Genomic DNA, 57,671 nt, shown 5'->3' with positions numbered 1-57,671 from the left:
TACCTGGCTCAATACCCTGATCGACGACAAGGTGACACGAGAGTGGGTGGGCTCGAAAACCGGTCTGGACAGCGACTGGATCATACTGAACTCGTTCACCGCCGGTAGAGAGGTGCCGTTCCCCATCGGCGCCGATTTGATCAAGGGCAACGAGGACGGCACGGTCCAGGCCAGGTACTTCGTCGAACGTGCGGAGGAGCGCACTCGGTATTCGCAGCCACTGGACTTCAATGTGGGCGCTCCCCAAGCGCTCGACCCGCCAACCATCACCCAGGCCGTAGACTCCAAAGGGGCAGCGATTGACAACGGCGGGACGACCGTCGATACCACGGTCACGTTGTCAGGGGCCGGGGCCAAAGGTCAGAAAGTCCAGATCAAGGATGGCACCGCCGTCAAAGGTGAGGCGACGGTTAACCTGACGACCGGCCTGTGGGAACTGACCGTGACGGGCTTGAGCGTGGCCGCTCACAGCTTCACCGCTATCGCCCTGTATGGCAGTGGGCAGGTGTCCGCAGCGTGGACATTAAACGTGGTGGAAGCAATAACGATCGTCGCGTCCCCCATGGTACTTGCGGGGCCGCACCTCGTCCCGGGCCCTGCGCCCTATACCCCAAGATGGGACAGAACCGCTTACATCCCACCCGGCGCAACAGGTACGCGCGTTGCAACTGGGGGCGTTCCACCTTATACATACACTTCTGCAGACAATGACATCTGCACCGTTAATTCCAATACGGGTGCAGTAGTTTCCGTACGTAATGGAACAACCAACATTGTGGTGACGGACACTACGGGGGCTCGTGTTCAATATCCCGTACAGTGCAGTGGGGTTTATGAGTTATTGCATGGTCAAACCGGAATGGATTATGACGCAGCCGTGACATTCATAAGCACCATTCCGGGCGCACGACCTTTCACCCTTGGTGATGCGGGTGACGATCGGATTAGGTTGGTAATGTATGTTTCATACCAAAAAAAATCCCAGGCAATAGCAGCGTCCTGGGGCTGTCTACAGGGTGCAGACGGCAACGTTCATTACTTCTTATCCACCCAACAAACGGCTACATGGCCACCTGCACCTGAAGTCCATGGCGTCAGTTGGCGCGAGACAGTCAATAAAAAATCAAACTACTATCCTTTAGGCATCCGATCCAGGGGCTAGTCGCGCTGACTGATAAATCGTTGAGAGGACGAGTAGTCTCAAAGACTTCGAAGGAGCTGCCGCAAGGGGCTGCGTTCGGCTGGCTCCCTTCACGGGTTTTGTCGTTTGGTGATCAGGGGACGCATTTATTTAATGGCAATCGCGAGTCGGCTCTCCCCTACATTGGATCTTTACCGGGCACATAACCTGTGACCAACGCAAATCCACTGTAGGCCTTCGCCTCCTCGCGATGAGGCCATTACTGCTTTCGCCTATTCCTTCGGCACAACATTATCCAGCGCCTGATTCACCGCCAGCTCCCCCAGCATCACCACCTGCGCGATACCCAACACCGTATTACGACTCGGCCCTTCCAGCGTGCCGGCGAAATCGCCGAGCATGACCGTGGCCGAGGCCAGGGATTCACAAGCGTTGGCCAACAGGGATTCGGTGTCGGTTTGCGGGTTGACCAGGAACATGCTGCTGGGGGTGTACGGTGTGGCCATGATGTGCGCGGGCGCGAGGTAGTGGTCGAGGGCGCGTTCGGCGGCTTCGTGGAGTTTTCTGGAGTTGAGGGATTCGTACGGCGATACCGATTCTGTGATCGGCGGATTGGGTGGGGTTTCGGACATCAACTGGAACTCCGATCAAGGCATTTTGAATGAATGATGACCTGTAGGAGCTGCCGCAGGCTGCGCTCTTTTGATCCTGTTTTTAAAAGCAACATCAAAAGATCGCAGCCTGCGGCAGCTCCTACAGGGATGCCCGACTATTGAGGCACGCGGCGGCCGTCCAGTACTCGGTTGACCATCAGTTCACTGAGCATGATCACCTGATGCAGCATCAGCATGGCCCGGCGCTGTGGGTGGTCGACGGTGTCGCTGATGTCGCGGGCCATGTCGCTGGCGGCGGCTAATGATTCGCAGGCTTCGACGAGCAAGGTTTCCTCGTCCACGGTGGGGTCGATGAGGAAGATTCTGCTGGATTTGCGTGACGAGGCTGAAGGGATCGAGATCTTCAGTGCGCCGGGGTTGAGGTAGAAATTGATGGCGCGGTCGGTGGCCGCTTTTATCTTCTGCGAGTCGAGGGCTGGGTCGTACGGGATCGGGTCGACGTCTGGGGGGTTGGGTGTGGCTTTGAACATAAATATCTAATTCCTGATTGAGGGCCGCGACCGTTCTCTACTAAAAGAAGGGTGGCGGCTGTGCACAGGTTAGTAGACCGGAGGAATTAGCAAGACCGGCGCGCTCGAGAGCGCCCTGCGCACAACCACCATCGAAGTGCAGGCAATAGATACGCCTGGCTCAATGGGACTCATGCACTTACTAAAACCATACGGGCTACTAAACCCGACCACCGATGGGCAGTGGCAGGAAAACGATATAGCGCAGGGTATGGTCGTGTAAGCCGGCGGATTCTGGCGTACGCGTAGGTAACGGCGCAAGGCGTTGTAGCCGCTATGGCGTAACGATTCGTGTACTTTAAACGTGGCTGCGGGTTTACGTTTATGTCCGAGGACTGCTCGGTTTTTTTGATGTCGTCGGGTCGAGCGCTTTCGCGAGCAGGCTCGCTCCCACAGGTTTTCTGGCGGCTCTGGGGATTCGTGTTACGGCCTGAGGCATCTGGAAGGAACTGCCCGCGCACAGACCAGTCGCATGAACAGGAAGCCGTTTTTTCAGAGGAGTGAACGTGTCCAGCGATCCCGAGCGTCACGTCGTCGACGCACCCGTCATCCATCGCCTGCGCGTGCTGACGGTCAATACCCACAAGGGCTTCACCGCCCTCAATCGGCGCTTCATCTTGCCGGAACTGCGCGAAGCGGTGCGCAGCACCTCGGCCGATCTGGTGTTTCTGCAGGAGGTAGTGGGCGAACACGAGCGCCATTCCAATCGTTACAACGAATGGCCGCAAACCTCGCAATACGAATTTCTTGCCGACAGCATGTGGAGTGACTTCGCCTACGGACGCAACGCGGTTTACCCCGATGGTCACCACGGCAATGCCCTGCTGTCAAAATACCCGATCCGCGAATACCGCAATCTCGACGTGTCGATCACCGGCCCCGAACGCCGTGGCCTGCTGCATTGTGTACTGGACGTGCCGGGCCACGCCGAAGTCCACGCCATCTGTGTGCACCTGAGTCTGCTGGAAAGTCACCGCCAATTGCAGTTGCAGCTGCTTTGCCAGTTGCTCGAATCCTTGCCCGAGGACGCGCCGGTGATCATTGCCGGTGACTTCAACGACTGGCAATTGCAAGGCAATGCCGCCCTCGCCCGCCGCGATTACCTGCACGAAGCGTTCGAACGCCACCATGGGCGTCCGGCCAAGACCTATCCAGCGCGTTTTCCACTGCTGCGCCTGGACCGCATCTACCTGCGCAACGCCAGCAGCCACGACCCGCAGATCCTCGGCAACAAACCATGGACGCACCTGTCGGACCACTTGCCGCTGGCGGTTGAAGTACATCTTTGATAGTTGCAACAAAACCGTCCGTCAGAACTGTTTGATCAGCGCAAAAAAACGACTAAACCTTAAAAAGCTGAAGGATCGGCACTTTCAAAACCTTAGGGTTCAGATCTCACGCAGTTCATAAACATCAGAGGCTTTTTAGATCAGGCACCCCTTCAAGGATGAATTTCCCTTTGGCTAACGCTGGGAATTGCCATCATGCGATCTATTACTGCTCTGAGGGCTTTGCCGTACACCTATATTTTGCCCGCGTCCCTTGCGCTGCTCGTCAGTACACCTGCCTGGTCGGCCTGTGTCTTGACGCCCGGCGCAGGTAACGACGTTTATACCTGCGACAGTGGTAGCAGCGGTCCCCTCACCGACCTCTCCGGTAACAACAGTCTTACCCTCCCCGTCAACGGCACCGGCCAGATCAATGGCAGCGTGACCTTTGGCGCTGGCACCGACCCTGTCGAAATCCATTCTGGTGTCATCACGGGCGCAATCAATCAAGGCGCGGGCATCGACGACTTCGTCATGACCGGTGGCTCACTCGGCTTTCTGGCCCAGGGCGACGGTCGCGACAGGTTTCTGATGACCGGCGGTACCATCGTTGCGGCGTTCGAAGACGGCGATGTCGCGCGCATGACCGGCGGCACCATCGGCCGCGTCGACATGAAACTCGACAACAATATTTTCGACCTGTCCGGCGGGCGGATCCTCGGCAACCTGGTCACCGGGTTCGGCTCCGATACCATCATCGTTTCCGGAGGCCGCATCGGCGGCAACATCAGTGTCAGCGGCGGTAACGACAGCATCACCGTGACCGGTGGCGAAATCGTCGGCGAGATCCGCGCCAGTGTTGGCGACGATACACTGCTGTGGAGCGGCGGCGGAATCATCCGGTCGACGATCCTGATGGGCGACGGCAACGACAGCGCAACGCTGCAAAATCTCGATGACACCGTGCTGACGCTGACACCCGACGTCGATGGCGGCGCGGGCAATGACGCCCTGACCCTCGACCACACCCGAACCGAGCTGTCCGGTCGTTTTACCAATTGGGAAACGATGAACTTGAATAACGACTCGCAACTGGACCTGGGGTCGAGCAGCCTGGTACTTGGCGATGCCGTCAGCGGCAGCGGCGTACTCAACGTCGACGCCAGCAGTAGCGTGTTCTCGACCCAAGGCGCGGTGTCACCCGCCGTGGTCGGGCAAACCGTGACCCTCAACAATGCCGGGGTCATCGACCTGACCCGCAACAACAGTCGCACCGATGACACCCTGACCATCAACGGCAACTACGTCGGCAACGGCGGCCAGTTGTTGCTGCAGAGCGAGCTCGGTACCGACGGTTCGCCCAGCGACAAACTGGTGGTCAACAATGGCAGCCTCAGCGGTAGCACTGTCATCCGCGTGACCAACATCGGCGGCCTCGGTGGATTGACCCAGGGAAACGGCATTCAACTGGTGCAAGCCCAAGGCTCCACCGTCAGTACCAACCATGCCTTCAGCTTCAGCGGTCCGGTGTCGGTCGGGGCTTACGATTATTACCTGTTCAAGGGGGGCGTTACCGCCGGCACCGAAAACAGCTGGTACCTGCGCTCCGCCGTCGTCGCACCGCAGGTAGTCAACGTGCCCAACCCCGATCCGCGCCTGCCGCCGATTCTGGTACCGGTGGTGGCAACACCGATTGCTGCAGCGATCACACCCGTGGCACCCGCGCCAGATGAATCGGCGCCGCCGATCTTCAGCGCCAGTCTGCCTGTACTGCCAGCCGCCGTTGCAGGCGCCGCGCCGATCCCGATCTTTCGTCCCGAGGTACCGAACTGGTCGGTGCTTGCGCCCGCCGCCGCGCAACTGACCCTCAGCGCACTCGGCACGTTCCACGAGCGCCAGGGCGATCAGCGGCTGCTCGGCGAAACCGGTGCATTCAGCGCCGGTTGGGGTCGGGTCTACGGCAAGAATCTCGACCAGACCTGGGCCGGTTCCGTCACCCCACGTCTGAACGGTTCGCTCAACGGTTTCCAGGTCGGCAACGATCTATACAGCGCGCCGACATCCGCCGGCCAGACCCAACGTATCGGCCTGTTCGTCGGCCATAGCCGGATTCAGGGCGATGTCGACGGTTTCAACGAAGGCTTCGAAAACAACAGCGCGGGCAAAATCAAACTCGAAGGCGACAGTTATGGCCTGTACTGGACGCTGACCGATCCCTACGCCTGGTACATCGACACCGTGGCGATGGGCACGCGTTTCGATGGCAACAACCGATCTGACCGCGGGCTCGAACTGGACAACCGTGGCCATGCGTTAACGCTTTCGGCCGAGGCCGGTTACCCGTTCGCGCTCAACGACACTTGGGTGGTCGAGCCACAGGTGCAGGTGATCCACCAGAAAATCTCTCTCGACAGTCAGGACGACGGCATCTCAAGGGTGTCATTCGATTCTGACGGTGCCTGGACCGGTCGCCTCGGAGCGCGACTCAGGGGCCATTATCAACTCAATGGTCTGCCAATGGAGCCGTACCTGCGGGCCAACCTTTGGCACACTTTTTCCGGCACCGATTCAGTGACCTTCGATGGCACCGATACCATCAATAGCCAGCAGAAATCCTCCACCGCAGATATCGGCCTTGGCTTGGTGGTGACACTTGACCGTGCAGTGAGTGCCTATGCCAGCACCGATTACAGCAGCAACATCGACAGTAATGACTTGCGCGGACTGGCAGGCAACCTGGGGGTTCGCATCAGCTGGTAAGCGCCTTGACGCGGTGTGCCAATCGACGCCATCGCCAGCAGGCTAACTCCCACAGTTGCAATGCATACCCTGTGGGAGCCGGCCTGCCGGCGATTGCAAGCGACACGGTTGCCGATCAACCCTCCGGCTTGAGAATCAACACCGCCAGCGGCGGCAGATTCAGTTCCAGCGACAGCGACTGCCCATGGCTCGGCACCTCTTCGGTAAACGCCCCGCCGCCATTGCCATAGTTGGACCCGGCGTAGGTGTCGGCATCGCTGTTGAGCAATTCATTCCAGCGTCCGGCAAACGGCACGCCGACGCGGTACGACTGACGCGGCACCGGGGTGAAGTTGGCGACCACCAGCACCGGTTTGCCGTCCTTGCTCCAGCGCAGCCACGCGTACACGCTATTGATCGCGTCATCACCGATCAACCACTGGAAGCCCTGCGGCGCATCGTCCTGGTCGTGCAGCGCCGGTTCTTCGCGGTACAGGCGATTGAGGTCGCCGACCAGTTTCTGCACGCCTTTGTGTTCCGAGTATTGCAGCAGGTACCAGTCCAGTTGCTGATCGTGGTTCCACTCGCGCCACTGGCCAAATTCGCAGCCCATGAACAACAGCTTCTTGCCCGGGTGAGTCCACATGAAACTCAGATAGGCGCGCAGGTTGGCAAATTTCTGCCAGCGGTCGCCGGGCATCTTGTCGATCAACGAGTGCTTGCCGTGCACCACTTCGTCGTGGGAGATCGGCAGGATGAAGCGCTCGGACCAGGCGTAGACCAGGCCGAAACTCAGTTCGTTGTGGTGGTGCGCGCGGTACACCGGGTCCTGCTGAATGTAGTGCAGCGAATCGTGCATCCAGCCCATGTTCCATTTGTAAGCGAAACCGAGGCCACCCTGCTGGGTGCTCTGGCTGACGCCCGGCCAGGCGGTGGACTCTTCGGCAATCACCAGCGCGCCCGGCGCCTCCAGCTCGACCACATCGTTCAAGTGCCGGAGGAAATCGATCGCCTCAAGGTTCTCGCGCCCGCCGTGGCGGTTCGGAATCCACTCGCCGGCCTTGCGCGAATAGTCGCGATACAGCATCGAGGCCACCGCATCGACGCGCAGGCCATCCACGTGAAAATGCTTCAACCAGTGCAACGCCGACGCCAACATGTAGCCGTGCACTTCGGTGCGCCCCAGGTTGTAGATCAGCGTGTCCCAGTCCTGATGGAAGCCTTCCAGCGGGTTGCCATATTCGTACAACGCCGTGCCGTCGAACTGCGCCAGGCCATGGGTATCGGTAGGAAAATGCGCCGGTACCCAGTCGAGAATCACGCCGATTCCGGCCTGGTGACAGGCGTTGACGAACTCACCGAACTGCTCCGGCGTGCCGTAACGGGCGCTCGGGGCGAATTGCGAGAGCAGTTGATAGCCCCACGAACCGCCGAACGGGTGCTCCATGATCGGCATCAGTTCGATGTGGGTGAAGCCCAGTTCCTTGACGTAAGGAATCAAGCGCTCGGCCAGTTCCGGCCAGGTGTACTGACGGGCGACTTCGCCCAGATCGTCCAGTTCGCACTGCCACGAGCCGGCATGCAATTCGTAGATCGACAGCGGCGCTGAATGCTTCTGCCGCTCGCGGCGGCCGCTCATCCAGTCCTGATCCTGCCAGTTGATCTGCAGCGGCGCGGCGACTTTCGAAGCGGTGTCCGGCGGCAGACTGGTGGCCAGCGCCATCGGGTCAGCCTTCAGCGGCAGGATGCCGTGGGCGCCGAGAATCTCGTACTTGTACAACTCGCCCGCCTGCAGGCGCGGAATGAATAATTCCCAGACCCCGGATGGATGGCGCAGGCGCATCGGATGGCGGCGACCGTCCCAGACGTTGAAATCGCCGACCACCGAGACGCGCCGGGCGTTCGGCGCCCACACGGCGAAACGCACACCATCGACGCCATCGACGGTTTTCAGCTGAGCGCCGAGGCAACTGCTCAGATCGCGGTGATTGCCTTCAGCGAACAGATACAAATCCATTTCGCCGAGCAACTGGCCGAAGCTGTACGGATCTTCCGCCACCTGTTCGCCGCCGGCCCAACGCGTGCGCAGCAGATACGGCCGCGCCTGATCGAAGTGACCGACAAACAATCCCGGTGTTTCGGTGGCTTGCAGTTCGCCACGTTCTTCACCGCTGTCCTTGTCCAGCACTTCAACTTTCAACGCACCCGGCAAATAGGCGCGGATGAACTGCCCGCCGGCACCATCACCGTGCGGGCCGAGAATGGAAAACGGGTCGTGATGTTCCGCACGTACCAACGCGTCGATGTCTTGCGCCGTCGGCAATAACGCTTCTTTAGCGTGACCCTGTTCCTTGTTTGAGACACTCATGACTACTCTCCACCAAGATCGGAAAAGGGTTTAAGCCCCGTCAATAACCCATACAAACCGTGCAACGGCACGGGCAGCCACGTGGGGCGATTTTCGGCTTCATAGGCCACTTCATAGGCCGCCTTCTCCAGGCCGAACAGCGCGAGCGCTGCGTCGGCACCCGCAGGATCCTGCCAGGCATGATCAAGACTAGCCGCCGCTTGGCGATATGCCTGAACAAATGCCTCGCGTGCCTCACGCAGGTAGCGCTCGGCAACCCGATGCCGGGCCGCTTCCGACTCCGCACTGTGATCGACGTTATGCACATTGATGGTCATGGCCGCCGCGTAATCGAAGGACCGCAGCACGCCGCTGACGTCCTTGTACGGACTGTGTTTGCCACGCCGTTCGTGCAGCGGCCGCGCCGGTTCACCTTCGAAGTCGATCAGATAGGCATCGCCCTTGATCACCAGCACTTGGCCCAGGTGCAGGTCACCGTGGACCCGAATGCGCAGGCCGCCCACGGCTTTCTGCGCGAGTTCCTGCACATGGCCGAGGATGATTTTTTTGTTGTCCAGCAGCCGCGCGACCATTTTCTGATCCGCCGCGCTCAGATGACTTTGATGTTGCTTGAGCAGCTTCAGCGCATGCTCGACCTGCGCGGCAACGTCCTTGCCGGTGGCTTGGGCGTCTTTGGCACTGGTGGTTTGCGGGGCGAAATCGGGATTGTCGCTCGGCGCCGCGAGTACTTGATGCATTTCGCCCAGACGCTGGCCGAGCATGCCGGCAAAGTCCTTGAGCTCGCCGAGGGCGTTGTAATGCTGTTCCTGCTCGGACATGGCGTCGGCCAGTTCATCGCGCAGCGCCCGTTCGAGGTTGTTCTGCGTCCATTCCCAGGCATCGCCCTGATTGCTCAGATAGCCTTGGGCGATCATCAGCAGATTGTCTTCGCCTTGGGCATCACGGCGAATCACCGAACCCAGCAGCGGCGAGATGTTCTCGAACCCGGCCTCGGTCAGGTAGGCGCTCATTTCCAGTTCCGGGTGCACCCCCGAGGCGACTTTGCGGATCAGCTTCAGCACCAGGCTATTGCCGATCACCACCGAACTGTTCGACTGCTCGGCCGACAGATAACGCACCTCGGATTCAGCGCCGAGGCCAAGTTTTTCCAGCTGCGCAGTCGGTGCGAAACGTATCTCGCCCTGTTCGGAGTTGAGCACGGTGCTGCTCTGCATGCCTTGCAGCACGGCGTGCACAAACGTTTCGAGGCTGAACGCATCAGTGATCAGCCCCACCTGACGTCCGCGGCGTACTCGGGACAAGGCCAATTGCTGCGGCAGCGCCGCCCCGACCTGATCTTCCGAGATAAACCCGAACGGCAGTTGATAGCGGCTGGTCTGCCCGGCGCTGGTGACTTCGATCTCACTGAGCAGCACCGGATGCTGGGCATCGCCGAAACGCACGCCGTAGGCCAGATTGACCTGCTCGATGGCCGCGTCCTTGCCGGCAAACCAGCGGCGGTTCTGCAGCCAGCTCGGCAGAATGCTCTGCTCCAGAGTGTTGCGGGTCGGCGCTTCAAGCAGTTCTTCCATGCGTTTTTTCAGCACCAGCGTGGTGAAGTCGGGCAGGCTCTGCGCCGGTTCGACGTGCCAGCTCGGCATCTGGTTTTCCGCCGCGAGGGCGAACCAATAGAAGCCATACGGCGCCAGGGTCAGCAGGAAGTTCAACTGGCCGATGGGCGGGAACGCGTTACCGCCAAGCATCTCCACCGGGACCATGCCGACGTAGGCCGACAGATCGAGTTCTGCTGCCTGCGCGCTGCGCGAGACGTTGGCCACGCAAAGAATGATTTCGTGCTTGCCGTCAGCGTCGGTGAACTCGCGGGTGTAGGCCAGGATGCGTCGGTTGCTCGGCGAGAGCATCTTCAGCGTGCCGCGCCCGAAGGCCTTGGACTGCTTGCGCACGGCGAGCATGCGCCGCGTCCAGTTGAGCAGCGAATGCGGATCACCGGCCTGGGTTTCGACGTTCACCGACAGGTAACCGTATTGCGGGTCCATGATCGGTGGTAGCACCAGGCTCGCCGGATCGGCGCGGGAGAAACCGCCATTGCGGTCAATCGACCATTGCATCGGCGTACGCACGCCGTCGCGGTCGCCGAGGTAAATGTTGTCGCCCATGCCGATTTCGTCGCCGTAATACAGGGTCGGCGTGCCGGGCATCGACAGCAGCAGGCTGTTGAGCAACTCGACGCGGCGACGATCACGCTCCATCAACGGTGCCAGACGCCGACGAATGCCAAGGTTGATCCGCGCGCGGCGGTCAGCGGCGTAGTAGTTCCACAGGTAGTCGCGCTCTTTATCGGTGACCATCTCCAGCGTCAGCTCATCGTGATTGCGCAAAAAAATCGCCCACTGGCAATTGGCAGGAATTTCCGGGGTTTGCCGCAGAATGTCGGTGATCGGGAAGCGATCTTCCTGGGCCAGCGCCATGTACATGCGCGGCATCAGCGGGAAGTGAAAGGCCATGTGGCATTCGTCACCGTTGACGCCCTCGGCATCGGTGTCGCCGAAGTACAGCTGAGTGTCTTCCGGCCATTGGTTGGCCTCGGCCAGCAGCATGCGGTCCGGGTAGTTGGCGTCGATCTCGGCCCGGATCTGCTTGAGGACGTCATGGGTCTCGGGCAGGTTTTCATTATTGGTGCCGTCGCGTTCGATCAGGTACGGAATGGCGTCAAGGCGCAGACCGTCGATGCCCATGTCCAGCCAGTAGCGCATCACCGACAACACGGCTTTCATCACTTGCGGGTTGTCGAAGTTGAGGTCGGGCTGGTGCGAATAGAAGCGGTGCCAAAAGTATTGGCCGGCGACCGGATCCCAGGTCCAGTTGGACTTTTCGGTGTCGAGAAAGATGATCCGGGTGCCGTCGTACTTCTGATCGTCATCCGACCACACATAGAAGTCCCGCGCCGCCGAGCCGGGTTTGGCCTTGCGCGCCCGCTGGAACCACGGGTGCTGATCGGAGGTGTGGTTGATGACCAGCTCGGTGATCACCCGCAAGCCACGTTTGTGCGCCTCGGCGATGAAGCGCTTGGCGTCGGCCATGGTCCCGTAGTCGCTGTGCACGCCGCGGTATTCGGCGATGTCGTAACCGTCATCCCGGCGTGGCGACGGGTAGAACGGCAACAGCCAGATGGTGTTGACGCCGAGTTCGGCGATGTAGTCAAGTTTGGCGATCAGGCCGGGAAAGTCGCCGATCCCGTCATTGTTGGAGTCGAAAAACGATTTGACGTGAACTTGATAGATCACCGCATCCTTGTACCAGAGCGGGTCTTTGATGAAGGTGGCTGCCTTGGGTTTCTTCGCCATGTGAAACTCCTGTTCAAATCTGGAAAGCCACGCGGCTAATACCTGTGGCGAGGGAGCTTGCTCCCGCTGGGTTGCGAAGCAGCCCCATTGCATTTGTTCTGATGCACCGCATTCACTTGGGTTACGACTGCTGCGCAGCCGAGCGGGAGCAAGCTCCCTCGCCACAAGGTTCTGTGCACGACCTTACGCGGCAGTAATCCGCCAGATCCCGAACGGCTGGTACGCCGGGTCAATGCGCATGAACTGATACTTGCCGTGCCAGTCCCAGCGATGCCCGTTCATCAAGTCCTCACCGTGGGTGGTTGCATCGTCGGGCAGGCCCATCTCCCACAGCGGCAATTCGAAATTGGCTTCCTGCACGTTGTGCGGATCGAGGCTCACCGCCACCAGAATGAAATTGCTGCCATCAAAGCTGCGCTTGCCGAAATACAAAATGTTGTCGTTCCAGGCGTTGTAGATTTTCAGGCCCAGGTGCGTGTGCAGCGCCGGGTTCTGCCGGCGGATGCGATTGAGCTGGGCAATTTCGGCAATGATGTTGCCGGGTGCATTGAAGTCGCGGACGCGGATCTCGTACTTCTCCGAATCAAGGTATTCCTCCTTGCCCGGCACCGGCGCCGATTCACACAGCTCATAACCGGAATACATGCCCCACAGGCCCGAACCCATGGTCGCCAGCGCCGCGCGAATGAGAAAGCCCGGACGCCCCGACTCATGCAGGAACGCCGGGTTGATGTCCGGCGTGTTGACGAAGAAGTTCGGCCGGTAGCATTCACGCCATGGCGACTCATTGAGCTCAGTGAAATAGGTCGCCAACTCGGACTTGGTATTACGCCAGGTGAAATAGGTGTAGCTCTGGCTGTAACCGACCTTGCCCAGCCGCGCCATCATCGCCGGCGTGGTGAACGCCTCGGCGAGGAAGATCACTTCCGGGTGCAGCGCCCGCACATCGGCAATCAGCCATTGCCAGAACGGCAGCGGTTTGGTGTGCGGATTGTCGACGCGAAAGATCTTCACGCCTTCGTTGACCCAACCGACCACGATATCGCGCAGCTCGACCCACAGACTGGGGATCGCGTCCGGCGCATAGAAGTCGACGTTGACGATGTCCTGGTATTTCTTCGGCGGGTTTTCCGCGTATTTGATCGTGCCGTCCGGGCGCCAGTTGAACCAGCCCGGATGCTGCTTGAGCCACGGGTGATCCTGGGAACACTGGATGGCGAAATCGAGGGCGATCTCCAGACCATGCTCAGCGGCGGCGGCCACCAGCCGGCGGAAGTCTTCGCGGGTGCCGAGCTGCGAGTGAATCGCTTCGTGCCCACCCTCCTCGCTCCCGATCGCGTACGGGCTACCGGGATCCTCGGGACCTGCGGTCAGGGAATTGTTGCGACCCTTGCGATGGGCGCGGCCGATGGGGTGGATCGGCGTGAAATACAACACGTCAAAACCCATGTCCTGAATCATCGGCAGGCGCGCGTGCACGTCGTTGAACGTGCCGTGACGCTTGGGATCGTCGGTGATCGAGCGCGGAAACAGCTCATACCAACTGGCAAACTCGGCCAGTTCCCGTTCAACATCCACCGGGAATTCGGCACTCAAGCTCAGATAGGCACGGTGATCGGCCTGCGCCATCAATTGCGCACTGCGCGAGTGCAGAAACAGCGCCACCTGCTCGGTTTCGAGCAGACCGGACAATTCATGATGCAGTGCGGCGAGTTGTTCGCTGAGCTGACCGTCGCTGCGCTCGGCGGCCTGCTGCACCATGGTGCGGCCTTCCTGCAGTTCGAGCGATACCGGGACGGCGGCGTTGTGCTTTTTCTCCAGTTCGTACTGGAAACTGGCGAAGTGATCAATCCACGCTTCGATGCAATACAGGTAGCGACCCTGGCGTTCGGGACGAAACTGCCCCTGCCAACTGTTATTGCCCAACTCGTTCATCACCTCGCTGTGCCAGCTCTCTTCGCCCTCCGCGCGCCAGCGGATGCGCACCGCCAGCTTGTCGTGGCCGTCGGCAAAGACCTTGCTGGTGACGATCACGTCACGCTCGACGATCGACTTCACAGCAAACTGCCCGCCATCGAGGGTCGGCATGGTGTTTTCGATCACGATGCGCGGCAGCAGCAACGCCTGCGACAGCGGCATGTGCGGGTTGTAGCTCTGCTCTGAAGGTTTTTCAGCGGACATCGAGCCTCTCTCCTTTACGCCCCAAGGACGCTCTTGTGCCGGATCCGTGTCCACAAGGAGGCACCGGCCCCGACATGAACTCACTTAGGTTCCGAGCGACCGGCGCGGGGAAAAGTTCACAGGGATTTGCCTGGGCAAAAAAGCGGATCGAATTCGCCAGCAGGTGGTCAATCCACTTAAGCACTTCTCACGCCATGTGCCACACGGAGGTCTACAGATGAACATCCCGATCCCGGCAGAAACGCCTGATCCGAACATCGACAAACCCACCTTGCCCGAGACCGAACCGCAGCCGATTCCCGAGCAGGAACCCCCAGGCACCACGCCACCGCCGAAGGAAGAACCGCCGACAACGATGCCGCCCGTCATCGTCTGACGGCACCGCCCCCCTGTAGGAGCTGCCGCAGGCTGCGATCTTTTGATCTTGTTTTTAAAAATCAAAGTCAAAAGATCGCAGCCTGCGGCAGCTCCTACAGGTTGTTCGCAGTGTTCACAGATGCTGGTTTTTCTCGTCTTCTTTCTCGAACAACCTGACCACCCGTGGCATTACGCTGAAAATCCCCAACGCCAACAACGTGCTGAGCAGTGCAGTCGCTTCCCTGCCCAACCCCGCCGCCACGCCGATCGCCGCCGTCATCCACAACCCGGCTGCAGTGGTCAGCCCTTTGACATGGCCCTCATCGCCTTCCTTGTTTTTCAGGATGGTTCCGGCGCCAAGAAAACCGATCCCGGCGATCACGCCCTGCAACACCCGGCTCATGGCATCGGACTCCGCCCCGCTGGTTTGCGGCACCAGCACAAACAGCGCAGCGCCGAGTGCCACCAACATGTGCGTGCGCACCCCGGCGGCCTTGCCTTTGTGCTCACGTTCGAAACCAAGAATCCCGCCGAGCACCGCCGCCATCAGCAGGCGCACGGTGATGCGCGTCAGTTGCGAAGCGTCGCCGATGTCGGCGAACTCCGCTTGCAGCGTTTCCCACACTTCATCCCACCAGGCGTTCATCGCTCCGTCCTTTTTATTTGTCGTTAATGGATGGACAGCAGCGACCATTAATCAGTTGCGCAGAACGATCGGCCACGCGCGCGCCCTAACTTGTCAGGTACCCATGAAAAAAGGACAGCCTCATGCCCGTTCGAATCGATGAATCCAACCCCGAATCAAAAGTGTGTTTTTTCACCGTCGAAAATGGCGAAGAAATTCGTATCTGCGACACCCTGGAAGTCAAAACGGATAGCGAAAAAGCCATGTCGTTCGTGGAAATTGAAAGCCGGCGCGTTTACATCACTGAAGCAGAGGCCGATGCCTTGACCGTCGCCGGCGCGAAAGACGGCCGCAAGCACCTGAAGGCTGACGAGAGTGATTCGGTGATTTGACTGACCCTGATCAACACCCGGTGCAGACGCCTGCGATAGGCGTTTGCGCCTGCGCCTGCGGGCTGCTTCAAGTTGTCGCAGGGCGTCGCTCAGACGCCATCTGATCCGCTTTTTATTCAAATAGCTGAGTCTGTTATGCAAACAGATCGGCGCTCATAGTTCGTTCGCCTGATGGAGGCTGATGAGCGAATGACCATGAGCGAACAAATCCCCGTCCGAACCGTAGACGCAAGCCCCACCATTAAAAATGTGCCAGGTCGCCCAATGAAGGCGAAGGCCGGCTCCACCGACAAGCAGATCCACACGCGCAGTTTCACCGGGCTGTTCCGCCGCCTGCGCATCAGCGGCGCAGGGTTTCTGTTTTTGCTGTTTTTCGGCACCGTGTGGTTGAACTGGGGCGGTCGTCAGGCCGTACTGTGGGACCTCGCCGAAAGCAAATTCCACATCTTCGGCGCGACCTTCTGGCCACAGGATTTCATCCTGCTCTCGGCGCTGCTGATCATTGCTGCGTTCGGTCTGTTCGCCATCACCGTGTTCGCTGGCCGGGTCTGGTGCGGTTACACCTGTCCGCAGAGCTCGTGGACATGGATTTTCATGTGGTGCGAGAAAGTCACCGAAGGCGAGCGCAACCAGCGCATCAAACTGCAAGCAGCGCCGTGGGGCCTGAACAAACTGGCGCGGCGCGCCGCCAAGCACACCTTGTGGCTGGCGATCAGCGTGATGACCGGGCTGACCTTCGTCGGCTACTTCACACCGATTCGCCCGCTGGCCGAAGAGCTGTTCACCCTGCAGATCGGCGGGGTCAGCCTGTTCTGGGTGTTGTTCTTCACCGCTGCCACGTACATCAACGCCGGCTGGTTGCGCGAAGCGGTGTGCATGCACATGTGCCCGTATGCGCGATTCCAGAGCGTGATGTTCGACAAGGACACCCTGGCGATTTCCTATGACGCGGCCCGTGGCGAAAACCGTGGCCCGCGCAAACGCGACGTGAAGCCCGCCGAAGCCGGTCTCGGCGATTGCATCGATTGCCAGTTGTGCGTGCAGGTCTGCCCGACCGGCATCGACATCCGCGACGGTTTGCAGATGGAATGCATCGGCTGCGCGGCGTGCATCGACGCCTGCGATTCGATCATGGACAAAATGAATTACCCGCGCGGCTTGATCCGCTACAGTTCCGAGCGCGAATTGCAGGGTGGCAAGACCCACCTGCTGCGGCCAAGGCTGATCGGCTACGTCGCGGTGCTGCTGGTGATGATCGGCGCACTGGCACTGGCTTTGGTCGAACGGCCCATGGTCTCGCTGGACGTGACCAAGGATCGCGGACTGTTCCGCGAGAACGGTCAGGGACAGATCGAAAACATCTACACCCTCAAGGTCATCAACAAGACCCAGCAGCGCCAGGACTACACCCTGAGCCTGGTGGATGGCGAAGGCTTCCAGTTACAGGGCAAGACCGAACTGAGCCTGGCGCCGGGTGAGATTGTCGATGTGCCGGTATCGGTGGCGATGACCACAGAACGCCCGGCCAGCAGCTCGCAGACCTTGAGCTTCAAGATCGCCGACAGCGACGAGCCGCAGATTTACAGTGTGGCGAAAAGCAGGTTTGTGGCGCCGATGAATCGCTGAGCCTTTAAGATGCAGCTCTCTTTTGACACTGCGATACCTGTGGCGAGGGAGCTTGCTCCCGCTTGAGTGCGCAGCACTCACAAGCTTTTGGGGCCGCTGCGCAGCCCAGCGGGAGCAAGCTCCCTCGCCACAAAAAGCAATCCGAATTCAGTCCATCGCGGGATACCGATGAAACGCTACGAAAAATTCGCCGACGACATCGCTGAACTGATCCGCTCCGGCGTCCTCGGCCCCGGGCAGCGAGTGCCGTCGGTGCGCTACGCCAGCCAGACTTACGGGGTCAGCCCGTCCACGGTGTTCCAGGCCTATTACCTACTCGAACGTCGCGGTCTGATCCGCGCGCGGCCGCGCTCCGGCTACTTCGTCAACACCCACGCGCCGAGTCCGTTTTCCGAGCCGGTGATCAGTAGCCACGTCAACGACTCCACCGAAGTCGACGTCAGCGAACTGGTGTTCTCGGTGCTCGAATCGATCAAGGACCCGAGCACCGTGCCCTTCGGCTCGGCGTTCCCCAGCCCGACCCTGTTCCCGTTGCAGCGCCTGTCGCGCTCGCTGGCCAGCGCAGCGCGGGAGATGGACCCGCGCATGGTGGTCACCGACATGTCGCCGGGCAACCCGCAACTGCGTCGGCAGATTGCCCTGCGCTACATGGTCGGCGGGCTGATGCTGCCCATGGAAGAACTGCTGATCACCAACGGCGCCCTCGAAGCGCTGAACCTGTGCCTGCAAGCAGTGACCGAACCGGGCGATCTGGTGGCCATCGAAGCCCCGGCGTTCTACGCCAGCCTGCAAGTGCTGGAGCGCTTGAAACTCAAAGCCGTGGAAATCCCCGTGCACCCGCGCGATGGCATCGACCTCGGCGTGCTCGCCCAGACCCTGGAACGCCATCCGATCAAGGCCTGCTGGTGCATGACCAGTTTCCAGAACCCGATGGGTGCGACCATGCCCGAGGCGAAGAAACAGGAACTGGTGGAACTGCTGCGCCGACATCAGGTGCCGCTGATCGAGGACGATGTCTACGCCGAACTCTATTATGGTCAGCAGGCACCGAAACCGGCCAAGGCGTTCGACACCGAAGGGCTGGTGATGCACTGCGGTTCGTTCGCCAAGAGTCTGGCCCCCGGCTACCGCATTGGCTGGGTCGCTGCCGGGCGCTATGCACAGAAAATCGAACGGCTGAAACTGATGACCTCGCTGTGCGCTTCAATGCCGGCGCAAGCGGCGATTGCCGACTACCTGCAACACGGTGGCTACGACCGCCATCTGCGCAAACTGCGCTATGCCTTGGAAGAACAGCAAAGCGCGATGCTCGCGGCGATTGCCCGCTACTTCCCGGCGCAGACCCGGGTCAGCCAGCCGGCGGGGGGCTACTTTTTGTGGCTGGAATTGCCGCCGCAGATGGATTCCTTGAAGTTGTTTCAGATGGCATTGGCGCAGGGCATCAGCATCGCGCCAGGGCCGATCTTCTCGCCAACCCAGCGCTTCAGGAATTGTATTCGCTTGAATTACGGCAGCCCGTGGACCGAAGATTCGGAAAAGGCGATGGAGACGCTGGGGCGGATTGTGCGGTCGTTCTGACAGCCCGATATTGCCTGTGCTGGCCCTATCGCTGGCAAGCCAGCTCCCACAGTGATCGATGTCAGTCGCAAATATTGTGTACGACACAGAAACCTGTGGGAGCCGGCTTGCCAGCGATGAGGCCAGATCAGCCAGCACAAATCCCAAAGATCAACGCCCACCACCCAGATCAACAAACGTCCCCGTCGCATAAGAAGCCTTGTCCGACAGCAACCAGACAATCGCCTCCGCCACTTCATCCGGGCGCCCGCCCCGAGCCATCGGAATCGCCGACTCAAGCTTGCTGACCCGAACCGGATCGCCGCTCAGCGCATGGAAGTCGGTGTAGATGTAGCCCGGACGCACCGCGTTGACGCGAATGCCCTCGCCCGCCACTTCCTTGGACAGACCGATGGTGAAGGTGTCGAGCGCGCCTTTGGACGCGGCGTAGTCGACGTACTCGTTCGGCGAGCCCAGGCGTGCGGCGACCGAGGAGACGTTGACGATGCTGCCACCCTGCCCGCCGTGCTTGGGCGACATGCGCAGGATCGCGTGCTTGGCGCAGAGGATCGGCGCCAGGACGTTGGTTTTCATGATTTTGAGAATGCGGAATTCGGACATTTCATCGACCCGCGACTTATGGCCGACGGTGCCCGCATTGTTCACCAGTGCGGTGACCCGTCCCAGCTCGGTGTCGACCCGGTGAAACAGTGCGATGACTTCGTCTTCGATGCTGACATCGGCGCGCACCGCAATGGCTTGCGCCCCCAGCGCCCGCACTTGCTCCAGCACGCTTTGCGCGGCCTGTTCATCCGACTGATAGTTGATGCAGATCCGATAGCCCTGCCCGGCAGCCAACAACGCCGTAGCGGCGCCGATTCCGCGCCCGCCACCGGTGATTACCATGACTTTATCCATGCTGGCCCTTCCCCCAATGCACACGTAACAGTCGGGGTGAAGAATAACCGTCATTGGGCGGTTTTGCATGGGCTCTGTCCAAGACAAAACCCTGCATGAGACTGAGATGTTTTTTGTGGTGAGGGAGCTTGCTCCCTCGCCACCGTTTGCAGTCAGACAGCCGCCTGAGCCTTTCCACGGGTGAGGTTCTGCATGAACGCGTCAGCCGGCATCGGATGGCCCAACAGATAGCCCTGCAACGAATCACAGCCCAACTGCGTGAGGAAGTCCTGCTGTACGCCAGTCTCCACGCCCTCGGCAACAATGCGCAAACCGAGTGCCTGCCCCAGCGCCACAATCGCCGAGACGATGGCCGCGTCATCGCTGTCGTGCTCCAGATCGCGGACAAACCCTCGGTCGATCTTCAGTTCGTTGGCCGGCAAACGCTTGAGGTACATCAGGCTCGAATAGCCGGTACCGAAGTCGTCGATCGACAGGTCGACGCCCATGTCCGACAACTCCTGCAACACCGTCATGCTGGCATCGGCGTCACTCATGGCCGTGGTTTCAGTGATTTCCAGCGTCAGGCTGTTGGCCGGCAAATGATGCGTGGCCAGCGCCCGGGCCACGCTCTGTACCAGCCCCGCGTGGCAGAACTGTAACGCCGAGAGGTTCACTGCAATGCGCCAGTCGGTGTAACCGAGCACATACCATTCGCGCATCTGCCGGCAGGCCTCGTTGAGCACCCAGTCGCCGATGGCGATGATCAGGCCAGTCTTCTCCGCCAGATCGATGAACTTGTCCGGCAGCAACATGCCCTGGGTCGGATGCTGCCAGCGCAGCAACGCTTCGGCCCCCACCGGACGACCGCTGGCAGCGTCGAATTTGGGCTGGAAATACAGGCTGAACTGCCGGTGCTCCAGCGCGGCGCGCAGATCTTGCAGCAGCTGCAGCTGCTTGCGTGCGTTGCTGTTCATCGAGGCATCGAAGAAGCTGTAGCCGTTTTTACCGCCGCCCTTGGCGTGATACATCGCCGCATCGGCGTTCATCAGCAGTTCCTGAGCGCTCTGGCCATTACCCGGGTACAGGGCGATGCCGACGCTGGCGGAAATCTGCAACTCATGCTCGGCCACGCGAAATGACTGGCCGATCAGGCCGACCTGGCGCGCTGCCAGGCTCAGGGCATCGTTGGGCTCGGTCAGACGCACCAGCAGCACGAACTCGTCGCCGCCAATTCGCGCCAGCGTGTCCTGACTGCGCAAATCCTCACGCAGGCGCACCCCGACTTCGCGCAGCAACTGGTCGCCCATGTGGTGGCCAAAGGCATCGTTGACTGGTTTGAAACCGTCCAGATCGATGAACATCAACGCAAAACAGCCGCCCTGCTCCTCGACCTTCTTCATCGCCTGATTGATCCGGTCGTCCAGCAGCATGCGGTTCGGCAGGCCCGTCAGGGTATCGTGCAACGCCAGTTGCGTCAGCTCACGGTTGGCCAGGGTCAGCGAATGCGCCAGATCGGCGGTGCGTGCTTCGAGGCGAGCATCGAGAATCGAGGTCAGCAAGGCGATCGACAGCACTGCCAGCGTGGTGATCAGCACCAGATTGTCGAGGCCGTTACCCTTGAGACCGGCGAGCGTCGCGCCGCAGAAACTGCCTGCGGGAAACTGCGCCGCAGCCATGCCGGTGTAGTGCATGCCGACAATGGCAATGCCCATGATGATTGCCGCACCGCCGCGAATCAGGCGTACATAAGGCGAGTGCTGGCGCAGGCGAAAGGCGATCCATAACGCCGCCGCCGAAGCACCGACCGCAATCAGCAATGAGGCGCCGAACAGGGTCGGGTCGTAATCGATGCCCGGCGTCATGCGCAGCGCGGCCATGCCGGTGTAATGCATGGCGCTGATGCCGGCGCCCATGATCAAGGCGCCGAAACCCAACTGCAGGATCGGCAGTTTCGGCTGGCTGACCAGCCACAGGGCAAACCCGCAGGACAGCACGGCAATCAGCAGCGACAGCGCGGTAATCGCAATGTCGTAACCCAGTTCGATCGGCAGCTTGAAGGCGAGCATGCCTATGAAATGCATCGACCAGACGCCGACACCCATCGCCAGTGCACCGCCGGCCGTCCAGAAATGCACTGCGCGCCCACGGGCGCTGGCGATGCGCCCGGTCAAGTCGAGCGCGGTGTAGGACGCGAGGATCGCCACACACAAAGAAATGAAAACCAGGGTGAAGGAATAATTACCGATGAGCATGAAGATTCTCGCGACCACCCGCGCCGTACTGCGTCCATTCTCGGCCGGGCAAATGCGGCGATTGTACTGATTGCGCGGAAGAACGCACTGACAAAGTAATCATTTTGCCATCAACCCGATGAAACGCTTGTTTGATGGTTTTGCGAGGCTCTGGAGCAACCATCACAACCTGTAGGAGCTGCGGCACGCTGCGATCTTTTGACCTTGTTTTTTTAAGATCAAAAGATCTCAGCGTGCCGCAGCTCCTACACGATTTATTCGGTGGCCAGTTGACCGTCCCAGCCGCCACCCAGCGCTGCAATCAATTGCACACTGGCGATCAGCCGGCTCTGCAGGATATTGAGCACAGTGCGCTCGTTGCTCAGCGCCGTGGCTTGCACCACAACCACATCGATGTAGGCAATCAAGCCGGCCTTGTACTGATTCTGGGTCAGACGCAGCGAGTCGCGCGCCGCATCCAGTGCTTCCTGACGCACCGCCGCCTCGTCTTCATACACCTTCAGTTGCACCAGATAGTTTTCCACTTCACGGAAACCATCGAGCACCGTCTGGCGGTACTTGGCGACAGTCTGGTCGTACACCGCCTCGGTACGGTCAACCTCGGCCGAACGGATGCCACCGTCGAAGATCGGCAAGTCCAGTTTCGGCCCGACCGACCAGAAACGGTTGGGTATGGTCAAAAGATTTTTCGAGGTACTGCTGCTGTAGCCGCCGCTCATGCTCAACGTCAGATCCGGGTAATACGCGGCTTTGGCCACACCGATATTGGCGTTGGCAGCGATCACCGAGCGCTCCGCCGAGGCGATGTCCGGGCGGCGCTCCAGCAACTGCGACGGCAGGCTCAGAGGAATCTGCGGCAGGTTCGGGATGTTCTGGGTCTCGGCGATGCTGAACTCGGCCGGCGCCTGCCCGGTGAGCACGGCGATGGCATTTTCGAATTGCGCCCGTTGCCAGATCAGGTCCACCAGATCGGCCTGGGTGGTTTTCAACTGGGTCTGCGCCTGCGCCACCGCATCGCGCCCGGAGATCCCAGCGCGGTACTGGTTCTGGGTCATTTGCAGGGATTTCTCGTAGGCCGCGACCGTGGCTTCAAGCAAACGTTTCTGCTGATCGATCACCCGCAGTTGCAGGTAGTTCTGCACCAGTTCCGACTGCTGGCTCAGACGCATCGCGGCCAGATCGGCGAAGCTCGCTTGGGCGCTGGCCTCGTTGGCCTCCAGGCCTCGGCGCAATTTGCCCCAGATATCCGCTTCCCAACTCACGCCCAACTGCGCGTTGTAGGTATCGCGAATCCCGCTGGAAGAACTGCTCAGGCTCGAACTGCTGCTGCCGGTGCCCTGACTGGTGCGGGTCTTGCCCACGCTCAGGTCGACACTGGGGTAAAACGCCCCACGGGCACTGCGCACCAAGGCCTGGGCCTGACGGTACTGCGCTTCGGATTGCGCCACGGTCTGGTTGGAGCTGTTGAGTTTCTCGATCAGGCCATTGAGCTGCTGATCGCCATACAACTCCCACCAGGCACCGCGCGCCAGCGCGTCACTCGGATTGGCCTGGCGCCAGCCCTCGGCCTCTTTGTACTGTGCAACCTCGGCAGTCTGCGGGCGCTGATAGTCCGGGCCGACGGCGCAGGCACTGAGCATCGCCACGCACAGCGACAGGCTCAACAGGCGCGAACCGCGCGCAGTGGCCAGATTGAGAAGCGAACGGTCGGTCATAGCGGAGTTTCCAGAGCAGCGTCAGTACGCACGCCACGCCACTTGTTGAAGCGATGGCGCAGCTTGTCGAGATAGAGGTAAACCACAGGCGTGGTGTAAAGGGTCAGGACCTGACTGAAGATCAGGCCGCCGATGATGGTCAAACCCAGGGGCTGGCGCATTTCCGCGCCTTCCGCACGGCTGAGCAACAGCGGCAAGGCACCGAGGATTGCCGCCAGGGTGGTCATCAGAATCGGCCGCAGCCGTTGCAGACAGGCGCTGCGGATCGACTCCAGCGGCGACAGGCCCTGATGGCGTTCCAGTTGCAGAGCCAGGTCGATCATCAGAATGGCGTTTTTCTTCACCACCCCGATCAGCAGGAACAATCCGAGCAGCGAAATCAGGCTGAACTCGCCGCCCAGCGCGTAGATCGAGAGCAACGCGCCGACCCCGGCCGACGGCAAGGTCGAAAGAATCGTCAGCGGGTGAATGTAGCTTTCATATAGCACACCGAGCACCAGATACACCGCGAGCAATGCACCGAGGATCATGAACGGCTGGCTCTTCTGCGTCGCGGCAAAGGCATCGGCGGTGCCGGCCATTTTCGCGATCACGTCTTCCGGCAGACCGACCTTGGCAATCGCCCGCTCGATGGCGGCACTGCCCTGCTCCACAGTCACCCCTTCGGCCATGTCGAAGGCAATGCTTTCGGAGGCGAACTGGCCTTCGTGGCTGACGCGGTCGTCCTCCAGGCTGTTTTCGTAATGGGCAATGGTCGACAACGGAATCCGCGCACCGTCAGCGGTAATCACCTGCACCTGATTGAGGGTGACCGGATCCTGCGCGTACTTCTGATTGACCTCCATCACCACCTGATACTGGTTGAGGCTGTCGTAGATGGTCGAAATCTGCCGCTGGCTGTAGGCGTTGTTCAGCACCGCCGTGACCATGTTCATGTCGACCCCGAGGCGCTTGGCCTGATCGCGGTCGACGATCAGCGTCACCTGCTGCGCACCGCGTCCTTCGCGGGCATCAATCGCAGTCAGCTCCGGCAGTGCGCGCAGCGCGGTCACCACTTTCGGGTACCACTCGCGCAGGGCGCCCAGGTCTCCGCTTTGCAGGATGTAGCTGTATTGCGAGGTGGTCTGTTCGCGGCCGCCGCCGAACTGCAGGTCCTGATCCGCCATCAGCATCAACTGGGCGCCGGGGACCTTGGGCATCTCCTTGCGCAGGCGTTCGATGACTTTCTGCGCCGACAGGTTGCGTTCCTTGATCGGCTTCAGGCGCACCAGCATGAACGCGTTATTGGTGCCGTTGGTGCCACCGATGAACCCGGCCACGCTCTCGACCGCTTCGTCCTTGAGCACGGCGCGGCGGAAGGTTTCCATTTTCGGCTGCATCACGCTGAACGACAGGCCGTCGTCGCCCCGCACGAAACCGATCAACTGGCCGGTGTCCTGCTGCGGCATGAACGTCTTCGGCACCACCACGTACAGCGCGACGTTGACACCTACGGTGATGATCAGGCTGAGCAAGGTCAGGCGGCGGTGGCGCAACACCCAGTCGAGGCTGGTCGCATATTTGCCGACCATCCAGTCGTTGGTCTTGCGGCTCCAGCGTTGCAAACGGTTTTCCTGGCCCGGCGTATGCGGCTTGAGCCAGCGCGCGCAGAGCATCGGCGTCAGCGTCAGCGAGACCACCAGCGACACCACGATCGCCGCCGCCAGGGTGATGGAAAACTCGCGGAACAGGCTTTCGACAATACCGCCCATGAACAGGATCGACAGGAACACCGCCACCAGCGACACGTTCATCGACAACAAGGTAAAACCGACTTCCTTGGCCCCGAGGTACGCGGCCTGCATCGGTTTGACGCCTTCGTCGATGTGCCGGGAAATGTTTTCCAGCACCACGATGGCATCGTCCACCACCAGCCCTGTAGCCAGAATCAACGCCATCAGCGACAGGTTATTCAGCGAAAAACCGTAGAGGTACATCACCGCGAACGTGCCGACCAGCGACACCGGCACCGCTAGCGTCGGAATCAGCGAGGCGCGGAAGTTACCCAGGAACAGGAACACCACCAGAATCACCAGCGCCACAGCGATCAGCAAGGTCATTTCCGCTTCGTGCAGCGTGGCCTTGATCACCGGCGAGCGGTCCATCGCCAGATTCAGCTTCACGCTGGCCGGCAGCACCGCTTGCAAGGCCGGCAACTGCGCCTTGATCTCGTTGACCGTCTCGATGATGTTGGCGCCGGCCTGGCGGTTGATCACCAGCAGCACCGCCGCATCATCGTTGAAGAAACCGCTGTTGTAACGGTCTTCGACGCCGTCGCTGACCTTGGCCACGTCCTTCAGACGCAGAGCCGCGCCGTCCTTGTAATGGATGATCAGCGACTCGTAATCCTTGGCTTTCTCCAACTGGTCGTTGGCCTGGATCTGCCACAGGCGCTCGCCGTCTTCGACCGAGCCCTTGGGCCGGCGTACGTTGGCCGCGGCGATGGTCTTGCGTACATCGTCGAGCGCCACGCCGTACTGGTTCAGCGCCTGCGGTTCGAGTTCGATACGCACCGCCGGCAGCGAACTGCCACCGATCTGCACCTCACCCACGCCCTGCACCTGGGACAGGCTCTGCGACAGGATGGTCGAGGCCAGGTCATAGAGCTGGCCTTTTTCCAACACGTCCGAGGTCAGCGACAGCACCATGATCGGCGCCTGCGACGGGTTGACCTTCTTGTAGGTCGGCATGCTGCGCATCCCGCTCGGCAACAGGTTGCGCGAAGCGTTGATCGCCGCCTGCACCTCGCGCGCCGCGCCGTTGATGTCGCGGTCGAGGTCAAATTGCAGAATGACCCGGGTCGAACCCTGGCTGGAACGGCTGCTCATGGTGTTGACGCCGGCAATCGCGCCGAACGAACGCTCCAGCGGCGTCGCCACCGTGGACGCCATCACCTCGGGACTGGCACCGGGCAGACTGGCCTGGACCACGATCACCGGGAAATCCATTTGCGGCAGCGGCGATACTGGCAGCAGGCCGAAACTGACACCGCCCAGCAACATGATCGCCAGGCTCAGGAGCATGGTCGCGACCGGGCGCTTGATGAAAGGACCGGAGAGGTTCATTCAGGCCAGCTCCAACCACCAACCCCTGTGGGAGCGAGCTTGCTCGCGAAGAGGCCGGCACATCCAACATCGTCAGTGACTGACTTACCGCTTTCGCGAGCAAGCTCGCTTCCACAGGTCATTTGGTGCTGCAAATTCATACAACCACCTCATCACGGTCGGCATTGGTCTTGCCAAAGCGCCGACCGAGGCGATCGAAGTACAGGTAGATCACCGGCGTGGTGAACAGGGTCAGCACCTGACTCACCAGCAGACCGCCGACCATCACCAGACCCAATGGCTGACGCAGTTCAGCCCCGGAACCGGTGGCGAGCATCAACGGCACGGCGCCGAACAGCGCCGCCAGCGTCGTCATCAGAATCGGCCGGAAGCGCAGCAGCGCCGCCTGATAGATCGCCTGTTCCGGCGCCATGCCCTGGGTGCGTTCGGCGTCGAGGGCGAAGTCGATCATCATGATCGCGTTCTTCTTGACGATGCCGATCAGCAGGATGATGCCGATGATCGCGATCATGCCCAGGTCATTGCCGCTGAGCAGCAACGCCAGCAAGGCGCCGACCGCCGCCGACGGCAGGGTCGAGAGGATGGTGATCGGGTGAATGTAACTTTCGTAAAGCACGCCGAGTACGATGTACATGGTCACCACCGCCGCCAGAATCAGCAGCAAGGTGCTCGACAGCGAGGCCTGGAATGCCTCGGCCGCGCCCTGGAACTGGGTCTGCACGCCAATCGGCATGCCGATGTCCTTCTGCACCTGTTCGATGATGTCCACCGCATGCCCCAGCGCCACGCCGGGCGCCAGGTTGAACGACATCATCACCGCCGGGAACTGGCCGATGTGGGTGATCGCCAGTTGCGCCTGACGCTCCTCGACATGGGCCAGACTCGACAGGCGCACCTGCGCACCGTCAGTGGTCTTGACGTGAATCTGGTCCAGCGCCGCCGGCCCGATTTTCTCCCCGGCCTGTGCCTGCAGCACCACGCGGTACTGGCTGGCCTGAGTGTAAATGGTCGAGATCTGCCGCTGGCCGAAGGCGTCATACAGCGCATCGGTGATGTTCTGCACCGAAACGCCGAGGCGTGAAGCCGCATCGCGGTCGATCACCAGATAGACTTGCAAGCCTTTGTCCTGCAAGTCGCTGGCAACGTCGGTCAATTCCGGTTGCTGCGCCAAGGCTTCGACCAGACGCCCGCTCCACTGGCTGAGCAATTCGGCGTCCGGTGAGGACATGCTGAACTGGTACTGGGTACGGCTGACCCGATCCTCGATGGTCAAATCCTGCACCGGTTGCATGAACAGACGGATGCCGACCAGTTTGTCCAGTTGCGGCTGCAGGCGCGCGATCACCTCGGTGGCGCTCAGGTCACGCTGGCCGTGAGGCTTGAGGTTGATCAGCAGACGACCGCTGTTGAGCGTGGCGTTGTCGCCGTCGACACCGATGTAGGACGACAGACTCTCCACCGCCGGATCTTCAAGAATCACCTTGGCCAGCGCCTGCTGACGCTCGCCCATCGCCGCGAAGGAAATCGACTGCGGTGCTTCGGAAATACCCTGGATCACCCCGGTGTCCTGCACCGGGAAGAAGCCCTTGGGCACCACCATGTACAGGAACACGGTCAGTGCCAGCGTTCCGATGGCCACCAACAGGGTCAGCGGCTGGTGTTTGAGCACCCACTGCAACTTGCGCCCGTAGGCGGCGATCATCCAGTCGATGAAGCCGCCGCTGGCCCGGTAAAAACGGCCCTGCTCGTGGGCTTCTGGCTCTCGCTTGAGCAGGCGTGCGCACATCATCGGCGTCAACGTCAGCGAAACCACCAGCGAAATCAGGATCGCCACCGCCAGGGTGATGGCGAACTCGCGGAACAGCCGCCCGACCACGTCAGCCATGAACAACAACGGAATCAGTACCGCGATCAGCGACAGGGTCAGGGAAATCAGGGTGAAACCGATCTGCTTGGCGCCTTTGAGTGCCGCCTGCATCGGGCTGTCGCCCTCCTCGATGAAGCGCGCGATGTTTTCCAGCATCACGATCGCATCGTCGACCACAAAACCGGTCGCGATGGTCAGCGCCATCAAGGTCAGGTTGTTGACCGAGAAGCCGGCGAGGTACATCACGCCAAACGTACCGATCAGCGACAGCGGCACCGCAACCGACGGAATGATCGTCGCGCTGGCGCGCCGCAAAAACAGGAACGTCACCATCACCACCAACGCGATGGCGATCAGCAGTTCGTGCTGCACGTCGGTGACCGAGGCGCGGATGGTCTGGGTGCGGTCGGTGAGCACGGTGACGTCGAGGCCAGCCGGCAGGTTGTCGGTGATGCTCGGCAGCAAGGCCTTGATCCGGTCGACCACCTCGATCACGTTGGCGCCCGGCTGACGCTGGATGTTCAGCAGCACGGCCTGATTCTGGTTGGCCCACGCGGCGAGACGTTCGTTCTCCGCACCGTCGACGATTTCCGCCACATCCTTCAGACGCAGCGGCGCGCCGTTCTTGTAGGCGAGGATCAGGTTGGCGTAGTCCTTGGGCGACGTCAGCTGGTCGTTGGCATCGAGCATCGAGACCCGGGTCGGGCCGTCGAAGTTACCCTTGGGCTGGTTGACGTTGGACGCACCGATCAGGGTGCGCACGTCTTCCAGGTTCAGGCTGTTCGCCGCCAATGCTTCCGGGTTGACCTTGATCCGCACGGCCTGACGCTGACCGCCGGCAATACTGACCATGCCGACGCCGCTGATCTGGGCGATCTTCTGCGCCATGCGCGTGTCGACCAGGTCATTGAGCTTGGGCAGCAGCATGGTTTTCGAGGTGATCGCCAAGGTCAGCACCGGGGTATCCGCCGGGTTGACCTTGTTGTACACCGGCGGTGCCGGCAAGTCGGTCGGCAGCAGGTTGGTCGCGGCGTTGATCGCGGCCTGCACCTGCTGTTCGGCGACGTCCATGTTGATGTCGAGGCTGAAACGCAGGGTCAGCACCGAAGCGCCGCCGGAGCTGGTCGAGGCCATTTGCGTCAGGCCCGGCATCTGCCCGAACTGACGTTCGAGCGGCGCGGTGACGGCACTGGTCATCACGTCGGGACTGGCGCCGGGGTACAGGGTCATGACGCGAATGGTCGGGTAATCGACCTGCGGCAACGCCGAGACTGGCAGCAAGCGATAGGCAATCAGGCCGGCCAGAACAATGGCCAGCATGCTCAGGGTGGTGGCTACCGGACGGAGGATGAACAGCCGCGAAATGTTCATGCGCCCTTCTTGGCCTTGTCAGCCGCGGCAGCGTCCGGTGCACTGGCGGCGGGTTTGCCTTGCAGGTGGCCGGTCGGGGTGGTCGGCACGTCATTGCTGTCGTTGACCACTTCCACTTCACTGCCTTCCTTCAGACGGTCGGTGCCTTCCAGCACCACGCGATCGCCCGCGGCGAGGCCTTCGGTGACCACGGTGTTGGTGCCGTCACTGGCGCCGATCTTCAGTTGGCGGATGGTGACTTTCTTGTCGCCGTCCAATGCGTAAACGAACGTGCCGTTGGTGCCGAACTGAATCGCGGCCGACGGTGCCAGCACCACGCCTTTGAGGGTGTCGGCCAACAAATGAACGTTGACAAACTGATTGGGGAACAGCGACTGGTCGCGGTTATCGTAGCGCGCCTTGAATTTCAGGGTGCCAGTGGCGACGTCGATCTGGTTATCGAGACTTTGCAGCACGCCGCTGGCCTGGATTTTGGTATCGCCGCGATCCCATGCCTCGGCCGGCAGCCTGGCGCCGCTGTGGTAGCGGGCCAATACGGTTTCGAGGCTGTTTTCCGGCAGGGTGAAGACCACGCTGATCGGCTGGGTCTGAGTAATCACTGCAAGGAACGTGGTGTCGTTGGCCGCAACGAGGTTGCCGACGTCGACCTGACGCAGACCGACGCGACCGGCAATCGGTGCGCGGATCTTGGTGAATTCGAGATTCAGCTTGGCGTCGTTGACCGCCGCCTGATTGGTCTTGACCGTGCCCAGGTACTGGCCGACCAGTGCTTCGGCGGTGTCCAGGGTTTGCTTGGCAATGCTGTCTTCCTTGTACAGGCCGCGATAACGCTCGACGTCGACCTGCGCATTTTTCAACTGCGCCTGGTTCTGCAGCAAGGTGCCTTCAGCCTGGAGCAAGGCGTTCTGGTACGGACGCGGATCGATCTCTGCAAGCAAGTCGCCGGCCTTGACCATCTGTCCTTCTTCGAAATTGATCTTCACCAACTCGCCGCCGACCCGGCTGCGCACGTTGATGGTGTTGAGCGCGGTCACCGTGCCCAGCGCCTTGTAATACAGCGGGAAGTCGCCCGTGACCGCCGGGGCCACCCGCACCGGAATCGGCCCGGCCGCGCCGCCGAAGCCCGGCCGCATCATCCCCGAACGCCCGGCATGACCGCTCGCCGTCCTGTCGGCGCCCTCCTTGTGGGCCGAACCGGCGGGCCAGAACTTCCAGCACAGGACGGCGATGACCAACAGGACGAGCAGGCTGATCAGCCAGCGACGGGCGTTGCGAGGGGACGATTGCATGGATTGATTAACCATTGGGCGCGTGGGCTTCTTTTACGGGAGGCTGAACGATAAGCACTGATGGGATTTAAGCAAAGCAGCTTTACCGGCAATTTACCTTCAACTTACGTTTCAAGGTGTGAGGCAAAACACTGATACACAAATGAAAACGGCCTGGACAGGGCCAGGCCGTTAACAATTGTAAAAGCGCTTATTTGAGTACGGCGAGTGCTGCGTCGTAGTTCGGCTCTTCAGCGATTTCCTTGACCAGTTCGCTGTGCAGCACGTTGTCGTTCTCGTCCAGCACCACCACGGCACGGGCGGTCAGGCCTTTGAGCGGGCCGTCAGCGATGGCTACGCCGTAGTTTTCGATGAACTCGGCACCGCGCAGGGTCGACAGGTTCTGCACGTTTTCCAGACCTTCGGCGCCGCAGAAACGGGCCTGAGCGAATGGCAGGTCAGCCGAAATGCACAGCACCACGGTGTTGTTCAGTTCGTTGGCCTGAGCGTTGAACTTGCGTACCGAAGTCGCGCAGGTCGGGGTGTCGACGCTTGGGAAGATGTTCAACACTTTGCGCTTGCCGGCAAAGTCTTTCAGGGTGACGTCGGACAGATTGCCGGCAACCAGGGAAAAGGCTGGCGCCTTGGAACCGGCTTGTGGCAACTGGCCGTTGACTTGAACCGGGTTGCCTTTGAGGGTGACTTGAGCCATGACTTTAGTCCTTCTTAATGTGGTGATTGAGCATGCAAGAGGCCGAAGTTAACCACGAAATTGTCCGACGACCTATGCCCTGACAGAAAATTGTCAGCGGCCTGCACAAAAAATTGTATACAACCCTCCTGTAGGAGCTGCCGCAGGCTGCGATCTTTTCATCAAGATCAAAAGATCGCAGCTTCGTTTCACCGACAGCTAAAAGAATTGGTCAGTCGGGCATGGATCGAATGATGTCGGCTAGATCGTCCTTGGTTATTTCATTGGCCTTGATCGCAGCGGCAATATCGGTTTTGGAGAGCGGGAACCGTTTGAAAATTTCTTTCAAGGTTTCCTCATCGACATTGGCCAGCCAGAGCGGATCTATAAATGAACCGCCATACTCAGGCTTCATGGGTACTTCTTCGTGTGCAATTGCACCTTTATGATTGAGATACACCACATAACGGTCATGCCCTTCAGGAAAGCTTTTATCGTGATAAAGGGTAGTACCCAAAGGCAGGACATAGTAATTCTCGTCGCCATTTGGCCCTTCAATCAGCAACGGTTCTTTAGTTTTGATCATTTTCATATTGTGCCCCTTCGCAATATCGCCAAAAATCAGAAAACCCAAAAAAATCGCATTGACGGATAAAACCGCCACCAGCCATAGGCCAAGACGTCTATTTGTAAATATTTTTCTTATCATAGGGGGCCTCGGTATTTGCTTCGAGCATGGCTTGTAAATCCGCCGGCATGAAAATACCGTCCTTCGGACTACTTTGCGTACGCGCTGCCTGTCTTTCGATGAAAGACCTCGCATCTCATTGAATTTCGCCGGGTTCTGCACAATTGACTTTCCCGAAACCTTTGCTCCTGCAATTGTCACGGTTGTGCAGTTATTCGTAGTCGGATGATAGGTGTAACTCCACTGAATAGTCGGAGCTGCCCCCTTCGGTTTCCGGACGAAGAGGTGGCAGCTGTACGCAGGTTGGAAACCCGGGCAGCGGCGACCCGGATGACCCGAAGATCCCCCGCGCACAGCCGCCATAACGGAGTGCACACATTCGAATGTGCGCAAGGATACGTTATGAAAGGCGTGTACGTGCCACTAATACCCATCGGGGTTTCCAGTCCCGGTCGCTGAATTGGCAGCGACGAACACAGGCTAGAGACCCGACATCCGACGGACAACCTGAAAACCTTGTGGGAACGTTCCGCAAAATCGAAACAACGTTTAAACATCCTGAATTGAAATACGCACGGGGAGCTGCCGCAGGCTGCGATCTTTTGATGCTGGTTTTTAACGACAAGATCAAAAGATCGCAGCCTGCGGCAGCTCCTACCTTGGCAGTGCAGCGTGTCGGATTGCGTTTGTTAAAACGCCGGACTGCATCTTTTATTCAGAGACCTGTCGATTCACGCCCCTCCCGTTCGACTAAGCAGTGAATCAACCCCATTCCCTGGAGAAACCACCATGCGATTCATGATCCTTGTCAAAGCCAGCGCCGACTCCGAAGCCGGCATCATGCCCAGTGAAGAGCTGATCACCGCCATGGGCAACTTCAACGAAGAACTGGTCAAGGCCGGCGTTCTCATCGACGGCAATGGCCTGCACCCGAGCAGCAAAGGCACCCGCGTGCATTTCTCCGGCGACAAGCGCACCGTCATCGATGGCCCTTTCATCGAGACCAAGGAGCTGGTGGCCGGCTACTGGATCTGGGAAGTGAAGTCCAAGGAAGAGGCTATCGAATGGGTCAAGCGCTGCCCCAATCCGATGCCGGGCGATTCCGATATCGAAATCCGCCAGATCTTCTCCGCCGAAGATTTCGGTGCCGAGTTCACGCCTGAGGCGCGGGCGCAGGAAGAGCGTGTTCGCGAGCTGGCAAAGAAAAACCTGTAATCCCCGCCCCTGTAGGAGCTGCCGCAGGCTGCGATCTTTTGACTTTGCTTTTTAAAAACCAGATCAAAAGATCGCAGCCTGCGGCAGCTCCTACAGGGTCGTAAAAATTCAGCGCCCACCTTTAGTGTGACTCTGTAGACAAAACCAAAGAATTAATCCATTCGACTGGCTAACCCCCGATTAGCTGCTAGCGTCATTCAGACGTGTCCTACAGGCTTGATAAAAAAGGAAATACGTCCAACGGCCGAGAGGCGCCGGGACGTCCATGCAGTAGCCACCAGGGAAACGGGGACCATGTCAAAAAAATTGGGGATTCACGCCTTGCTGCTGGCGAGTTCGCTGGCGCCTGCAGTTTGTGCCTTGGCGAATAACGCCGAAGAGGCCAACAAAAGCAACAACCCGCTGAACCTGGCGCCCGGCGCCAACCTGCAGGATTACTACACCCCGAAGCTGTTCGACAGCAACCTGCACACCAACGACGCTCTGCTGCGCGGCACTTTGCCGATTGCGCCCAACGATTTCATCGGCGTACCGCAACTGCTGCGCGCAACGATGCCGATCAGCACCCGCCCCGATCCGCACGGCGGCTACAGCACTGGCATCGGCGATCTCAATCTGTTCGACATCTTCCTGCTCAAGACCGACGGCGTGCAGTTGGGCATCGGCCCGCAAATAACCGCACCGACCGCTGCCGAAGATGAATTGGGCACGGGCAAATGGCAGGCCGGCCTCGCGGCGGTAGCGATCGATTCGTCGCCGCGCGGCTTGCTCGGTGCGCTGGTGCAGTACCAGAGCTCGTTTGCCGGCGACCACGACCGCGCGCATGTCGAAAGCGCAACCCTGCAGCCGTTCATCATTCATAACCTCAACAAGGGCTGGTACCTGCGCTCTACCGGCACCTGGACGTTCGACCTGAAGAACAACACTCACTACATCCCGATCGGCCTGGGTGCAGGCAAGGTCTGGAAGTCCGGCAGCAACATTCTCAACGCCTTTCTCGAACCGCAATGGACCGTCGAGCGTAAAGGCGACGGTGTGCCGCAGTTCACCCTGTTCGCCGGGATCAACGTGACATTCGGAAAATAAGGACATCGCCATGCACATCGCCTTACGCGCCGCCGGTTTCAGCCTGATGACCCTGTTCGCCAGCTGCGGCGTCGGTGCTCAGGATCTGGATACCCGTATCGGCAAAATTGCCATGGAGGGCGAACTGCCGGCACCTGAGTCGATTGCCAAACTCTACGCCGAGCTGGATTTTCAGCAGGCCACCCAGAGTTACCTGTGGGCCTTGCCACTGGTGTCCTACGCGCAGTGGCAGGAAGAATTTCGCGACAAGCTTGGCGCACGCAGCGGCGATCTGATGGTGCTCAACAGCTACGAAGACAAACTCGGCGTGATCACCGCCAACGCCACCACGCCGTACATTCTCGGCTTCGTCGACCTCAGCGAAACCGGGCCGCTGGTGATTGAACTGCCACCGGGACCGACCGCCGGCGGCATTGGCGATTTCTGGCAGCGGGCAATCATCGACATGGGCCAGACCGGCCCGGACAAAGGCCAGGGCGGCCAATACCTGGTGCTGCCACCGGGCGCGGAACCACCCGCCGACGCCGACAAGTATTACCTGGCCAAATCGGAAACCATGAACGTGCTCGTGGGCTTCCGGGTGCTGGATCCGGATCCGGCCAAGGGCAAGGCGCTGGTTGAAAAATTCAAGATGTACCCTTACGCCAAACGTGCCGAGCCGAGCAAGACCCGCCTGCTGTCGCCTGACGGTAAAAAGTGGTCGGGTACCCAGCCACGCGGCATCGCTTACTGGCAGCGGCTGCACCAGATCATCCAGAAAGAGCCGGTCAATGAACGTGACCGCTTCTACATGGCGATGCTCGCCAGTCTCGGCATCGAGAAGGACAAACCCTTCAACCCCAACACTCAGCAGCGTCAGGCTCTGGAGTCCGGCGCGCAGGTCGGTGAGCTGATCGCCAAGGCCAACACGTTTGCCAAGCGCTTTCCTGACGCACAGTACTGGCCCGACCGACATTGGGACACGGTGCTCAACATCGCCGAACCGTCGCAACGCGTGGCCTATTACGACCAGTTGTGGGAACGCAGCGCCTGGTTCTACGAGGCCGTCACTAACACCAAGGGCATGGTCTCCAAAACCCCGGGGCTCGGCCAGACCTACCTTGGCGCCTACACCGATGCCAAGGGTGACTGGCTCGACGGCGGCAAGACCTACCGCCTGCACGTCGGCGCCAACCCGCCGGCCAAGCAGTTCTGGTCGATGACCGTGTACGACATCGACAGCCGTTGCCTGATCGACAATCCGCAGCGCAAGGCCGACCTGTCCTCACGCCAGGATCTGAAGAAAAACGCCGACGGCTCGGTGGACCTGTACTTCGGCCCGAGCGCGCCCAAAGGCTTCGAAAACAACTGGGTGCAAACCGTGCCCGGCAAGCACTGGTTCAGCTACTTCCGCCTGTACGCGCCGACCGAAGCCTATTTCGACAAGAGCTGGAAACTCGACGACATCACGGTAGTGCAATGAATAAGGACGCCGCATGAACACACGCAATCTATGGCTGATCGGTATCACCCTCGCCCTGAGCAGCAGCGCCTGGGCCGATTTCAGCGCCAGCCCCGAAGAAGCCCGAGGCATCGCCAAGGACGCCTACTTGTATGGCTTCCCGGTAGTGGAAATGTACAAGACCCTGTACACCCAGGCCGTGGACCGCAAGAGCCCGAACTTCAAGGCACCGTTCAACCAGATCGGCAACACCGCCAAGGCCTTCACCGCCAAGGACACCGCGTTCGTCACACCGAACGCCGACACGCCCTACTCGTTTGTCTGGATGGACCTGCGCAGCGAGCCATTGATCCTGACCTTGCCGCCGATCGAAGAGCACCGTTACTACTCGGTGCAACTGATCGACGCCTATACGCAGAACTTCGCTTACCTGGGCACCCGCAGCACCGGCAATAACGGTGGTCATTTCATGATCGCCGGGCCTGACTGGCAGGGTCAGCAACCGATCAACATCGACCGCCTGGTGCGCAGCGAAAGCAACATCGCCTACGCGCTGTACCGCACGCAGCTGTTCGACGAAAAAGATCTGGGCAAGGTCAAGCAGATCCAAAAAGGCTACACGGTCGAACCGCTGAGCCACTACGTAAAACAGAAAGCCCCGGCGCCGGCACCGAAAATCAGCTGGCCGAAACCGACGCCGACCATGAGCGAAACCCCGGAGCTGTTCCGCTACCTGAACTTCATGCTCGCCTTCACCCCGCCGCAGGACGTTGAAAAAGACCTGCTCGCACGCTTCGCCAAAATCGGCATCGGTGCCGGTCAGCCATTCGACCTGAAAAAGCTCAGCGCCGAGCAACGCAAGGCTCTCGAAGACGGCATCAGTGACGCCAAGGCTGAATTCGCCGCGTTCAAGAAAGACAAGGTCGACACGCACGAACTCAGCAGCGGTGACCTGTTTGGCACCCGTGATCACCTCAAGGGCAATTACCTGTATCGCTACGCCGGCGCCAACATGGGCATCTTCGGCAACTCTGCCGAAGAGGCGAACTACATAGGCTATTTCGTCGACAAGGACGGCCAGCCGGCCGACGCAGCGAAACACGAATACACCCTGCATTTCGCCAAGGGCGCCCTGCCCCCGGCCGACGCCTTTTGGTCGCTGACCATGTACGACGGCAAGAGCAAATTGCTGGTGGCCAACCCGCTCAATCGCTACCTGATCAATTCGCGGATGCTGCCCGACTTGAAGCTCGATGCCGACGGCGGATTGACCCTTTACGTGCAGCACGCCAATCCCGGCAAGGACAAGCAGGCCAACTGGCTGCCGGCACCGAACGGGCCGTTCTACGGCGTGTTGCGCCTGTACCTGCCGAAACCGGAAGTGGCCAGCGGCGAATGGAAGATGCCGCAGCTCGACCCGGTCAACTCAAAACAATAAACGGAGCCAGTGATGGTCAAGCCTTACGTTGTGCGTCCGCTGCTGGCGCTGTGCATGATCGGCAGTCCTCAACTCTATGCAGCCGAAGGTGGTGTAGGCCGGCCGATCACCGGGCAACAGGTGTTTTCCAACGCCGGGATCATCCCGCCCGAACCGGGCTGGGTGGTCTCGGTCACCAGCATCTGGTACGACGGCTCGCTCAAGGGCAGCCGCGGTGCGCCGATTTCCGGTGAAGTCAGTGCCGGGATCGACATGAAAGTCTCCTACACCATGACCAACCTGACCCACATCTGGGACACCGGCAAAGGTCCCTGGAACTTCGCCTCGGCAATCGGTGTTCCACTGCAGTACACCGACATTGACGCGGCGATCACCGGCCCGCGCGGGCGCACCCTCGGCACCAGCGATTCCGGCACCCAGTTCGCCGACGCGCTGGTCACCCCGATTGCCGCCGGCTACCACTTCGACGAACTGAATCACATCGCGTTCTCCCTGCCGATCTACGTGCCGACCGGCGCCTACAACGACAATCGCCTGGCCAACCCGGGGCAGAACAATTACACGTTCATGCCCACCGTGGCCTTCACCCATCTGGACGGCAAGGGGGGCGAGTTCACCCTGTCCAGTGGCCTGGAGTTCTACACCGAAAACACTGCCACCGATTATCGCAACGGCAACATCTTCACTCTCGATGCCTTGTGGACTCACGGCTTCGGCAGTGGCTGGAGCGCAGGCCTCGCGGCCGGTTATGTCCAGCAAGTCACCGACGACAAGGGCCAGACCGCCGACAGCCTCAATGGCTTCCGTGGACGCTCCGTCGGCGCCGGGCCGGTGGTCGCCTGGAGCGGCAAATTCGCCGATGCCCAAGCCAACTTCAGTGCGCGCTGGGTGCCGGAGTTCGACACCAAGAACCGCCCCGAAGGCAACGGCATTGCCGTCAACATGACCCTGGCGTTTTTCTAGACCGGCCACCAAGGACTGTCCCATGACCGCACTCACCGACCTCAACGCCCTGCAAGCGAGCATCGCTGAAGCCGTACTCGGCCAGGATCAGGTCATTCGGCAGATCCTCCTTGGCCTGCTGGCCAACGGGCATTTGCTGCTGGAAAGCCTGCCGGGGCTGGCCAAGACGCGCACGGTCAAGGCGCTGGCCACCCATCTGGACGCGAAGATGAGCCGCATCCAGTTCACCCCCGACTTGCTGCCCTCGGACATCACCGGCGCCGAAGTGCTGCATCAGGTCGCCGGGCAAAACGAGATCCGCTTCCAGCCCGGCCCGCTGTTCGGCAATCTGATCCTCGCCGACGAGATCAACCGCGCCCCGGCCAAGGTCCAGGCGGCGCTACTGGAAGCCATGGAAGAACGGCAGATTACCGTGGCCGGCACCAGCCATGTGCTGCCGGAGCTGTTCATTGTGGTCGCCACACAAAACCCGATCGAGCAGGAAGGCACTTATCCGTTGCCGGAAGCGCAGATGGACCGGTTCCTGATGAAGGTGCTACTGGATTACCCCAGCGCCGACAACGAAAGCCAGGTGCTGCGCCTGTTGCGCGCCGAAGAGTTTGCCCAGGGCGCGAACACCGCGCCGGGCAAGGGCTTCAGCCTGTCACAGGAAGTGATTTTCGCCGCGCGCAAGGAGGTCAGCGCGGTGCACGTATCACCGGCCATCGACCGCTATCTGATCGACTTGATCAACGCCACTCGCCACCCGACCGATTACGACGAAGACCTCGGACGCTGGATCAGCCTCGGTGCCAGTCCCCGTGGCGGCATCGGCCTGGATCGTTGCGCGCGGGCCGACGCGTGGTTGCAGGGCCAGGATTTCGTCTCGCCGGACAACGTGCGCGCGGTTGTGCATCCGGTGCTGCGCCATCGCCTGCAATTGAGCTACGACGCAGTCGCGGATGGCGTGACGGCCGATCAGGTGCTCGACCGTTTGCTGGATAAAGTAGCAATCCCGGCATGAACACGGACGGTCTGGTCTACGTGTCTCTGGCGCAATTGATGGCGCTGGAGTTCAAGGCCCGTGACCTGAGTTTTCTGGCGCGCCAGCCCCAGGGCAGCATCCTTGCCGGAAACCATGCCTCGCGCCTGCGTGGCCGTGGTTTGAACTTCGATGAGTTGCGCCGCTATCAGCCCGGTGATGATTTACGCCACCTCGACTGGCGCGCTTCGCTGCGCACCGGCAAACCGGTGGTACGCACTTTTACTGAAGAGCGCGACCGCCCGGCATTGATCGTGGTCGATCAGCGCATGTCGATGTTCTTCGGCTCGCAACGCAGTTTCAAATCTGCCCTCGCCGCTGAACTCGGCGCACTGGCGGCGTGGATGGTGTTCAACGCTGGTGACCGGGTCGGCGGTCTGGTGTTCAACGATCAACGCATCGACAGCATTGCACCGCTACGCAGCCGCAAACGGGTCGAAGCCTTGCTCAGCCGCGTGGTGCAACAGAATCAGGCGCTGAACGCGTCCAATCCCGATGCCGAAGACGAAGACCAACTGGACAAGGCCTTGCAGCGTTGCCTGGCGCTGGCCGGTCACGACCATTTGATCTGCATCGTCAGCGACTTCGCCGGGGCGTGTGAACGTACCTTGCAATTGATGCGGCAACTGCGCGCGCACAACGACGTGATCGCCCTGCAAGTCTACGACCCGCTGGCTCTGAAGTTGCCGAGCGATGGCCGGCTGCTGATCACGCAGGGCCAATTGCAGGTGGAACTGGCTGTCGAGAAACGCAGTGTGCATCAGCCGTTGGGTGATTATCTCGGTGGCCGCCTTAAGGACGTCGCCACCCTGCTGCGCCGCAGTCAGGTGCCGCTGATGATGTTCAGCACCGCCGAAGAGGCCCACGCGCAATTGCGCGCCGAGCTTGGCAAGTCTGCCGGCCCACGGCGATGAACCCGACTATTCCTGACATCAGCCAGCTCAAGGAGCTAAGCCTGCCGGCGCCGGTGAGTTATGCGCCGCAGACCTGGGGCTGGTGGCTGTTGCTGGCGTTGTTGGTTGTGCTGGCGTTGATGGTTGGCGTGCGCCGTTATGTGCAGTGGCGACGGGATCAGTATCGGCGCGAAGCGCTGGTGCGGCTGGCGCAGTTGCGTGTGCGCAGTGATGATCTGAATGCCCTGCGCGAGCTGCCCGAGTTGCTCAAGCGCGTGGCGCTCTCGATGCCCCTACCGGAGGCTCGCTGGTGGAACACAATAACGGTGGGAGCTGGCTTGCCAGCGATGAGGCCATCTCCTGCAACATCCGAGCTGACTGACACGACGCCATCGCTGGCAAGCCAGCTCCCACAGGGTCCTGCGGCGTTGGGAAGATCGGATTGGCAGGCCTTTCTGCAGCAACACAGTAAAAAACCTCTACCGGCCAATTTCAGCGAACAACTCGCCCAACTCGCTTACGCCCCCGACACCACCCTGCGCGCCCTCCCCGCCGAACAGCGCCAGGCGCTGTTCGGCACCTGCCAACATTGGGTGGAGCAGCACCATGTGGCAGCTTGATTACCCGTGGTTGTTGCTGCTGTTGCCGCTGCCGTGGCTGACCTTGCGTTATCTGCCGGCGTATCAGGAAGCCCGCAGCGCCGTGCGCGTGCCGTTTTTCGGCGCCATGAGCCGCGCCGTCGGGGAAGCGCCGAGCCGGGTCGGCAATCGTCAGAACCCTTGGCAGCGGTTGCTGAATCTGTTGGTGTGGATGTTGATCCTGCTCGCCGCGGCGCGCCCGGTGTTCGTTGAAAAACCCATCGAGCGCCAGCAACCGGTGCGCGACCTGATGCTCGCCATCGACATCTCGCAATCGATGGAAACCGAAGATTTCAGCAATGCCGACGGTCAGACTATCAATCGCCTCGCCGCCGTCAAACAGGTGGTGCAAGGGTTCATCGACAAGCGCAAGGACGACCGCATCGGCCTGATCGTGTTCGGCAGCGGCGCCTATCCGCAGGCGCCGCTGACCCTTGATCACGCCAGCCTGTCGCTGTTGCTGGCCGATACCGGCATCGGCATGGCCGGGCCGAACACTGCCATCGGTGACGCCATCGGCTTGAGTCTGAAACTGCTCGACCAGGCCGACGAGGAGCAGAAAGTGCTGATCCTGCTCACCGACGGCAACGACACCAACAGTGCGATCACTCCTGACCACGCCGCCGAAATGGCCGCCAACAAGGGCGTGGTCATTCACACCATCGGCATCGGCGACCCGACGGCTTCCGGCGAGGCGCAGGTCAATCTGCGCGGGCTGCAACAGATCGCCCAGACCACAGGCGGGCAGTTTTTCCGCGCCGAAGACCGCGCAGCGCTGGATCAGGTCTACACCACCCTCGACCGCCTCACGCCGCATCAGGTGAAAACCCTCAGTCATCAGCCGCAACGCGAGCTGTTCCACTGGCCGTTGGGTGCGGCACTGGGATTGTTGGCGCTGTATCACCTCGGCGCCCTGCTGCGCCCGCGCCTGGCGCTTGCCCGCCAGCGGCAGGAGGCCTGAGATGGAGATCAATCTCGGCGACTTGCACTTCCTGCGCCCGCTGTGGCTGCTGCTCGCGCTGTTCGCCGCGCTGCTGCCGCAGCTCTGGCGCCGCAGCCGCGACTTGCAGCGCCGGCTACGCAACAACATCGCCGAACATTTGCTGCCACATCTGCTGGTCACGCCAAAGGATCAGCAGCACCTGCGCCCGGTGCATTGGCTATGCGCGATGCTGCTCATCGGCGCCATCGCCGCCGCCGGGCCGACCTGGGAGCAGGATCGCCCGGACTTTCTGGAGAATCGTGCGCCGCTGATCGTCGCCATGGACTTGTCGCCATCGATGGACGCCAACGACGTTCAGCCGACTCGACTGGAAGCGGCCAAGCACAAACTGCACGACCTGATTCAGCGTCGCGCCGGCGCCCGCACCGCGCTGATCGCCTATGCCGGCAGCGCGCATCTGGTGTTGCCGCCGACCGACGATCCGGCGTTGCTCGACACCTTCATTCAGGCGCTGGGCACTGGCCTCATCGACAAACCCGGCAAGGACGTCAGCGCGGTCATCGAGCAGGCCAAACGCCTGCTCCGCGCCGAGAAAACCCCGGGCAGCCTGCTGCTGATTACCGACGGTGCCGACACCGCGCAATTCGATGGCCTCGACAAACAACTCGATGACAGCCAGTTGCAGGTGTTGGTACTCGCAGTCGGCAACCCGGATGGCGGCGTGATTCAGGGCGCCAACGGCCAACCGGCAGTCGACAGCAACGGGCGCCCGCTGCTCGGCCGTTTCGATCCGGCAGCACTCAAGCAATTGGCCGCCGTCCTCGACGCGCCGCTGGGCAGCCTCACCCTCGACGACGATGATCTGGACTGGATCGAGCTGCACGCCCAACAACACTTCCAGAGTGCCAGCGCCGAACAACAGCAATTGCACTGGAAGGACGCCGGTTACTGGTTGTGCTGGCCCCTTCTATTGTTGGCGCTGCTCGGTGTGCGCAAGGGCTGGAGCGTCAACTGGGTGCCGGCGCTGCTGTTGGCCACAAGCCTTGGCTGGCCCGCCGCGCCAGCCCAGGCCAGTGCACTGACCGATGCATTCTTCACCCGCGATCAGCAAGGGCGCTGGGCCGCCGAACATGAGCATTGGCCGCAAGCGGCGGCGCTGTTTGTCGATCCGTACTGGAAAGGCGTGGCGGCCTATCACGCGGCGGACTACGACCTCGCGCTGGCGACCTTTGCCCGCCTGGACACAGCGCAAGCATGGTTTTATCTGGGCAACATTTACGTGCGGCGTTTCAAGTTCGATCAGGCGATTTCTGCTTACACCCAGGCCCTGCATAGACAACCGCAATTTCCCGAAGCCACGGCCAATCTGGCGCTGGCGCAGGCGTTGCTCAAGGACACCGACAGCGCCGAAAAAAATGCCCCCGAGACCAAACCGGATGAAGTGAAATTCGACAAGGCGCCGGGCAAGGGTCAGAGCAAAAAGGTCGAGACCGAACAGGCAGCGTCCGACGCGTTGTGGCTGCAGAACCTGAACACCTCGCCGGCGAAGTTTCTCAGGCAGAAGTTCAGTTTGCAGGATCAGTCGGGGGCCAGGCCATGAACCGGGTTGGCTTCATCGCTGGCAAGCCAGCACCCACAAGGTTTTGCGCTGTTAACTCGATTGGCGATAACACAAGCCCCCCCTGTGGGAGCTGGCTTGCCAGCGATGAGGCCAGATCTGCCAGCAAAAAAATCTGCACCTTGCTCATAACCAGCTTACTCAGCCTGAATGCCTCTGCCGCCGAACCCCAACTGAAAATCCACGCCCACCTGCAACCCGCCGAAGGCGCCATGGTCGGCGGTCTGGTGGAGCTGCAAGTCGACGTGCTCACCGACACCTGGTTCACCAGCGCCGCGAGCCTGCCCGAACTGAAACTCGACGGCGCCCTGGTGACGCCGCCCGATGGCCGGGCCCAACACCTGAATCAGACGATCGACGGACAATCCTTCAGCGGCTTGCGCTACAGCTACCTGATCACCCCGAATGTCGCCCGCCGCTTCGACATCCCGCCGTTGACGGTCTCCGCGACACCGGGTCAGGCCAGCACTGCAATCTATGCACACAGCCAACCCTTGCACTTCAGTGCCGCCCAGCCGCCAGGCTTCAAACCCGGAGAAACGCCGTTGGTGGCCAGCGATGTGCGCCTGAGCCAAAGCCTGATCAACTCGGCAACCCCGTTGAAAACCGGCGACAGCGTGACCCGCCAACTGACCCTGCAGGCCGATGGCGCACTGGCGATGGCACTGCCGATTCCGCCACTGGCTGAGGTAGACGGTCTGAGTCGTTATCCGCAGACCCCACGAGTCAGCCGTCTGGATGACGGCCGCGGCAACGTGCTCGGTGGTCAGCGGATCGACGCTGTCACCTACCGCATCGACAAGGCTGGCGCCTACACCCTGCCAGCCATCGCCGTGAAATGGTGGGACGTCAAAACCCGGCAGAGCCGGACTGCGCAAGTGCCGGCCATGACCTTCGAAGCCGCCGTCAACAGCCACTACCAACCGGTGTTTTCGATCACCGATGATCTCAGGCAGCTTGGCCGCGACAATGTGCACGTCTCCGCACGCTGGCTGCTGTGGCTGGCGCTCCTCAGTGTCTTCGTCGGTGCTGGTTATTGGCTGCACCCTGTTGTGCTGCGCGCCTGGCGCCAATGGCTGGCACGCAAGCACGCGCGGCAATTGGCCCGGGAGCAATCGGCGGACTTCGCCTGGCAGCAGATCAACCCGCAACTGCAGGCTCGGCCGGCGCAATTGAGCGCGGTGTATGTGTGGCTGCGCCGCCGTCGCCTCGGGCTGCGACTGGTGAATGCCGGCCCGCGCTTGCAGGGCCTGTTGCGGGGACTTTACGGGCGTGATCCGCAGACTGAACAAACACTTGTTCAACTGCGCCAATCGTTGACTACGCTTCACAGTCAGGTCGAACAACAGCCGCACAAACCGGCGTCGGCCCTGCGCCCACTCAACCCTGTTCAGGAAAGGGAATTCCCATGACCACCCCGCCGCCGCAGCGTCAACGTTTCAGCCTGGCATTGTTGTTTGCGCTGGCATTGCCATTGCTGGCCCAGGCCAGCGAACCTTTGCCGTCATGGAATGACGGACCTGCGAAAAACAACATCATTGCGTTCGTGCAAGCGGTTACCGACCAGAGCAGCAAGGACTTCGTCCAACCCGCCGAGCGTATCGCGGTGTTCGACAACGATGGCACCCTGTGGAGCGAGCAGCCGATGTATTTCGAGTTGCTGTTCGCCCTCGACGAGGTCAAGCGCAATGCGTCACAGCATCCGGAATGGAAAACCACTCAGCCATTCAAAGCGGTGCTGGAAAATGACCACAAGGCACTCGCCGCCGCTGGCATGGACGGCATCCTCAAGATCTTCGCCGCCACCCACACCGGCATGACCACCGAGGCTTTCGACGATTACGCCAAGACCTGGCTGAGCCAGGCGCGGCATCCGAAGACCGGCAAGCCCTACACCGAAATGATCTTCCAGCCGATGCTGGAAATGCTCGACTACCTGCGCAGCCAGGACTTCAAGACCTACATCGTTTCCGGCGGCGACACCGGCTTCATGCGCGCCTTCGCCGAAAAGGTCTACGGCATTCCGCCGGAACAGGTGATCGGCACCACGTTCGTCACCGCGTTCCAGTTCAAGGACGGCCAGGCCTCGATCCTGCGCACGCCAAAACTGGCGCACAACGACGACGGCCCGGGCAAACCGGAGAGCATTGATGCGGTGATCGGCAAACGCCCGATCCTTGCGTTCGGCAACTCCGACGGCGACCTGCAGATGCTGCAGTGGACGGCTGCCGGGCCCGGCAAACGCTTCATGGGCCTGGTGCACCACACCGACGCCAGACGCGAGTGGGCCTATGACCGAAAATCCGATATCGGGCGGCTCGACAAAGCCCTCGACGAAGCAAATTCCCGTGGCTGGACCGTGGTCGACATGGCGACCGAATGGCGCCGGATCTACCCGTACGATCCACCGGCAAACGAGCAGGTGCAATAAGAAAAAGCGTGACGCAGGACTGCAGTAAACGTAAGTCGCAGCAAGCGACACCCCCGCGCAAAAGGAGCAAGTCAGATGACTCGCATACGCAAGTGGCTACCGAAACTCGCCCTGGTGGCAACCTCGGTGATGGCGCTGTCGGCAACCGCCACAGCGGCTGAGAAACCCAACATTCTGGTGATCTTCGGCGACGATATCGGCCAGACCAATATCAGCGCCTATTCCATGGGCGTGGTTGGCTACAAGACCCCGAACATCGACCGGATTGCCAAAGAAGGCATGATGTTCACCGACTACTACGCGGAGAACAGCTGCACCGCCGGACGATCGTCGTTCATCACCGGCCAGACGCCACTGCGTACAGGTCTGTCGAAGGTCGGGATTCCCGGCGCTCCGGTCGGCCTGCAAAAACGCGACATCACCATCGCCCAGGCGCTCAAGGGTCTGGGTTATGCCACCGGGCAGTTCGGCAAGAACCACCTGGGTGACCGCGATGAGTACCTGCCGACCAACCACGGCTTCGACGAGTTCTTCGGTAACCTGTATCACCTCAACGCTGAAGAAGAGCCAGAGCGTCCGTACTGGCCCAAGGACGATGCCGAATTCGTCAAGGCCAATACTCCGCGAGGGGTGATCCACAGCTTCGCCGACGGCAAGATCGAAGACACCGGCGCCTTGACCACCAAGCGCATGGAAACCATCGACGACGAAACCACTGCCGCCGCACAGGCGTTCATCGAGAAACAGGCCAAGGCCGACAAGCCGTTCTTCGTCTGGATGAACACCACGCGCATGCACGTGTTCACCCATGTACGTGATTCGATGAAGGGCCAGAGCGGTATGCCCGGCAACGAATATGCGGACGGCATGCTCGAGCACGATGCCGATGTCGGCAAACTGCTGAAAACCATCGATGACCTGAAAATCGCCGACAACACGATCGTGGTCTACACCACCGACAACGGCCCAAACCAGTTCTCCTGGCCGGATGCGGCGACCACGCCGTTCCGCAACGAGAAGAACTCCAACTGGGAAGGCGCGTACCGGGTGCCGGCGATTGTCCGCTGGCCCGGCAAGATCAAGGCCGGCGAAGTCTCCAACGAGATGTTCTCGGGGATGGACTGGTTCCCGACCCTGCTCGCTGCTGCCGGCGATGCCGACGTGAAAGACAAACTGCTCAAGGGCTGGGCGCCGACTTCCGGTGGTACCAGCTTCAAAGTGCATCTGGACGGCTACAACCAGTTGCCCTACCTGACCGGCCAACAGCCTAAAGGCGAGCGCAACGAGTTCTACTACTTCAACGACGACGGCATGCTGGTCTCGATGCGCTTCGACAACTGGAAAGTGGTGTTCTGCGAACAGCGCCAGCCGGGCGGTTTCCGGGTCTGGAGCGAGCCGTTCGTGTGCCTGCGCGTGCCGAAAATCCTCAACCTGCGGATGGATCCGTATGAGCGGGCGGATGTGGTGTCTGACCAGTTCTATGACTGGAACACCAAGAACGTCTATCTGGCCGGCGTAGCGGTGACCAAGTCTGCGAAGTTCCTGCAGACCTTCATCGAGTACCCGCCAAGCCAGAAACCGGCCAGCTTTAGCATCGACCAGATCCGTGCTGCGGTTGACGCCAAGATCGCAGAAAAAATCAAAGCGGCTCCGGCTGCACAGTAACACCGTAGAACCGCCGCCCGCCCTCAACGGCGGGCGGCCCTGATTTTCACCTGAGACCGTGCCGGCCCCAATCGCTGGCAAGCCAGCTCCCACAGGTATTTCTGTCGACCACAACATGAGTGTTCACTGAAGATCCCTGTGGGAGCTGGCTTGCCAGCGATGAGGCCCGCACCGTCACAGATATTGTGTGATTTGAACAAGGCCCCCCCGCATGTCCTCACGTATCGCCAGCAAGCCGTCGGCCATACCCACCGCGCAAGCCGCCACCCCGGCGCTGCTGATCCCCGCCCTGCTGTTGTGCACCTCCGGCGCCGCCGCGCTGGTGTATCAGGTGCTGTGGATCAAGCAGTTGTCGCTGGTGGTCGGGGTCGAGGTCTACGCCATCACCACCGGCATCAGCGCCTTTTTCGCCGGTCTGGCCATTGGCGGCTGGCTGTTCGGGCGCTGGGCTGATCGCTTGCAGCAACCGGTGCTGCTCTACGCCGGGCTGGAAGTGCTGGTGGCGATTCTTGGCGTTGGCGCCACGGTTGCGATGAGCCTGGCGGCGAGCCCGTTTGCCTGGTTGCAAAGCCATGTCGGCCTGCTGGCCTGGCTATTGCCATTCGCGCTAGTGGGGATTCCGGCGGTGTTGATGGGCGGCACACTGCCGGTGCTGGTGCGCTCGCTGGCGGCTGACCCGGGCAAGGCCGGCGGTCAGCTGTATGCGGCCAACACCCTCGGCGCAATTGTCGGCACCCTGCTCGCCGCGTTCGTGCTGATCGCCACCCTCGGCGTGCGCGGCAGTGCGCTGTTTGCCGCAATGCTCAATCTGCTGGCCGCAACCGCTGCGCTGTGGCTGCAACGTCAGCGTCCGACGCCAGTTGCAGCCCCCGTCAAAGCTCACACCGGGAAAGCCGCAGACCGCACCGCCCTGTGGTTATACGCCATCGCTGGCGGCGTGGCGCTGGGGTATGAAGTGGTCTGGTCGCAGTCGATCGTGCAGTTCATGAGCACCCGCACCTACGCGTTTGCCGTGGTGCTCGCCACGTACCTGACCGGACTGTTCATCGGCAGCACTCTGCTCGCTCGTCGCGTCGAGCGCATTCGCGATCCGTGGGGCGTGTTCGGTCTGCTGATAGCCGGTGCCGGGCTCATCGCTTTGCTGGAAATTGCTGTGCTCGGGCGTTGGCTGGTGTTGGCGCAAAGTCAGGCCGAGTACTGGGTGCTGACGTTCGGCGCGAGCGAACTGGCCGGCATGAGCGCACGTTTTGCAGTGGCGGCACTGAGCATCGTGTTCGTCCCGACGCTGTTGCTCGGCGCGGCGTTTCCGCTGGCACTGCGCTTGAGCGTGGGACGTGAACGCGTCGGGCGCGATGTCGGTGCCGTGGTCGCGTTCAATACGCTGGGCGGGATTGTCGGGGTGATGCTCTGCGGTTTTCTGCTGATTCCGCTGCTGGGGCTGGTGCGCACGCTAGGCCTGCTGGCAATCATCGCGGCCGGCACTGGCTACGTGGCTGTGCGCAAGGGTCACCACGTCAAAAAAGGCCGACGTCAGGCGGTGGTCGCGTTGGGGCTGGTATCGGTGGCATTGGCCGTACTGACGCCGGTCGACAAAATCGCTAGTCTGCTGCCCGGTGCGCGCAACGGCACGCTGGCGTTCTACGAGGAAGGCCGAGGCGGCACCGTGGCGGTGGTCGCTCAGGGCCGTGGTGAAAACACCTTCCACCGCTTGTACATTCAAGGTGTGTCGAACACCGGCGATGCCATGCCGTCGCTGCGCTACATGCGCATCCAGGCCCTGCTGCCGTTGCTGATCCACAACGGCGAGCCACGTTCGACACTGGTGATCGGTTTCGGCACTGGGATCACCGCCGGCGCCCTGCTGCGCTATCCGGGCCTGGAACATCGGGTGGTTGCCGAGTTGTTACCGTCGGTGGTCAAGGCGGCGCCCTTGTTCAAGGGCAACTTCAACGCCGCCAGCGATCCGGGAATCGATGTGCGCCTTCGCGACGGTCGCCAGGAACTGCTGCGCAGCCCGCAGACTTACGACCTGATCACCCTCGAACCGCCACCGCCGTCGGCAGCCGGCGTGGTCAACCTGTACTCGCGAGACTTCTATCAGTTGGCGGCCAGTCGGCTGGAGCAACACGGCATCGTCGCGCAGTGGTTACCGTTGCCGACCCAGAACATCGACGACTCGCGCGCACTGGTACGCAGCTTCCTCGATGTGTTCCCGTATGCCTCGCTGTGGACCAGCGAGTTCCACGAGATGCTGCTGGTCGGTTCGCTGCAGCCGATGCAACTGGACGCGGCGAAAATCACCGAGCGTTTCCAGCAGGCCAGCGTGCGCAGCACTTTGCAGGATGTCGGGATTGGCTCGGCGGCCGCGTTGCTCGCGACCTGGGTCACCGACCGCGCAGGCCTTGAACGTTTCGCAGCCAATGCCCCGGCGGTCACGGACGATCAGCCCCGGATCGAATACGCGCCGTGGGTGCGCAGCAAGGAAATCACTCGGGTGTTGCCGGCACTGCTGGACTTGTATCAGCCACCACCACTGGTGAATGCCGATGCCGGGTTCACTGAGCGACTGGAGACACACCACCAGCGCCTGATGCAGTTCTACCGCGCCAGCCTGCATGCGTATGACGGGGATCGGGATGCGTGGGGACGAGATATGCGTGAGGTGATGCGCGGGGATGGCGGCAACCCGTACTTCCGCTGGTTTACCGGGCAGTAATGCTGCCATCTGTAGGAGCTGCCGCAGGCTGCGATCTTTTGATCTTGTTTTTAAAAAATCAAAGTCAAAAGATCGCAGCCTTCGGCAGCTCCTACAGAGGCCCCGGGTTATTTACTGGCCTTGAGCTTCAGATACATCTGATGCATGTCATTGGCCCAGCCATCAATCACCGGTTTGACGTCAGTGGCCTTCATGGCTTGCGTGTCGTTCTCCAACGGTTTGCCGGTGCCTTTGCGCACTACCTGTGCCACGACTTTGTTGCTCGCACCGTCGAGGAACACCGCTTCGGTGGCCAGCGTGGTTTCCTGATCGCGGATACCGCTGGCAGTGCTGACGGCTGCCGCCACCAGAGCCACCGGGATCACTTCATAAGCGTGCAGGCCTTCGGTCTTGCTGCTCACAGCAGTGATGGCCGCACGCACCACAATCACGCCTGGGCCAGGGCCGTTGGCCAACGGCAGATCCTTGCTGATTTCACGCTTGAGCGCCTGATCGTAATAGGAGGTGATGCCGTTGAGGGTCTGTTGGGAAATCTTCGCGGTCGGTTGCGGCTTTGGATAGAGCTGGGTCGGCTCGATGTAGACGCTGGTGAATTTGCTGATATCCACCTTCGGATCGATCCAGCGCATCACCTCGGCACCGGACGGCGATTTGGCCTCCTTGAGCTGGCTGTAGTCCTTGAGAAAGCCGGAATACTCATCGGGAGCGACGGTTTTGCTGGAGCAACCCACCACGCCAAGGGTGGCAATGCAGAGGGTGCCCATCATTACTGCTAGCTTCATGCTGTAACTCCTGTCAGAAGGCCTGAATGTATTGCGTTGGGGGGAGTTACAGGTATAGCTAAAACCGCGGCAATTGCGCTGAAAACCAGAAAATTCACACAACACCGGGCGCCGCGTCACAACTGACGTTTGACAGACGCCGGGCATCCGGCAAAGCTGCATCAAGCTTGAACGCATGCCAGCAGGCCAATGCATCTGACCACGGAAGTCGTAATGCCCAAGCATAAAAATAAAGTCGTACCGCCTGAACCTGATTCGTCCCGACCGTCCCTTTCACGTTATCTGTTCCCTCTCACCATTGGCGTGCTGCTGGCCGCTGTGGCGGGCATTGGCTGGTTTCTGTTCAGCACTGCGCCCGCGCCGTACACGGCCCCGCCGATCAGCGCGGCGGCGCCTGTCGTCGCCAGACCGCAACCAGTGGCACAGAAGCCCGCCAGCATGGTCGATGAGCAACAATGCCAGGGCTGCCACACCGAGCAGGTCAAGGACTGGCAAGGCTCGCATCACCAATTGGCGATGCAGCCAGCGAATGCCGACACCGTGCTTGGCGACTTCAACAACGTCACCTTCAGGGCCGAAAACGAGACCACCCGGTTCTCCCGCAAAGACGACCAGTTCCAGGTCAATACGCCGGGTATCGATGGCAAGAACGCTGACTTCAAAGTCGCCTACACCTTCGGCATTGCACCGTTGCAGCAATACCTGATCGACGTCGGCGAAGGCCGTTTGCAGGCGCTGGGTGTGGCGTGGGATACCGAGAAACACCGCTGGTTCCACCTCTATCCCGGCCAGGGCGTGAACTTCAAGAATCCGCTGCACTGGAGCAAGCCCAGCCAGAACGCCAATTTCATGTGCGTCGAATGCCACACCACTGGCTTCAAGCGCAATTTCGATGCGGCCAGCAACACGTTCAACAGCCAGTGGAACAGCCTCGGGGTCGGCTGTCAGGCCTGCCACGGCCCGGCCTCGAATCACCTGGAGTGGACGCAGAAAAAAGACGACCTGATCCACAAGGGTTTTGCCGTCGACCTCAAGGACAGGAACGCCAGCGTCGAGATCGAAACCTGTGCCCGCTGCCATGCGCGCCGTGCGCCGCTGGGCGATGGCTACACCGTCGGCAAGCGCTTGATGGACGACTACCTGCCCAGCACCCTGACCCGCGAATTGTATGCACTGGACGGCAAGATCAAGGATGAGGTGTTCGAGCACGGCTCGTTTCTGCAGAGCAAAATGTTCGACAAAGGGGTGCGCTGCAGCAATTGCCACAACCCGCACAGTAGCGAACTCAAGGCGCCGGGCAACGCGGTGTGTCTGCAATGCCACAACACGGCGGGCAAGACCTCGGTCGAAGGTGTCGATGGCAAGGGCCTGCAGGCGAAGAACTACGATTCCATCGAACACACCCGCCACACCCTGGGCCAGCCCGGCTCGCAGTGCGTGGATTGCCACATGCCCGGCAAGTTCTACATGGGCAACGACTGGCGCCATGACCACAGCTTCAGCATCCCCAACCCGGAACGCGCGCAAAAGCTCGGCACGCCCGACGCGTGCCTGAGCTGCCACCAAGGCAAGGCCGGCGACAAGGTCACCGCGCAATTCAAGGTGTGGAACGCCTCCGCGGCGACCCCACAGGCACCGCGCTATGACGAGAGCCTGTGGCTGATTCGCAACGGCCAGCCCGGCGCCGCAAATGCTCTGTATGAGCAATTGCAGCGCAGCGATGTGCCGGCGATTCAGCGGGCGACTTTGCTGGCCGAACTGCCGCTGTATCCGAGTGATCAGGCTTTGAAACTGGCGACTCAGAATCTGAAAAATCCAGCGCCGCAGGTTCGCGAAAGCGCGGTGCGCGCCATCAGTGCCTTCCTGCCGCCCGCCGAGCGCGCCCCGTTGCTGACACCGCTGCTCGGCGATCCGGTGAAAGCCGTGCGCATCGTCGCGGCGCGGGACCTGCTCAGCGTGGCGCGCAACAACGGCCTCGGCGCCGCACAGCCCCATTGGGACGCGGCGATTGCCGAGTATGAGGCGGTGCAGAACAGTCTCGCGGAACGGGCCGAGGCCAACCTGAACCTGGCAATGCTGTATCAGGCCAGTGGCCGTGCTGCCGAGGTCGAAGGGTTGCTGCGCACCGCACTCAAACGCGACCCGGATTTCTACCCGGCGCTGGTGACGCTGGTGCAATGGCTGGAGGCCAATGGTCGGGTTCAGGAAGCGCAGACCCTGCTGGACGACAGCCTCAAGGCGCACCCCGACGCTGCATTGCTGCAGCACACCCGTGGCCTGTCATTGATCCGCGCCGGCAAGACTGCCGAAGCCATGACCGCGCTGCACAAAGCCGCGCAACTGGAGCCGCAGAACCCGCAGTACGGTTACGTGCTGGCGGTGGCGTTGCACGACAGTGGCAAGGTGACCGAGGCGTGTGACGAGCTGGAGCGTCTGCTCAAAGTCCAGCCGGCGAACCGCAATGCCCGGCTGTCGCTGATCCAGTACTACCTGGAGAACGGCCAGGAGCCGAAGGCCCAGGTGCTGTTGCAGGGGTGGAAGAAGATGAACATGGGCGATCCTGCGCTGAAATAACCCTTAATTTCTGTGGCGAGGGAGCTTGCTCCCGCTGGGTGGCGAAGCCACCCCAAAAACAGACATTGCGATTCATCTGGCCGACTCATCATTCCTGCTGGGGAGTGCTGCGCACTCCAGCGGGAGCAAGCTCCCTCGCCACAGAGCCAGCGGTTACCAGGAAGACGTCGCCCCGCTCTTCAACGCCATCTCGCGCCGGCTGTTGGCGCGCATCGCCTTGATCAGCGATACCGAGCCCACCAGCAGAATCGCCGCGCCGAACAGGAAGTCGATGTTGTACAGCTGGAAGTCCTGCACCGGCCCCACCAGCAGCACGCGCACCACGGCAATCGCCACCAGCGTAGCGAGGAAGTCGATCCCCGGTTCGTCGCGATAGAACACGTGCAGCAACGGCAGGCACAACACCAGCAGCAACAACAGCACCACAACCTTGAACGAGCCTTTGCGCTCGACGCTGAAGGCGCATTCGTGCGGGCCGTAGGCCTTGTAGTCCTCGTCGCGGATCATCGAATTTTTCTCGTTGATGTACTCGACGCGGTTGTATTTCTGAATCGGGGTGAAGGTGTTGGACAGGTCCATCAGCGTGGTGATGTTCTTGAAGCGCAGGTCGATGCGCTCGCTGCCCTTGAGGTAATACAGCACCGGTTTGTAGCCGTAGCGATAGGTGTCGAACGGAAAGTCGGTGACCTGGCCCTGCACGCCGATTGGCCGTGGCTCAAGCTCGGCGTAGGCGCTTTTGGTCGGTGAGGCGAGGTTGCGGCTCAGCGGCTGGACCTTGACCTGTTCGAGGAAGATCGGCGTGACGCCATACGACCACTGCAACGGTTCGAGGCGCAGACGCAGTTCGTTGCGGCCCAGATCGTAGCGGTTGAAGGTGCGTTCGGAGACCACCAGCGAGCCACTGAGCATGAACTCGCCGCGCAGGTTGTTGGTGACGCGCAGGGTCAGTTGATCCTTGCCCAGCAGCGCCGCTTCGGTGGACGGCGGCGTGCCGCACCACGCGGTGCTTTCACCGGCGCCGCCCAACTGGCCGTCGTGGTTTTCCTTGAACACATAGAAGTAACTGGCCCACAGCGTCAGCATTAACAGCAACGCCGTGAGGCCCAAAATCTTTTTGCCCGCACTCACTACCCAGACTCCCTTCTTCGTTCCGTCGTCCAGCCGAAAACCCGCTGGCGACGGCGACTCTACCAAAAGGCCAGCATCGACCCAAGGGAAAATCCGGGAATGGTGCGGGATGTAAGGGTTTCCCCTGCAAGTCACTGCAAAACACTTGTGGCGAGGGAGCTTGCTCCCGCTGGGTGGCGAAGCCGCCCCAAACCAGACGACGCGATTTATCTGTCGGATCGCGTCATGCCTGTTTGGGAGTGCTGCGCACTCCAGCGGGAGCAAGCTCCCTCGCCACAGAGTCTTCAGCGTCTGCGGAATAGCGGGCGCGGCTCGATCACCGAGCGGCCGTACAGCACGCTCATGCCGGCAAGTCCCTTCAGGGCATCCTCAGCCGACTTGTCCTCGCGCACCGCGAAGCTGTCGAACCCGCACTGGCGCATATGACTGAGCTGATCACGCAAAACATCACTAATCGCCCGCAACTCGCCAGCCCAGCCAAACCGGCTGCGCAGCAGATACGCCTGACTGTAGGCGCGACCATCGCGAAAGCTCGGGAAATCCAGGGCAATCAGCGGCAGCGAGGCCAGCCACGGCACCACGCTTTCAACGTCGTCGTCCGGCCCCAGCCAAACCGCGTGGGTCGATGGCGATTGCAACCAGTGCGCCAGCGGCAGGATCAGCAACCCTTGCGGCCTGCCCTGCTCCGGCTCGCGAATCAGCGTCCACGGATCATCCTCGACCTGCCGCGCCACACCCTGCTCCAGCCGCAGCAGATTGTTCATGCCGAGACCTCCAGCATTTTCGGATAGATCCGTTCCTTGAACGGCTCCAGGCCAATGCGCGCCACGGTGTCGACAAACAGTTCCTCGCTTTCGCGGTAACGCACAAAAGTGCCGATAATCCGCTCGATCACCTGCGGCAGTTCAGCGGCGCTGAAGGACGGACCAATGACTTTGCCCAATGCGCTGTGTTTGCCCTGCGCGCCGCCGAGGGTGATCTGGTACCACTCGCTGCCGTTTTTATCGACACCGAGAATGCCGATATTGCCAATGTGGTGGTGGCCGCAGGCGTTCATGCAGCCGGAGATGTTCAGGCTGATGTCGCCCAGATCGTGCAGGTAATCGAGGTTGGCGAAACGCGCCTGAATCGCTTGGGCAATCGGGATCGACTTGGCGTTGGCCAACGCGCAGAAATCGCCGCCCGGGCAGGCGATGATGTCGGTCAGCAGGCCGACATTGGCGCTGCCCAGATTGTGCTCGCAGGCCAGTTGCCAGAGCGCATACAGGTCAGACTTTTGCACATCGGGCAGGACGATGTTCTGCTCGTGAGCGATTCGAATCTCGCCGAAACCGAAACGCTCCGCCCAGTCGGCCACCGCCAGCATCTGCAACCCGGTGACATCCCCCGGGGGCGCACTCAGACCGGGTTTGGTCGACAGCACCACGCTGGTGTAACCCGCTTTCTTGTGCGGCTGCACGTTGCGCGCGACCCAACGGGCGAACGCCGGGCTTTCGGCCAGACGCGTGCCGAAGTCCAGATCGGTATCGGCCAGGGTGTGATAGATCGGCGGCACGAAAGCACTGGCGACCCGCGCGTATTCAGCCTCGGTCAACTGCGCCGGGCCGTCCTTGAGGTGTTGCCATTCTTCCTCGACCTCTTTGGCGAACGCCTCGATGCCCAGCGCCTTGACCAGAATCTTGATCCGCGCCTTGTACTTGTTGTCGCGCCGGCCATGGCGGTTGTAGACCCGCAGGATCGCCTCGACGTAGGACAGCAGATGCTGCCACGGCAAACCTTCACGAATCTGCACACCGAGAATCGGCGTGCGCCCCAACCCGCCACCGACGATCACTCGCAACAGCATTTGCCCGTCGCGCCCCGGATAAAGATACAGGCCGATGTCATGCATCATGATCGCCGCACGATCCTGCTTCGCCGAGCAAATGGCGATCTTGAACTTGCGTGGCAGGAAGAGAAATTCCGGGTTGATCATCGACCATTGCCGGAGGATTTCTGCCAGCGGGCGCGGATCGATCAGCTCGTCCGCCGCGACCCCGGCGAAGGCTTCGGTGGTGATGTTGCGCACGCAGTTGCCGGAGGTCTGGATCGCATGCATGTTGACCTGCGCCAGACGTTCAAGGATGTCCGGCACCTGCGCCAGTTCGATCCAGTTGAACTGCAGGTTCTGCCGCGTGGTGAAGTGGCCGTAACCGCGATCGTAATCGGCGGCGATGCTTGCCAGTGTGCGCATCTGTTCGGCACTCAGGGTGCCGTAGGGGATCGCTACCCGCAGCATGTACGCGTGCTTTTGCAGGTACAGGCCGTTTTGCAGGCGCAGCGGCAGGAACTCCTCATCGCTCAATTCACCGGCCATGAAGCGCTCGACCTGATCGCGAAACTGCGCGACGCGCTCGAACACCAGTGCGCGGTCGTAATCGTCGTATTGATACATGTGCCTGCCCCACCTCATCAATTAATTCTGTGGGAGGGAGCCTGCTCG

40 protein-coding genes (1 of these 40 running past the window's edge) are annotated in these 57,671 nt (G+C 61.0%); 22 read left to right on the top strand and 18 right to left on the bottom strand.

Annotated elements, in window-relative coordinates; all coding sequences use genetic code 11:
• Positions 1-1,162, top strand: the 3' portion of a protein-coding gene (locus OC71_RS26790) for an Ig-like domain-containing protein (RefSeq protein ID WP_052510586.1). Its footprint begins 1,601 nt before the window's first position; only the last 1,162 of its 2,763 coding nucleotides appear in the window; its start codon lies off the left edge, out of view; the stop codon is at positions 1,160-1,162.
• 251 nt (positions 1,163-1,413) lie between these two features.
• Here the strand turns inward: OC71_RS26790 and OC71_RS08290 are convergent, their stop codons facing one another.
• Both OC71_RS08290 and OC71_RS08285 read right to left on the bottom strand, forming a co-directional pair.
• Positions 1,414-1,773, bottom strand: a complete 360-nt coding sequence (locus OC71_RS08290; protein ID WP_041067029.1) for a DUF6124 family protein — start codon at positions 1,771-1,773, stop codon at positions 1,414-1,416.
• A gap of 137 nt (positions 1,774-1,910) precedes the next feature.
• Positions 1,911-2,285 carry a DUF6124 family protein gene (locus tag OC71_RS08285; RefSeq protein ID WP_041067027.1) on the bottom strand — a complete coding sequence of 125 codons (375 nt, stop codon included), beginning with the start codon at positions 2,283-2,285 and terminating at the stop codon, positions 1,911-1,913.
• Between the two features lie 545 nt (positions 2,286-2,830).
• Between OC71_RS08285 and OC71_RS08280 the strand changes: the two genes are divergently transcribed.
• Both OC71_RS08280 and OC71_RS08275 read left to right on the top strand, forming a co-directional pair.
• Positions 2,831-3,613: an endonuclease/exonuclease/phosphatase family protein gene (locus OC71_RS08280; protein ID WP_041067024.1), complete on the top strand. Its 783-nt coding sequence runs from the start codon at positions 2,831-2,833 to the stop codon at positions 3,611-3,613.
• Positions 3,614-3,808: 195 nt separating this feature from the next.
• The gene (locus tag OC71_RS08275) at positions 3,809-6,352 is read left to right on the top strand and encodes an autotransporter outer membrane beta-barrel domain-containing protein (RefSeq protein ID WP_041067020.1); all 2,544 of its coding nucleotides are present in this window, start codon (positions 3,809-3,811) and stop codon (positions 6,350-6,352) included.
• A 115-nt stretch (positions 6,353-6,467) separates the two neighbouring features.
• Here OC71_RS08275 and glgB read toward each other — a convergent pair whose 3' ends face one another.
• The 3 genes from glgB to OC71_RS08260 all read right to left on the bottom strand — a co-directional run bounded on the left by glgB (position 6,468) and on the right by OC71_RS08260 (position 14,224).
• Complete coding sequence (glgB, locus tag OC71_RS08270; RefSeq protein WP_041067018.1) at positions 6,468-8,699, bottom strand: 1,4-alpha-glucan branching protein GlgB; 2,232 nt, start codon at positions 8,697-8,699, stop codon at positions 6,468-6,470.
• A 2-nt stretch (positions 8,700-8,701) separates the two neighbouring features.
• Positions 8,702-12,043 carry a maltose alpha-D-glucosyltransferase gene (treS, locus tag OC71_RS08265; protein WP_041067015.1) on the bottom strand — a complete coding sequence of 1,114 codons (3,342 nt, stop codon included), beginning with the start codon at positions 12,041-12,043 and terminating at the stop codon, positions 8,702-8,704.
• 183 nt (positions 12,044-12,226) lie between these two features.
• Positions 12,227-14,224 (bottom strand): alpha-1,4-glucan--maltose-1-phosphate maltosyltransferase, encoded by a 1,998-nt coding sequence (locus tag OC71_RS08260; protein WP_041067012.1) that lies wholly within the window; start codon positions 14,222-14,224, stop codon positions 12,227-12,229.
• A gap of 217 nt (positions 14,225-14,441) precedes the next feature.
• Here OC71_RS08260 and OC71_RS28345 point away from each other — a divergent pair, with 217 nt between their 5' ends.
• Entirely contained in the window at positions 14,442-14,600 is a 159-nt protein-coding gene (locus tag OC71_RS28345) for a hypothetical protein (protein WP_003224520.1), read from the top strand.
• Positions 14,601-14,714: 114 nt separating this feature from the next.
• Here the strand turns inward: OC71_RS28345 and OC71_RS08255 are convergent, their stop codons facing one another.
• Complete coding sequence (locus OC71_RS08255; protein ID WP_041067009.1) at positions 14,715-15,227, bottom strand: MgtC/SapB family protein; 513 nt, start codon at positions 15,225-15,227, stop codon at positions 14,715-14,717.
• A gap of 122 nt (positions 15,228-15,349) precedes the next feature.
• Here OC71_RS08255 and OC71_RS08250 point away from each other — a divergent pair, with 122 nt between their 5' ends.
• From OC71_RS08250 to mapR, 3 genes are all read left to right on the top strand, one after another.
• Entirely contained in the window at positions 15,350-15,598 is a 249-nt protein-coding gene (locus OC71_RS08250) for a DUF3203 family protein (RefSeq protein ID WP_041067006.1), read from the top strand.
• A gap of 195 nt (positions 15,599-15,793) precedes the next feature.
• Positions 15,794-17,224, top strand: coding sequence for a cytochrome c oxidase accessory protein CcoG (gene ccoG, locus OC71_RS08245; protein WP_041067164.1), 1,431 nt, complete (start codon positions 15,794-15,796; stop codon positions 17,222-17,224).
• Between the two features lie 168 nt (positions 17,225-17,392).
• The gene (gene mapR / locus OC71_RS08240; RefSeq protein WP_008087199.1) at positions 17,393-18,802 is read left to right on the top strand and encodes a GntR family transcriptional regulator MpaR; all 1,410 of its coding nucleotides are present in this window, start codon (positions 17,393-17,395) and stop codon (positions 18,800-18,802) included.
• Between the two features lie 150 nt (positions 18,803-18,952).
• Here mapR and OC71_RS08235 read toward each other — a convergent pair whose 3' ends face one another.
• The 8 genes from OC71_RS08235 to OC71_RS08200 all read right to left on the bottom strand — a co-directional run bounded on the left by OC71_RS08235 (position 18,953) and on the right by OC71_RS08200 (position 32,658).
• Entirely contained in the window at positions 18,953-19,699 is a 747-nt protein-coding gene (locus OC71_RS08235) for an SDR family oxidoreductase (RefSeq protein ID WP_041067000.1), read from the bottom strand.
• Positions 19,700-19,851: 152 nt separating this feature from the next.
• Positions 19,852-21,933, bottom strand: coding sequence for a bifunctional diguanylate cyclase/phosphodiesterase (locus tag OC71_RS08230; RefSeq protein ID WP_041066997.1), 2,082 nt, complete (start codon positions 21,931-21,933; stop codon positions 19,852-19,854).
• A 254-nt stretch (positions 21,934-22,187) separates the two neighbouring features.
• Entirely contained in the window at positions 22,188-23,648 is a 1,461-nt protein-coding gene (locus OC71_RS08225) for an efflux transporter outer membrane subunit (RefSeq protein ID WP_041066994.1), read from the bottom strand.
• On the bottom strand, positions 23,645-26,752 hold the full coding sequence (locus OC71_RS08220; RefSeq protein WP_041066991.1) for an efflux RND transporter permease subunit: 3,108 nt from the start codon (positions 26,750-26,752) through the stop codon (positions 23,645-23,647). Before OC71_RS08220 ends, OC71_RS08225 begins: the two co-directional genes overlap by 4 nt.
• A 136-nt stretch (positions 26,753-26,888) precedes the next feature.
• Positions 26,889-29,990 (bottom strand): MdtB/MuxB family multidrug efflux RND transporter permease subunit, encoded by a 3,102-nt coding sequence (locus tag OC71_RS08215; RefSeq protein WP_041066988.1) that lies wholly within the window; start codon positions 29,988-29,990, stop codon positions 26,889-26,891.
• Positions 29,987-31,294, bottom strand: coding sequence for an MdtA/MuxA family multidrug efflux RND transporter periplasmic adaptor subunit (locus OC71_RS08210; protein WP_041066985.1), 1,308 nt, complete (start codon positions 31,292-31,294; stop codon positions 29,987-29,989). The genes OC71_RS08215 and OC71_RS08210 overlap by 4 nt, the downstream gene beginning before the upstream one ends.
• Before the next feature lie 175 nt (positions 31,295-31,469).
• Positions 31,470-31,970 carry a thiol peroxidase gene (tpx, locus tag OC71_RS08205; protein ID WP_041066982.1) on the bottom strand — a complete coding sequence of 167 codons (501 nt, stop codon included), beginning with the start codon at positions 31,968-31,970 and terminating at the stop codon, positions 31,470-31,472.
• 211 nt (positions 31,971-32,181) lie between these two features.
• A complete protein-coding gene (locus OC71_RS08200; protein WP_041066979.1) occupies positions 32,182-32,658 on the bottom strand; it encodes a hypothetical protein in 477 nt (158 codons plus the stop codon).
• A gap of 768 nt (positions 32,659-33,426) precedes the next feature.
• Between OC71_RS08200 and OC71_RS08195 the strand changes: the two genes are divergently transcribed.
• The 14 genes from OC71_RS08195 to OC71_RS08130 all read left to right on the top strand — a co-directional run bounded on the left by OC71_RS08195 (position 33,427) and on the right by OC71_RS08130 (position 50,705).
• A complete protein-coding gene (locus OC71_RS08195) occupies positions 33,427-33,852 on the top strand; it encodes a YciI family protein (protein ID WP_041066976.1) in 426 nt (141 codons plus the stop codon).
• A 294-nt stretch (positions 33,853-34,146) separates the two neighbouring features.
• Positions 34,147-34,938 carry a hypothetical protein gene (locus OC71_RS08190; protein ID WP_041066973.1) on the top strand — a complete coding sequence of 264 codons (792 nt, stop codon included), beginning with the start codon at positions 34,147-34,149 and terminating at the stop codon, positions 34,936-34,938.
• Between the two features lie 10 nt (positions 34,939-34,948).
• Positions 34,949-36,400: a DUF1254 domain-containing protein gene (locus tag OC71_RS08185; protein WP_041066970.1), complete on the top strand. Its 1,452-nt coding sequence runs from the start codon at positions 34,949-34,951 to the stop codon at positions 36,398-36,400.
• A gap of 13 nt (positions 36,401-36,413) precedes the next feature.
• On the top strand, positions 36,414-37,817 hold the full coding sequence (locus tag OC71_RS08180; RefSeq protein WP_041066969.1) for a DUF1254 domain-containing protein: 1,404 nt from the start codon (positions 36,414-36,416) through the stop codon (positions 37,815-37,817).
• Between the two features lie 12 nt (positions 37,818-37,829).
• Positions 37,830-38,780: a transporter gene (locus OC71_RS08175; RefSeq protein WP_041066966.1), complete on the top strand. Its 951-nt coding sequence runs from the start codon at positions 37,830-37,832 to the stop codon at positions 38,778-38,780.
• A gap of 22 nt (positions 38,781-38,802) precedes the next feature.
• Positions 38,803-39,783, top strand: a complete 981-nt coding sequence (locus tag OC71_RS08170; protein WP_041066963.1) for a MoxR family ATPase — start codon at positions 38,803-38,805, stop codon at positions 39,781-39,783.
• Complete coding sequence (locus tag OC71_RS08165; RefSeq protein WP_041066961.1) at positions 39,780-40,715, top strand: DUF58 domain-containing protein; 936 nt, start codon at positions 39,780-39,782, stop codon at positions 40,713-40,715. Before OC71_RS08170 ends, OC71_RS08165 begins: the two co-directional genes overlap by 4 nt.
• Positions 40,712-41,314 (top strand): DUF4381 domain-containing protein, encoded by a 603-nt coding sequence (locus tag OC71_RS08160; protein ID WP_041066958.1) that lies wholly within the window; start codon positions 40,712-40,714, stop codon positions 41,312-41,314. Before OC71_RS08165 ends, OC71_RS08160 begins: the two co-directional genes overlap by 4 nt.
• Positions 41,301-42,293 carry a VWA domain-containing protein gene (locus tag OC71_RS08155; protein ID WP_041066956.1) on the top strand — a complete coding sequence of 331 codons (993 nt, stop codon included), beginning with the start codon at positions 41,301-41,303 and terminating at the stop codon, positions 42,291-42,293. The genes OC71_RS08160 and OC71_RS08155 overlap by 14 nt, the downstream gene beginning before the upstream one ends.
• 1 nt (position 42,294) lies before the next feature.
• Positions 42,295-43,875 carry a VWA domain-containing protein gene (locus OC71_RS08150; RefSeq protein ID WP_041066953.1) on the top strand — a complete coding sequence of 527 codons (1,581 nt, stop codon included), beginning with the start codon at positions 42,295-42,297 and terminating at the stop codon, positions 43,873-43,875.
• Entirely contained in the window at positions 43,872-45,305 is a 1,434-nt protein-coding gene (locus tag OC71_RS08145; protein WP_041066950.1) for a BatD family protein, read from the top strand. The genes OC71_RS08150 and OC71_RS08145 overlap by 4 nt, the downstream gene beginning before the upstream one ends.
• Positions 45,302-46,324: an HAD family phosphatase gene (locus OC71_RS08140; protein WP_041066947.1), complete on the top strand. Its 1,023-nt coding sequence runs from the start codon at positions 45,302-45,304 to the stop codon at positions 46,322-46,324. Before OC71_RS08145 ends, OC71_RS08140 begins: the two co-directional genes overlap by 4 nt.
• A 75-nt stretch (positions 46,325-46,399) precedes the next feature.
• A complete protein-coding gene (locus OC71_RS08135; RefSeq protein ID WP_041066944.1) occupies positions 46,400-47,989 on the top strand; it encodes an arylsulfatase in 1,590 nt (529 codons plus the stop codon).
• A 211-nt stretch (positions 47,990-48,200) separates the two neighbouring features.
• A complete protein-coding gene (locus OC71_RS08130; RefSeq protein WP_041066941.1) occupies positions 48,201-50,705 on the top strand; it encodes a fused MFS/spermidine synthase in 2,505 nt (834 codons plus the stop codon).
• Between the two features lie 107 nt (positions 50,706-50,812).
• Here the strand turns inward: OC71_RS08130 and OC71_RS08125 are convergent, their stop codons facing one another.
• Positions 50,813-51,487, bottom strand: a complete 675-nt coding sequence (locus OC71_RS08125; protein ID WP_041066938.1) for a DUF3313 domain-containing protein — start codon at positions 51,485-51,487, stop codon at positions 50,813-50,815.
• Between the two features lie 213 nt (positions 51,488-51,700).
• On the opposite strand from OC71_RS08125, the gene OC71_RS08120 reads away from it, so the two are divergent.
• On the top strand, positions 51,701-54,061 hold the full coding sequence (locus tag OC71_RS08120) for a tetratricopeptide repeat protein (protein ID WP_041066936.1): 2,361 nt from the start codon (positions 51,701-51,703) through the stop codon (positions 54,059-54,061).
• 153 nt (positions 54,062-54,214) lie between these two features.
• Here the strand turns inward: OC71_RS08120 and OC71_RS08115 are convergent, their stop codons facing one another.
• The 3 genes from OC71_RS08115 to OC71_RS08105 form a co-directional block, all read right to left on the bottom strand.
• A complete protein-coding gene (locus OC71_RS08115; RefSeq protein ID WP_041066933.1) occupies positions 54,215-55,189 on the bottom strand; it encodes a hypothetical protein in 975 nt (324 codons plus the stop codon).
• Positions 55,190-55,473: 284 nt separating this feature from the next.
• Positions 55,474-55,953, bottom strand: coding sequence for a DUF934 domain-containing protein (locus OC71_RS08110; protein WP_041066931.1), 480 nt, complete (start codon positions 55,951-55,953; stop codon positions 55,474-55,476).
• Positions 55,950-57,623 (bottom strand): nitrite/sulfite reductase, encoded by a 1,674-nt coding sequence (locus tag OC71_RS08105; RefSeq protein WP_041066928.1) that lies wholly within the window; start codon positions 57,621-57,623, stop codon positions 55,950-55,952. Before OC71_RS08105 ends, OC71_RS08110 begins: the two co-directional genes overlap by 4 nt.
• Between the last annotated feature and the right edge of the window lie 48 nt (positions 57,624-57,671).

This window comes from Pseudomonas sp. W15Feb9B, assembly GCF_000828175.1.
Lineage (GTDB): Bacteria > Pseudomonadota > Gammaproteobacteria > Pseudomonadales > Pseudomonadaceae > Aquipseudomonas > Aquipseudomonas parakoreensis.
Note: the sequence above shows the minus strand (reverse complement) of the source record. Positions and strands in the feature narration are given on the sequence as shown.

Coding starts and splice junctions, on each gene's coding strand:
- OC71_RS08290 (WP_041067029.1), bottom strand. CDS start 1,773: ATGTCCGAAACCCCACCCAATCCGCCGATCACAGAATCGGTATCGCCG.
- OC71_RS08285 (WP_041067027.1), bottom strand. CDS start 2,285: ATGTTCAAAGCCACACCCAACCCCCCAGACGTCGACCCGATCCCGTAC.
- OC71_RS08275 (WP_041067020.1), top strand. CDS start 3,809: ATGCGATCTATTACTGCTCTGAGGGCTTTGCCGTACACCTATATTTTG.
- glgB (WP_041067018.1), bottom strand. CDS start 8,699: ATGAGTGTCTCAAACAAGGAACAGGGTCACGCTAAAGAAGCGTTATTG.
- treS (WP_041067015.1), bottom strand. CDS start 12,043: ATGGCGAAGAAACCCAAGGCAGCCACCTTCATCAAAGACCCGCTCTGG.
- OC71_RS08260 (WP_041067012.1), bottom strand. CDS start 14,224: ATGTCCGCTGAAAAACCTTCAGAGCAGAGCTACAACCCGCACATGCCG.
- OC71_RS28345 (WP_003224520.1), top strand. CDS start 14,442: ATGAACATCCCGATCCCGGCAGAAACGCCTGATCCGAACATCGACAAA.
- OC71_RS08255 (WP_041067009.1), bottom strand. CDS start 15,227: ATGAACGCCTGGTGGGATGAAGTGTGGGAAACGCTGCAAGCGGAGTTC.
- OC71_RS08250 (WP_041067006.1), top strand. CDS start 15,350: ATGCCCGTTCGAATCGATGAATCCAACCCCGAATCAAAAGTGTGTTTT.
- ccoG (WP_041067164.1), top strand. CDS start 15,794: ATGAGCGAACAAATCCCCGTCCGAACCGTAGACGCAAGCCCCACCATT.
- mapR (WP_008087199.1), top strand. CDS start 17,393: ATGAAACGCTACGAAAAATTCGCCGACGACATCGCTGAACTGATCCGC.
- OC71_RS08235 (WP_041067000.1), bottom strand. CDS start 19,699: ATGGATAAAGTCATGGTAATCACCGGTGGCGGGCGCGGAATCGGCGCC.
- OC71_RS08230 (WP_041066997.1), bottom strand. CDS start 21,933: ATGCTCATCGGTAATTATTCCTTCACCCTGGTTTTCATTTCTTTGTGT.
- OC71_RS08225 (WP_041066994.1), bottom strand. CDS start 23,648: ATGACCGACCGTTCGCTTCTCAATCTGGCCACTGCGCGCGGTTCGCGC.
- OC71_RS08220 (WP_041066991.1), bottom strand. CDS start 26,752: ATGAACCTCTCCGGTCCTTTCATCAAGCGCCCGGTCGCGACCATGCTC.
- OC71_RS08215 (WP_041066988.1), bottom strand. CDS start 29,990: ATGAACATTTCGCGGCTGTTCATCCTCCGTCCGGTAGCCACCACCCTG.
- OC71_RS08210 (WP_041066985.1), bottom strand. CDS start 31,294: ATGGTTAATCAATCCATGCAATCGTCCCCTCGCAACGCCCGTCGCTGG.
- tpx (WP_041066982.1), bottom strand. CDS start 31,970: ATGGCTCAAGTCACCCTCAAAGGCAACCCGGTTCAAGTCAACGGCCAG.
- OC71_RS08200 (WP_041066979.1), bottom strand. CDS start 32,658: ATGATAAGAAAAATATTTACAAATAGACGTCTTGGCCTATGGCTGGTG.
- OC71_RS08195 (WP_041066976.1), top strand. CDS start 33,427: ATGCGATTCATGATCCTTGTCAAAGCCAGCGCCGACTCCGAAGCCGGC.
- OC71_RS08190 (WP_041066973.1), top strand. CDS start 34,147: ATGTCAAAAAAATTGGGGATTCACGCCTTGCTGCTGGCGAGTTCGCTG.
- OC71_RS08185 (WP_041066970.1), top strand. CDS start 34,949: ATGCACATCGCCTTACGCGCCGCCGGTTTCAGCCTGATGACCCTGTTC.
- OC71_RS08180 (WP_041066969.1), top strand. CDS start 36,414: ATGAACACACGCAATCTATGGCTGATCGGTATCACCCTCGCCCTGAGC.
- OC71_RS08175 (WP_041066966.1), top strand. CDS start 37,830: ATGGTCAAGCCTTACGTTGTGCGTCCGCTGCTGGCGCTGTGCATGATC.
- OC71_RS08170 (WP_041066963.1), top strand. CDS start 38,803: ATGACCGCACTCACCGACCTCAACGCCCTGCAAGCGAGCATCGCTGAA.
- OC71_RS08165 (WP_041066961.1), top strand. CDS start 39,780: ATGAACACGGACGGTCTGGTCTACGTGTCTCTGGCGCAATTGATGGCG.
- OC71_RS08160 (WP_041066958.1), top strand. CDS start 40,712: ATGAACCCGACTATTCCTGACATCAGCCAGCTCAAGGAGCTAAGCCTG.
- OC71_RS08155 (WP_041066956.1), top strand. CDS start 41,301: ATGTGGCAGCTTGATTACCCGTGGTTGTTGCTGCTGTTGCCGCTGCCG.
- OC71_RS08150 (WP_041066953.1), top strand. CDS start 42,295: ATGGAGATCAATCTCGGCGACTTGCACTTCCTGCGCCCGCTGTGGCTG.
- OC71_RS08145 (WP_041066950.1), top strand. CDS start 43,872: ATGAACCGGGTTGGCTTCATCGCTGGCAAGCCAGCACCCACAAGGTTT.
- OC71_RS08140 (WP_041066947.1), top strand. CDS start 45,302: ATGACCACCCCGCCGCCGCAGCGTCAACGTTTCAGCCTGGCATTGTTG.
- OC71_RS08135 (WP_041066944.1), top strand. CDS start 46,400: ATGACTCGCATACGCAAGTGGCTACCGAAACTCGCCCTGGTGGCAACC.
- OC71_RS08130 (WP_041066941.1), top strand. CDS start 48,201: ATGTCCTCACGTATCGCCAGCAAGCCGTCGGCCATACCCACCGCGCAA.
- OC71_RS08125 (WP_041066938.1), bottom strand. CDS start 51,487: ATGAAGCTAGCAGTAATGATGGGCACCCTCTGCATTGCCACCCTTGGC.
- OC71_RS08120 (WP_041066936.1), top strand. CDS start 51,701: ATGCCCAAGCATAAAAATAAAGTCGTACCGCCTGAACCTGATTCGTCC.
- OC71_RS08110 (WP_041066931.1), bottom strand. CDS start 55,953: ATGAACAATCTGCTGCGGCTGGAGCAGGGTGTGGCGCGGCAGGTCGAG.
- OC71_RS08105 (WP_041066928.1), bottom strand. CDS start 57,623: ATGTATCAATACGACGATTACGACCGCGCACTGGTGTTCGAGCGCGTC.